The 43,814-nt window shown below is 45.0% G+C and carries 41 protein-coding genes and 1 pseudogene; 20 read left to right on the top strand and 22 right to left on the bottom strand.

Translation table 11 applies throughout. From position 1 onward, the window contains the following. Window positions 1-370 (bottom strand): annotated as a pseudogene (locus L976_RS13615) (DUF445 domain-containing protein); the annotation flags it as partial. A 348-nt stretch (window positions 371-718) separates the two neighbouring features. On the opposite strand from L976_RS13615, the gene L976_RS13610 reads away from it, so the two are divergent. The 3 genes from L976_RS13610 (at window position 719) to L976_RS13600 (ending at window position 5,177) form a co-directional block, all read left to right on the top strand. Further along, window positions 719-1,099, top strand: a complete 381-nt coding sequence (locus L976_RS13610; protein ID WP_037419655.1) for a VOC family protein — start codon at window positions 719-721, stop codon at window positions 1,097-1,099. A gap of 249 nt (window positions 1,100-1,348) precedes the next feature. Then, entirely contained in the window at window positions 1,349-4,603 is a 3,255-nt protein-coding gene (locus tag L976_RS13605) for a DUF748 domain-containing protein (protein ID WP_047537497.1), read from the top strand. Window positions 4,604-4,820: 217 nt separating this feature from the next. After that, window positions 4,821-5,177: a glutaredoxin family protein gene (locus tag L976_RS13600; protein WP_037419649.1), complete on the top strand. Its 357-nt coding sequence runs from the start codon at window positions 4,821-4,823 to the stop codon at window positions 5,175-5,177. 30 nt (window positions 5,178-5,207) lie between these two features. Here the strand turns inward: L976_RS13600 and L976_RS13595 are convergent, their stop codons facing one another. Next, entirely contained in the window at window positions 5,208-5,897 is a 690-nt protein-coding gene (locus L976_RS13595; protein ID WP_047540500.1) for an energy-coupling factor ABC transporter permease, read from the bottom strand. Between the two features lie 211 nt (window positions 5,898-6,108). Between L976_RS13595 and L976_RS13590 the strand changes: the two genes are divergently transcribed. After that, window positions 6,109-6,573 carry a hypothetical protein gene (locus L976_RS13590; RefSeq protein ID WP_037419646.1) on the top strand — a complete coding sequence of 155 codons (465 nt, stop codon included), beginning with the start codon at window positions 6,109-6,111 and terminating at the stop codon, window positions 6,571-6,573. Window positions 6,574-6,689: 116 nt separating this feature from the next. Here the strand turns inward: L976_RS13590 and L976_RS13585 are convergent, their stop codons facing one another. Genes L976_RS13585 through L976_RS13570 form a run of 4 tightly spaced genes read right to left on the bottom strand, consistent with a single transcriptional unit; the run spans window position 6,690 to window position 12,026 of the window. Continuing rightward, window positions 6,690-6,869 (bottom strand): Trm112 family protein, encoded by a 180-nt coding sequence (locus L976_RS13585; RefSeq protein ID WP_037419644.1) that lies wholly within the window; start codon window positions 6,867-6,869, stop codon window positions 6,690-6,692. Then, entirely contained in the window at window positions 6,859-7,866 is a 1,008-nt protein-coding gene (gene lpxK, locus L976_RS13580) for a tetraacyldisaccharide 4'-kinase (protein WP_047537495.1), read from the bottom strand. The genes L976_RS13585 and lpxK overlap by 11 nt, the downstream gene beginning before the upstream one ends. Next, window positions 7,867-9,672, bottom strand: a complete 1,806-nt coding sequence (msbA, locus tag L976_RS13575; RefSeq protein WP_047537493.1) for a lipid A export permease/ATP-binding protein MsbA — start codon at window positions 9,670-9,672, stop codon at window positions 7,867-7,869. Window positions 9,673-9,704: 32 nt separating this feature from the next. Further along, window positions 9,705-12,026: a DNA internalization-related competence protein ComEC/Rec2 gene (locus L976_RS13570; RefSeq protein WP_047537490.1), complete on the bottom strand. Its 2,322-nt coding sequence runs from the start codon at window positions 12,024-12,026 to the stop codon at window positions 9,705-9,707. 32 nt (window positions 12,027-12,058) lie between these two features. Here L976_RS13570 and L976_RS13565 point away from each other — a divergent pair, with 32 nt between their 5' ends. The 6 genes from L976_RS13565 (at window position 12,059) to L976_RS13540 (ending at window position 16,116) form a co-directional block, all read left to right on the top strand. Further along, the gene (locus L976_RS13565; RefSeq protein WP_037419631.1) at window positions 12,059-12,568 is read left to right on the top strand and encodes a DUF2062 domain-containing protein; all 510 of its coding nucleotides are present in this window, start codon (window positions 12,059-12,061) and stop codon (window positions 12,566-12,568) included. A gap of 288 nt (window positions 12,569-12,856) precedes the next feature. After that, on the top strand, window positions 12,857-14,032 hold the full coding sequence (locus L976_RS13560; RefSeq protein ID WP_047537487.1) for an NnrS family protein: 1,176 nt from the start codon (window positions 12,857-12,859) through the stop codon (window positions 14,030-14,032). 152 nt (window positions 14,033-14,184) lie between these two features. Next, window positions 14,185-14,589: a phosphate-starvation-inducible protein PsiE gene (locus L976_RS13555; protein WP_011623180.1), complete on the top strand. Its 405-nt coding sequence runs from the start codon at window positions 14,185-14,187 to the stop codon at window positions 14,587-14,589. Window positions 14,590-14,739: 150 nt separating this feature from the next. Further along, window positions 14,740-15,042, top strand: coding sequence for a PilZ domain-containing protein (locus tag L976_RS13550; protein WP_037419625.1), 303 nt, complete (start codon window positions 14,740-14,742; stop codon window positions 15,040-15,042). 77 nt (window positions 15,043-15,119) lie between these two features. Then, a complete protein-coding gene (locus L976_RS13545; RefSeq protein ID WP_011623182.1) occupies window positions 15,120-15,788 on the top strand; it encodes an AAA family ATPase in 669 nt (222 codons plus the stop codon). After that, a complete protein-coding gene (locus L976_RS13540; protein ID WP_047537483.1) occupies window positions 15,775-16,116 on the top strand; it encodes a hypothetical protein in 342 nt (113 codons plus the stop codon). Before L976_RS13545 ends, L976_RS13540 begins: the two co-directional genes overlap by 14 nt. 110 nt (window positions 16,117-16,226) lie before the next feature. Here the strand turns inward: L976_RS13540 and L976_RS13535 are convergent, their stop codons facing one another. After that, a complete protein-coding gene (locus tag L976_RS13535) occupies window positions 16,227-16,478 on the bottom strand; it encodes a YecH family metal-binding protein (RefSeq protein ID WP_037419620.1) in 252 nt (83 codons plus the stop codon). A 128-nt stretch (window positions 16,479-16,606) separates the two neighbouring features. On the opposite strand from L976_RS13535, the gene L976_RS13530 reads away from it, so the two are divergent. The 4 genes from L976_RS13530 to L976_RS13515 all read left to right on the top strand — a co-directional run bounded on the left by L976_RS13530 (window position 16,607) and on the right by L976_RS13515 (window position 21,134). Then, the gene (locus tag L976_RS13530) at window positions 16,607-18,289 is read left to right on the top strand and encodes a sensor histidine kinase (protein ID WP_037419617.1); all 1,683 of its coding nucleotides are present in this window, start codon (window positions 16,607-16,609) and stop codon (window positions 18,287-18,289) included. After that, window positions 18,286-18,996 (top strand): two-component system response regulator BtsR, encoded by a 711-nt coding sequence (gene btsR, locus L976_RS13525; protein WP_037427280.1) that lies wholly within the window; start codon window positions 18,286-18,288, stop codon window positions 18,994-18,996. The genes L976_RS13530 and btsR overlap by 4 nt, the downstream gene beginning before the upstream one ends. Window positions 18,997-19,191: 195 nt before the next feature. After that, window positions 19,192-20,640, top strand: coding sequence for a carbon starvation CstA family protein (locus L976_RS13520; protein WP_037427281.1), 1,449 nt, complete (start codon window positions 19,192-19,194; stop codon window positions 20,638-20,640). A 125-nt stretch (window positions 20,641-20,765) separates the two neighbouring features. Then, window positions 20,766-21,134: a VF530 family protein gene (locus L976_RS13515; RefSeq protein WP_037419609.1), complete on the top strand. Its 369-nt coding sequence runs from the start codon at window positions 20,766-20,768 to the stop codon at window positions 21,132-21,134. A gap of 217 nt (window positions 21,135-21,351) precedes the next feature. Here the strand turns inward: L976_RS13515 and L976_RS13510 are convergent, their stop codons facing one another. Further along, entirely contained in the window at window positions 21,352-22,461 is a 1,110-nt protein-coding gene (locus L976_RS13510; RefSeq protein WP_080612398.1) for a PQQ-dependent sugar dehydrogenase, read from the bottom strand. Between the two features lie 164 nt (window positions 22,462-22,625). On the opposite strand from L976_RS13510, the gene L976_RS13505 reads away from it, so the two are divergent. Further along, on the top strand, window positions 22,626-23,078 hold the full coding sequence (locus L976_RS13505; protein WP_047537480.1) for a FlxA-like family protein: 453 nt from the start codon (window positions 22,626-22,628) through the stop codon (window positions 23,076-23,078). A gap of 39 nt (window positions 23,079-23,117) precedes the next feature. Here the strand turns inward: L976_RS13505 and L976_RS13500 are convergent, their stop codons facing one another. The 7 genes from L976_RS13500 to rssA all read right to left on the bottom strand — a co-directional run bounded on the left by L976_RS13500 (window position 23,118) and on the right by rssA (window position 30,212). Further along, window positions 23,118-24,002: a hypothetical protein gene (locus tag L976_RS13500; RefSeq protein WP_037419607.1), complete on the bottom strand. Its 885-nt coding sequence runs from the start codon at window positions 24,000-24,002 to the stop codon at window positions 23,118-23,120. A 113-nt stretch (window positions 24,003-24,115) separates the two neighbouring features. Further along, window positions 24,116-24,727 carry a GTP cyclohydrolase II gene (ribA, locus tag L976_RS13495; protein WP_037427288.1) on the bottom strand — a complete coding sequence of 204 codons (612 nt, stop codon included), beginning with the start codon at window positions 24,725-24,727 and terminating at the stop codon, window positions 24,116-24,118. A gap of 263 nt (window positions 24,728-24,990) precedes the next feature. Continuing rightward, window positions 24,991-25,347, bottom strand: a complete 357-nt coding sequence (locus tag L976_RS13490) for a YibL family ribosome-associated protein (protein ID WP_037419602.1) — start codon at window positions 25,345-25,347, stop codon at window positions 24,991-24,993. 125 nt (window positions 25,348-25,472) lie between these two features. Then, on the bottom strand, window positions 25,473-25,934 hold the full coding sequence (gene nrdG, locus L976_RS13485; RefSeq protein WP_047537477.1) for an anaerobic ribonucleoside-triphosphate reductase-activating protein: 462 nt from the start codon (window positions 25,932-25,934) through the stop codon (window positions 25,473-25,475). 116 nt (window positions 25,935-26,050) lie between these two features. Then, window positions 26,051-28,168, bottom strand: a complete 2,118-nt coding sequence (nrdD, locus tag L976_RS13480) for an anaerobic ribonucleoside-triphosphate reductase (RefSeq protein ID WP_047537474.1) — start codon at window positions 28,166-28,168, stop codon at window positions 26,051-26,053. A gap of 303 nt (window positions 28,169-28,471) precedes the next feature. After that, window positions 28,472-29,152, bottom strand: a complete 681-nt coding sequence (locus tag L976_RS13475) for a hypothetical protein (RefSeq protein ID WP_047537471.1) — start codon at window positions 29,150-29,152, stop codon at window positions 28,472-28,474. Window positions 29,153-29,264: 112 nt separating this feature from the next. Then, window positions 29,265-30,212 carry a patatin-like phospholipase RssA gene (gene rssA, locus L976_RS13470; RefSeq protein ID WP_037427298.1) on the bottom strand — a complete coding sequence of 316 codons (948 nt, stop codon included), beginning with the start codon at window positions 30,210-30,212 and terminating at the stop codon, window positions 29,265-29,267. A 380-nt stretch (window positions 30,213-30,592) separates the two neighbouring features. Between rssA and L976_RS13465 the strand changes: the two genes are divergently transcribed. The 4 genes from L976_RS13465 to L976_RS13450 all read left to right on the top strand — a co-directional run bounded on the left by L976_RS13465 (window position 30,593) and on the right by L976_RS13450 (window position 33,632). Beyond that, the gene (locus L976_RS13465; protein WP_047537468.1) at window positions 30,593-31,942 is read left to right on the top strand and encodes a DEAD/DEAH box helicase; all 1,350 of its coding nucleotides are present in this window, start codon (window positions 30,593-30,595) and stop codon (window positions 31,940-31,942) included. A 114-nt stretch (window positions 31,943-32,056) separates the two neighbouring features. Next, a complete protein-coding gene (locus L976_RS13460) occupies window positions 32,057-32,494 on the top strand; it encodes a DUF3010 family protein (protein ID WP_037419582.1) in 438 nt (145 codons plus the stop codon). A 56-nt stretch (window positions 32,495-32,550) separates the two neighbouring features. Beyond that, window positions 32,551-33,078, top strand: coding sequence for a M48 metallopeptidase family protein (locus L976_RS13455; protein WP_037427302.1), 528 nt, complete (start codon window positions 32,551-32,553; stop codon window positions 33,076-33,078). Between the two features lie 86 nt (window positions 33,079-33,164). Next, window positions 33,165-33,632 carry a hypothetical protein gene (locus tag L976_RS13450; RefSeq protein ID WP_047537465.1) on the top strand — a complete coding sequence of 156 codons (468 nt, stop codon included), beginning with the start codon at window positions 33,165-33,167 and terminating at the stop codon, window positions 33,630-33,632. A gap of 361 nt (window positions 33,633-33,993) precedes the next feature. Here the strand turns inward: L976_RS13450 and L976_RS13445 are convergent, their stop codons facing one another. The 4 genes from L976_RS13445 to L976_RS13430 form a co-directional block, all read right to left on the bottom strand. After that, window positions 33,994-35,289 carry a peptidoglycan DD-metalloendopeptidase family protein gene (locus L976_RS13445; RefSeq protein ID WP_037419574.1) on the bottom strand — a complete coding sequence of 432 codons (1,296 nt, stop codon included), beginning with the start codon at window positions 35,287-35,289 and terminating at the stop codon, window positions 33,994-33,996. Window positions 35,290-35,556: 267 nt separating this feature from the next. After that, window positions 35,557-38,613: an AAA family ATPase gene (locus tag L976_RS13440; protein WP_047537462.1), complete on the bottom strand. Its 3,057-nt coding sequence runs from the start codon at window positions 38,611-38,613 to the stop codon at window positions 35,557-35,559. Beyond that, window positions 38,610-39,809 (bottom strand): exonuclease SbcCD subunit D, encoded by a 1,200-nt coding sequence (locus L976_RS13435; protein ID WP_047537459.1) that lies wholly within the window; start codon window positions 39,807-39,809, stop codon window positions 38,610-38,612. Before L976_RS13435 ends, L976_RS13440 begins: the two co-directional genes overlap by 4 nt. A gap of 289 nt (window positions 39,810-40,098) precedes the next feature. Continuing rightward, entirely contained in the window at window positions 40,099-40,872 is a 774-nt protein-coding gene (locus L976_RS13430; protein ID WP_047537456.1) for a TSUP family transporter, read from the bottom strand. 141 nt (window positions 40,873-41,013) lie between these two features. On the opposite strand from L976_RS13430, the gene L976_RS13425 reads away from it, so the two are divergent. Beyond that, window positions 41,014-41,907 (top strand): LysR family transcriptional regulator, encoded by an 894-nt coding sequence (locus L976_RS13425; protein ID WP_037430889.1) that lies wholly within the window; start codon window positions 41,014-41,016, stop codon window positions 41,905-41,907. Between the two features lie 43 nt (window positions 41,908-41,950). Here L976_RS13425 and L976_RS13420 read toward each other — a convergent pair whose 3' ends face one another. From L976_RS13420 to L976_RS13410, 3 genes are all read right to left on the bottom strand, one after another. Then, window positions 41,951-42,346 carry a hypothetical protein gene (locus L976_RS13420; protein ID WP_037419558.1) on the bottom strand — a complete coding sequence of 132 codons (396 nt, stop codon included), beginning with the start codon at window positions 42,344-42,346 and terminating at the stop codon, window positions 41,951-41,953. Between the two features lie 44 nt (window positions 42,347-42,390). Continuing rightward, the gene (locus L976_RS13415) at window positions 42,391-42,846 is read right to left on the bottom strand and encodes a GNAT family N-acetyltransferase (RefSeq protein WP_037419745.1); all 456 of its coding nucleotides are present in this window, start codon (window positions 42,844-42,846) and stop codon (window positions 42,391-42,393) included. An 89-nt stretch (window positions 42,847-42,935) separates the two neighbouring features. Then, a complete protein-coding gene (locus tag L976_RS13410; RefSeq protein WP_037419555.1) occupies window positions 42,936-43,538 on the bottom strand; it encodes a GNAT family N-acetyltransferase in 603 nt (200 codons plus the stop codon). Between the last annotated feature and the right edge of the window lie 276 nt (window positions 43,539-43,814).

Below are 43,814 nucleotides of genomic sequence, written 5' to 3'. Positions count from 1 at the left end.
AAGATTGTGCCACAGTATTGACTAAGGCATCGAAAGACGGTGCTAAGTCTACTTTCTCAATCACAGGCGCCAAATCGATTTGGCTTATACCTTCTTTTTCAGACAAAAAACGATCAATGTTTTCAGCGGTAAAAAACTGTTTCATCATCAGATGAGCAATGCCGAGTTTAAATTCTTCAAACCGCGAAGGCACCACACCAGAACCATACAAACCAGGGACTTTTTCAAACAACATATACACCGCAAGCCAGTTGGTTATCGCACCAGATAATGCAAACAACCCAACATTAAATAGAATGGGTAAGCTCAGTACGTATCCCAAGATCACACAAATGGCTGCCAACACATTGGTCACTAAACTCTTATTCAATCGTTAATCCCCCCTATTACGCAATTTCATCGATTGCAAATGGCGCTAGTTTAGCAAGCGAAGGGGAGTAAGGTCTAATGCTGTAAAACAATACTAACACCACCAATCAGCCGCAAAACAGAGCGCAAACTCAGCAAATACTCAGCGGAGCAGCAGAAGCACAACATCAAGACAAACTCGATAAACAGATTTTTGTTATTTCATTAATTAACATTAACTTAGTTTAATGATTTACAGCAGAAATAATGTCACATTTCTGGATCTGCTTAGGAATTATTGAAAAGCATCGTCTACACTCAAAATACTAATAGCCTCGCCACAAGGCTCAATAACATAAAGGACGCGCTTATGGACTCTGCATTTAATACCGCTGGTGCCTTAGGCTGGCATGAACTCACAACCCACAACACTGAAGAGGCCATGCGCTTTTATGGTGAAGTATTTGGCTGGCAATTTAGAACGGTCAAGATGCCCCATGGTCAGTACCACTTGATTGAAAACCAAGGTGTAGGTATCGGCGGTATCACTGATAATCAGCTCCCGACGCTACCTTCGCACTGGACAGGTTATGTCACGGTCGCCGATGTCGACTTGGTCGCGATTAACGCTAAAAAACTTGGTGGCGATATTCTGTTTGGTCCAGAAGATATTCCGAAAGTGGGTCGCTTTTGTTGGATAAAAGATCCACAAGGCGCCGTCATCGCCGCGATAAGTTATCTCACCACTTAAACTAAGCTATTCGTATTAAAAAGCTTAGCGGTCATAAAATGCCCACTGGAGACACAACATGTTACCCTCGTAAAGCGAGGGTTATGAGTTAACATACATTCTGACTCACATTGGTTGCCATACGGTAACACTCAGATTTAATTGACAAAACACCAAAAAAATCATGCAGAGGTAAGCATTATTCGCTAGAATAACCACATTTATTGATAGATTTCGCGCCAGCGTGCGTATTGGAGCATTAATCTGACTATGCTAACTCAACTATCACGGTTAAAACTCGCGTTTTTTAGTCGCCCCCGATACCAACGAGTTCTCGTCTATTTAACCATTACCTACTTAAGTTACCTTATCGCCCTCGGATTAATACTCCCCAAGGCTATCGTCGCCTTCGCCCCAGAGAAGCTTTCACAGCTATTAGGGCGTCCGGTCAGTTTACAGGGTATGCATATCAATCCTTTTAACTACCGCGTCAATATCGGCCAGCTCGCCGTTAAGGAGAAAGATAATCGGGATTTTGCCGGATTAGCACAGCTCCAATTTGAGGTGCATTTTTGGCAGTCTATATTCAATCGAGCCTTAGTGATTGATCATATTCAGTTGCAAACGCCCTTTGCTCATATCCAACGGTTTCAAACTCATGGGGCAACTCAGTTTAACTTTGACGACATCGTTACCACCCTCAACCAAGCTAAAACCGCCAGCAAACCAGACACGAGTGCTGAACAAGCACGTCCTTTGCGCATCATCTTAGGTGAGTTAACCGTCAGTGCAGCCAAGTTCAAATTTGATGACAAGATAACCAAGGCGCAAATTGATTACCCCAATATCAACTTCAAACTCAGTCAATTAGATACTGAATACCTGATGTTACCTAATCCTGCTAGCGTAGCTAAGACGTCATCAACCAAAGATGCGGTGACAAACAATGCCGTTCCAGCAACAACTACGGCGAATACTACTCCAGCAACATCGGCGACAAATGCCACTACGACTATCGTGCATAACCAATTTGTCGCCCAGTTGCAGGATGCCCACGCAGGTGAAGTGAGCCTTGCCGGACAATTTCAGCTGTTTCCCTTTAAGCTCGTCGGGGATGTACAGCTTGCCAAACTCAAACTTGTGCCGCTCTGGCAATTTGTTGCCGATCAATTCAATGTCAAACTGGGGACAGGTGAGCTTAGTATTAACGCCCATTACCAAGTCGATTTACCCGAGCAAGGTGAATTACAACTCACTGCCGAACGTGGACAAGTGATTGTTGAAAAAGTGAATTTGCTCAATGGTGACCAATCGGTTATCACCTTACCACTACTGGCTGTAGATGGGATCAGCGCTAATCTGGCCAAGCAGCGGGTCAATATTAAGCAAATCCACACTGAAGGCTTAAGTCTTAAGGCTAAGCTAGATGAACAAGATATTGATTTAGTTCAACTATTAATGCCAAAATCTATGGCTGCCAGCACTGATACCGCAACGCCAAACTCGCCTGCAGAAGCGCAAACAGCAGAAGCGTCAGCTGAAACGAACACGTCAGCCGCATCGCCTTCACAAGCAACCTCGGATAAGAGTGTTACTGAACAGCAAGATGCCTGGTTAGTGACACTGGGCGGACTGAATGTCGAAAACTATGATATTCAGCTTGAGGAGCACAAACTCAGCAAAACGGCGCAGCAATGGCGAATCTATCCATTAGATTTTGCGACTGAAACCATAGTGAGCGATTTAAAAGCCCCGATTGAATACCAACTCTCCTTTGGACTAAACGATAAAGGCCATTTTACCTCCAAGGGGCAAGTCGATGTCCTTGGGCAAGCCATCAGCGCTAACCTCAAAGTGGAGCAGTTGGCCTTAGCCCAATTTCAACCTTACCTTGAGCCCTATGTCAATATGCAGCTAAAAAGCGGCCTATTCAGTAGCGATGGCGAGGTTCATGCCGATGGCAAAGGCAAAGCCATTTATCAAGGTAACGTTGAGCTGGATGATTTGAATATCCTCGACAGCATCCGCAAAGCGCCATTGGTGAAATGGCAAAAAATGCATATTAATCAGCTCGATTTTGACCAGCAACAGAATCAAATCAAGATTGATCATTTAAGTTTTGAGCAACCTTATGCCAAGGTTGTTATCGCGAAGGATCGTACAACCAATATCAGCAATCTGATTATTGAACAGCAAGCCATTGCCGAGCCTAAAGTCACTGGACAAATGGCGCAAACTGGCATTCAAGCCGAAATCAGCACCAATACAGTTGCACCATCCCAAACCGCAGCTAAGAAGCCCGAGTTAAGCTTAGATATTCAAAAAATTAGCTTTAACCAAGGATCAGCATTTTTTGCCGATAATTCGCTAACACCTAACTTTGCCTCAGGCATCGAGCAGCTAGAAGGTTATATCAGTCACCTATCCTCCAAGCCGGGTACTAAGGCATCAGTCGATATTAAAGGCAAAATTGACCGCTATGCACCAGTGACATTAAAGGGGGATATTAATCCCTTGTTAGATAAACCTTATCTTGATTTAGACCTGGTTTTTAAGAGTGTTGAGCTGACGTCAGTAAACCCATACTCTGGCACCTATGCGGGCTATTACATTGATAAAGGGCAATTGTCGTTAGCACTTAACTACAAACTTGAGCAAAACCAACTCAAGGGCAGCAACCACCTAGTGATTAATCAACTCAAACTGGGGAAACGCAGTAACAGTGATTTAGCCACCAGTTTACCCGTAACGTTAGCGATTGCATTATTGCAGGATCGCCATGGCGTAATTGACCTAGGAATGGAAGTCTCTGGCGATCTAGACTCACCCAGCTTTAGTGTTGGCAGCATCATCATGACAGCCATTACCAATGTGATTACTAAAGCCGTCACAGCCCCCTTCTCTTTCCTTGCAGGTCTCATTGGCGCTGATGATACCTTAGATAAAATCCCCTTTAATCCCGGGCAATTTACCCTCACTTCCCGTGAGCAAGAAAGCCTAGATAAGCTCGCCAAAGGATTAGAGGATAGACCCATGCTACAGCTCAGTCTTGAGGGCAGTGTCGATGCAATAAACGATAGCCAAGCAATTAGCGAGCGTATGATGAAACGCAAGCTGGCTGCCTTAGCGAATATTCAACTGACGGAATTGCCGGCAGATCTCAGCCCGAGTCAGTTTCCGACTCAAGGACCTCTAGCCGATGCCCTTCTCAAACTCTATGAGCAGGAAGTTAAGGCCAATCCTGATGATGTGAAAGACAATATTATTGCTGAAACCAAAGATGCACCACTGAGTAAAGAGGAACTGACCACCCGATGGCATATCGCGCTTTATAACCTTTCGCTAAAAGCGCAAACGGTCGGTCAAGACAGGTTGGGAGATTTAGCGCAGGAGAGAGCGAAATCAGTCAAGGCCTACCTTGTTGATAGCAAGGGCATCGCACCTGAACGCATTTTCCTACTCGAAAGTCGCGTCACCCTCAATCAAGATGCTGCCCAAGTGAATATGAGCATCGAAGCTAAATAACGCGTTGTACAAGACCATAGAGAATCAAATGCCCAGTATTCACTGGGCATTTTTATTGGTTGATTAAGGTAGCGCCCCCTCGTTCTATTACTTGGCCTAAAACATCCATTAGGTTAAACTCTGCGGCTTTATGCGAGCGGAATCACATTCCGCGCGTCTATCCCCTTTCGCACAGCCAATATTGCGGCGCGCTAAAACACTTTTACTCGAGGTAGTTATGTTCATTATTCGCTGGATTTTAGGCCGGATCATTTTGTTGCTTAACTTTGTGTTCGCCCCAAAGAAACTCAAACGCCCATCAGCAGAACAACAAAAAATCGATGCGCAAACTCAAGCACTGGCGCTATATCAGTACAATGCTTGTCCTTTCTGCGTAAAAGTGCGCCGAGCCATGCGCCGTCAAGGGCTAAATATCCAAACCTTGGATGCAAAAAAATCCCCACATAAAGATGAGCTCATCGCCCAAGGTGGCAAGCAACAAGTGCCCTGTTTACGGATTGAAGACAATGGTCAAGTGCAATGGCTATATGAATCTAAGGATATCATCAGCTACTTAGAACAACGTTTTGCCTAGCACAACAATGCGCGCCCCACGGCGCGCTTTTCATTTACGCCACAAGTACTCACGGTCAGAATAATCAAACAACCATTGGGGTTGATACACCACCAACAGCGTCACCGCCATGCCGTTGAGCAACGCCTCAGGAAAGGCTAATAACGGGATTAACATCAGATAGTTATCAACTAACATGCTCCAGTCATAATCCGCCGACAACCAAAGCCAAAATGCCCAACTAAATTGATGAAAAACCGTCGATAATCCTGCATTAATAAAGGCGCCAACAAAAATAAACACAAAAAGATGCTTAGGAAATAAATGGTAACTGCGGCTGTAAAGCATAAACGCACAGAATAACGGGAGGGCTATTGCAAACAAGCCAAATGCACCAAACTCACCAGGCTGCTTTAGGACAAATATGCTGAAAAACGCACTTGGGAGGAGTAAGGCAACCGTCGCTAAGCGCCAACCAAACATCAATAGACAAGTGACTATCCCTAGAAAATGTAAATGAATTCCGACTTGAATACTGGCATTGAGGAGCCATAAGGTATTTACCGCAATCAGCGTTAACAACAACCGCCATTGCAAGCCTTTATCCTTAACAACCTGCAGTAACTCTTCCTTAGGCCAAATAGCATAAATCCAAAGTCCCAGCAGTAGCAGGCTTACCCCCTGTAATGGGCTGATATTCCAGTCTATTTCAGCAAATCGCTTGGCCCAAAAATCCAGCATCAGTAAGGCTCCGGAGTAGATGCCCATTCAACCTATCGCGACAAGTTTCAGAGCAGATTCAAGTTGTATCGGTATAGGGTGATTAACCAACTTATTCGGGCGAATAAACTTCTTTACCAGTATATCGCGAATAAAACCGATAATTGCATGATATTGAGCGACATATTAAGGTATTCTTCGCTAAGTAAATCATCTAAGAGTAATCCTTGATATGCCATTGAGATCGATAAGCCTGACATTATTGAGCTGCTTAACATTACTCGCTTGCAGCAGCGCTCCGATAGACCCCTCTGAATTTGCAGGTAAATTTAAAGACAAACTCACCACTGATATCCGCGCAGATGGCCTTAAACTCTTTACCTATCAGGCAGGTTTTGCGGAGGAATACTCACCAAGAGATGTCACCGAACGCCCCTTCCCCCACGAAGAACGTATGCGTCAAGTCGCGCAAGATCCCCGCGAGCAGCGTCGTTTATACCAACAACAAGCGGATGCACTCGATATCTGGGGCAGACAAGTTGAATTGGGACTCGAGAAAACCTTAGAAATGACAGGTTACTGCCGCGAAGGTTACTTTGAGTTGAGCCGAATAATAGAATCAGGACGGGGAGAAATACGTGGTGAATGTAAAGAAGGCGCCACTGAGGAAGATAAACAAAAGTTTGTGCGCTTTTAAGTCATGAAAAGGGCGAGATGATCGCCCTGTTCTCTACACTTATGCACGGCGGTGTCGCAAGTACACGACTTGCTCAAACCGTTAAGTGCAATAACGCTGAGTTTTATGCCTAAAAATCAAACTGCTTCATTTAACGGTAAGGCACGATTTTCCAATAACACTGGGATGCCATCGGTAATGGGATAAGCTAATTTGTCCGCTTTACAAATCAATTGCTGCGCCGCCTTATCGTACTCCAACTTTCCTTTACATACTGGACAAGCAACGATATCTAACAGTTTTTTATCAAACGCCATGGGATTTTCCTTTTTTAGCTGCAGCCACAGAGCGTAATCGGCTCAGCAACTGTTGATCAAATTGTGGCGATAGCTTGGCATCGACAGCCAAATACCACCAGTTTTCTTGTGCAAAATCGCGACATTTAACCGCATCTTTTTCAGTCATCATCAAGGGGCGAGATGCTGCAAGCTCGCATAACACGTGTTTATCGTAGGCTTGGTGGTCATCAAAACCATGGGATAACGCGAGTTGAAAACCTTGCTGCGTTAAGGTTTCAAAAAAACGCGCCGGATGACCAATACCCGCCATTGCCACCACGGGCTGCGTCGGGTCAAACACGGCCTCAGCCTTAGGATTTACCGGCAACACCGCACTTGGACTCAGCTGCATCTCATATTGATTCGCCTGCGCGGGTCCACTATTGACCACCACAAAATCCACTTGATTAAGACGCCAAGCACCTTCCCGTAGTGGGCCTGCTGGAAGCAAATGACGATTCCCTAAACCGCGCTTTCCATCAATCACCACCAACTCAATATCACGGCCGAGGGCGTAATGTTGCAAGCCATCGTCACAGATAATGACATCCACGGCAAACTGCGCCAGCAAGGTTCTTGCGGTATCAACACGTTTAGGGCCCACCACCATAGGCACACCAGTACGCGCCACAATCATAGCTGGCTCATCGCCCACATCAGTTGCAGCATCCTTTACGCTAACGACTTTTACCCCTTGGATATGCGCGCCATAACCACGGCTGATCACACCCGGATTAAACCCCTGTTGACGCAGCAGTTCAATCAAATAGATGACAGTGGGGGTTTTACCACTACCGCCAACGGTAATATTGCCCACCACGATCACGGGGACTGGCAGTGTGGTTTGTGATTTAATCCCTAAACGAAATAAACCACGGCGAATTGTGGTAATAAGCGCAAACAACGCAGAAAAAGGCAGTAAGAGCCACCGTAATGGGTGGCCTTGATACCAAATTTTATTAACTAACGCCTGCATTTAGCTACCAAACTGCATTTGGTATAACTTGGCATACATACCGCCAAGTTCGAGTAGCGATTTGTGGGTACCACGCTCAACGATGCGACCTTGATCGACCACTAAAATTTGATCAGCACTTTCAATCGTTGATAAACGGTGAGCAATCACAACCGAGGTGCGGTTTTGGCGTAAATTGTCTAATCCCTGCTGAATCGCTTTCTCAGATTCAGTATCAAGGGCCGATGTCGCTTCATCCAGAATGAGCACTGGTGCATCACGTAACATTGCCCGCGCAATCGCAATCCGTTGTCTCTGACCGCCTGACAATAGCACGCCGTTTTCACCGACTTGGGTATCTAAGCCATCGGGTAATTGCTCAATAAATTCCATTGCATGAGCTAAAGTCGCCGCCTGAATAATCTGCTCGCGGGTGACTTCGCCCGGATAGGCATAGGCGATATTATTGGCAATAGTATCGTTAAACAGTGTCACTTGCTGCGATACCAAAGCCACTTGGCTACGTAATGATTTCAATGAATAATCATAAATACTCACATCATCAAGCAGAATATCGCCAGACGCTAGTCCGGTGTAAAAACGAGTCACCAAGCTTGCAATCGTCGATTTCCCCGACCCAGAGCGCCCGACTAAGGCTAAGGTTTGCCCTTGGGACACTTCAAAGTCAATTTTATCTAAAGCGCGGCGCTCCTGGCCTTCGTAACTAAAAGAAACATTATCGAAACGTAAGTTGCCCTTAGCACGAGTAACGGTATAAGTACCAGTATCCGATTCTGGCAAAGTGTCTAACAGTTCAAATACTGTGGTGCACGCTGCAATACCACGTTGAAATTCGGCATTCACACGCGTGAGGTTTTTGATGGGTTGCAGCATGGCCATCATCGCCCCAAGAATCGTCGCAAAGGTACCCGCGGTCAAATCGGCTTTCATGCTATCTAGGCTCGCCGCATACAGCACAAAGGCCAAGGCAAAAGAGCCAATCACCATGATAAGCGGCTGGCTGATAGCCTGTGCGATCGCAAGCTTCATATTTTGATGACGGTTTCTGTCATTAATTTTGGCAAAGCGAGCCGTTTCTGTTTCTTGTCCACCAAAGGCCAGTACGTTTTTATGACCTTTGATCATCTGCTCCGTTGCGGCACTGACATCCCCCATCGCCGTTTGGATTTGTTTCGACACCTTACGGAAGCGGCGACTCACAATAGTCATCACTAATCCCATAATCGGACCAATCACTAAAATACACAGAGAAAGCTTCCAAGAGTTATAAAACATCAATCCCAGCATACCGATAACGGTCACACCGTCACGAACAATCGAAATCAAGGCACTGCCAGATGCACGGGCAATTTGCTCGGTATCGAAGGTCACTTTTGAAATTAAATTGCCCGTGTTTTCCTTATCCATGTAACTCACTGGTAAACTTAGATAATGTTGAAACACTTGCTGGCGCATATCCATAATTAACCTAGCGCTCATATAAGAAATGCCGTAGGTGGATACGAAGTTTGCAAAGCCGCGCAGGGAGAACATTAAAATAACCACGATAGGCGCCATTAATAGCACTTGGTTATCGGCATGAAAGCCTTGGTTCGTGGGGAGTGCAATACCGTTACTTATCGCTGGTGTACTGCTGGAAAACCCTTTATCGATAAAAGGGCCAATAAAAGAAATAAAAGCCGCATCGACAAGCCCATACACAATAAGGCCAGCAACTGAAAGCAAAAACATGCCCTTCATCGGTTTGAGATAGGCCAGTAATCGCTTGAATACGGTCCACATTTCGTCTTTAGGATATGCTGTCATTGGTAACACTAAATTATGGCAAAGTGCTCATTCTACTCTGGATTAATCAAGTCACCAAATCTAAACAAGCGGTTATACCAAAATGGAGCTAAATCTTGCCGATAGGTTTTTACGTCGAGTCGCCCTTGTTCAAAAGTAACGCTAATTTGTCCTTCAATCCCGGTGGTTAAGTGGTTTATCTGCAAAGCTTGGTAGCGGGCAACGACATCGGCTTTAGGAAAGCCATAACGATTATTCAACCCCGCTGGAAAAAGTACTAACTCCGGTGCCACCCTTTCAATAAATGCCAGCGTAGATGAGGTGCGGCTTCCATGGTGTGGAGCAATAAGCACCTGACTTTTAAGTTTAAAGCCCGCTTGCACTCGCTCAATCAATATACTCTCTGTTTCCTTTTCAATATCACCGCTCAGTAATAGACTTTGCTGACCATCATCAATCCGCAGCACACAAGAAGCATTATTGCCACCCGCCTGGGTTTGTGGGGAAATAAAGCGTAAGGTAAGTTGTTGCCAATCAATCTGTTGTGGCAAACAAGGCTGAGCATTTAAGTGGTCAACATCAGTAATCCATTTTGCCTGAGGATACGCTTTTGCCAGTACTTGAGCGCCTCCAGCATGGTCGTTATCGCCGTGGCTGATCACAATAAAATCGATATCAGTTAATCCTCGAGTATTAAGAAAAGGGATAATCACACGGTCACTGTAGCTAAAATCATCGCCAAATGCGGCGCCCGTATCATAGATAAGTGCCCTATCATCCTTTTCAACCACCACGGCTAATCCTTGCCCGACATCAAGTAAATGTAGCGTCCACTGAGTGGTTTTCGATGCTGTAATGCGCTGAAAAACAGACAATGCCAGAGGAAGAAACAGTAACCCTATCAATAAATGCCAGTGCCAATATTGGCGCCGATGAGGAACATATCGCCACAGAATCAACGCAAAAAGTGCGCACAGGCCGCCTGCTAATAATGTCTCGGAAACCACATGCCAATGGGCGGGTAAATCGACGCTGAGTTCAAGTAACTTGCCGTAGGGAAATAGTCCTAAATCCGCCAAATTGAATAATCCCAGCCACGATTGCCCTAAAAACGTACCTAACCACCAGATGATAAAAGCCAGCATCGATAGCGGAATGACGATAAGACTAAACCAAGGCACCACCAGCATATTCATCCACAAACTATGGATACTCACACCACCAAAAAAGATGGCTTGCAGCAGTCCCAATATCAGGCTTAAGCGCCATTGTATTGACCAAAACTGTATGACTCTGACTCGCGACTTGGCTAAAAAAGTTGTTTTACTATCAACAGACTGTGTAAATTTGGCACTTTCTAAGGTATATAAAATAATCGCCAAAGCACAAAAAGAAAGCCAAAATCCAGCACTCAAACAAGCGAGAGGATCAATGAGTAACACCACAAATAAGGCAAACAGCAAACGGTCCCATGCGCTTGAGTAGCGTCTTAATAAACTCAACAGCATAACCAATAAAATCATCACTAACGCACGCTGTGTTGACACGGCAAAACCGGCTAAATAGCTATAAAATAGAGCACTCACTCCTGCTAAAATGAGCGCAATAACTATATTTCGTCGACTTGGATGCGGCGCCAAACGCGTAAGAAAAAACAAAGCGCAAGCATAGACCCAAGCGGTGATCACCGATAAATGTAATCCCGATATCGCCACCAGATGGCCCGTGCCCGTTTGCCTTAACGCCTGCCACTTAGTTTGCGAGATAAGTTGTTTATCCCCGAGGATTAACGCCAGCAGAATATCCCCCTGTGTTAACGCAGATAACTTTGGAGCAAGTCGTGTGATTAAGTGATGTCTTAACGAAAAACGCTCAGCTTGAAGCCTTGCATGCATAACGCGGCCTTTACCGACAATATGCTGACTAATCAATTGCTTTTGTTCGTTATATCCTCCTTGATTGAGAACACTGGATATACTTTTAGGCATAAAAGTGAAATCCCAAACTTGCCCAACTTGCAGTGTCGCCTCGGATTGCCAGGTTAAACGCAACTTAGCCGTTGGCCCAAAGATTAAATTTGGTTTATCGACAACAATATCGAAGCTAACCCAGTCGCTGTTTTGACTAACTAGTGATATGATTTCGCCCCTCACCTGTATAGGCTGTTGGGATAAAGGAAGATCCTGCCGAGATAACACTAAGCAAAATCCTGTTAGCCAGAACATCGCAAAGAGTGTGCCAGATAAGCTAGGTGCTTTTTTGAATAAGATGAGAGCCCCAAAGCAAAAGTAGGGTAGATAAGTAATTGGCGGCAGCGAAGGCCATAACATCGCTGACAGTAAGGTGGCACTAAAGCCAAACATGAATCCATTCATAGTGAATTAAGTTAAGACAGCAATTTCAGCCTATGCCAAAAAAATTAATAAAAAGATTTATGCCTAAGCCTGAAACCCTGCGTGAGCACAAACACCTACGCATTTTCGGTCGCTTATTACACAATCCTAATCTTTGGGCGCTTAATCGACGCTCTGCGCCGGGGGCCTTTGCCATAGGCTTGTTTGTCGCTTGGATCCCAATGCCTTTTCAGATGGTGGTCGCCGCGGCCTTTGCAATCCTTTTTAATGTCAATATTCCCGTTTCCGTCGCTTTAGTCTGGATCACCAATCCACTTACGATGCCAGTTATGTTTTATGGGGCTTATTTATTAGGTGCAAAAATTCTGGGCCACGCACCGCAGGAATTTGCCTTTGAGGCAAGCTGGCAATGGATAGAAGCCTCATTAGCCACAATTGGGCCAGCATTCCTACTAGGTTGCCTAGTATTAGGGATCGTGTTTTCTACTGTAGGATATTTAATGATCAGTAACCTCTGGAAATACTCGATCATGTTTAAGTGGCAAAAGCGTAAGACCAAATAATTGCGACTTGCAGACACAATGGCTTAACTTGTTTTATGTTAGAGAAATTAACTTTCCTAATTGAACAAGTTAAGCATTAACACCTTTTTAGTGTTTGCATCTCTGTATTTCCTTTACGTCCTCTATTGTAATTTATTCTTACCTTATCAATAGATTAAACCACGACGATAAGACTATCTTTATCCCTTCACCCGGACACTTACTTACAAGCTACTCATAAGTAGATATATACATTCATTTAATTTGCAGCTTAAAATACTTTTCGTGTTTCACTACTACGCTGTCATTATGTTGAATATTGATGAACCTGCACATTTACAACCTAAAATACCGCTTTTCCGCTTAGGTTTTAGACCTTTCTTCTTATTTGCGAGTCTATTTAGTCTATTAAGTTTAGGGATCTGGGGAGGATTTCTTTCCGGTCTGCCATTACTTCCTAACAACATCAATCCTTTATGGTGGCATGGTCATGAGATGATTTTTGGGTTTGCCTGTGCCGTCGTCGCAGGTTTTTTACTCACCGCAGTACAAAACTGGACAGGGCAACCTGGGTTGAAAGGCTTACCCCTTATAGGGCTATTTACGGTCTGGTTACTACCAAGGCTTTTATTTATATTGCCGCTAGATATTCCGTTTGTGGCGATCATGATCATCGACTTGATGTTTTTACCCTTAACCGCAATTGCATTATCAATATCTGTGGTTAAAGTACGCCAATGGCGTAACTTTGTGTTTATCCCTATTCTCAGTTTACTCACGCTTTTTAATGGATTTAGCTATTACGGTTTAATAACTAATCAATTACAGTGGGCTAATAATGGTCTTTATGCAGCAGTCATCCTTGTTGGGGTAATTGTTGCTCTGCTTGGTGGTAGAGTGATCCCATTCTTTACTGAGCGCGCCACCCAATGGCAAAGACACTCCCCCATTCCCGTACTGGAATGGTTAAGTTTTGCTAGCCTATTAGCGCTTGTTGCGAGTCTCTTTTTACCGCAGATAATATTACTGACGCGCGCTCTGGCTGGTATAGCGGGTCTGGTATTGTTACTACGTTGGTCTCGTTGGGGATGGCTGGCAAGTTGGTCTGTGCCGCTGTTATGGTCACTGCATTTAAGTTACTTATGTATTCCCATTGGTTTGATACTGATTGCTACAGGACTACCACTTTCCGTAGGAATGCATGCCATTACTGTTGGAGGACTTGGCGGCATGATCCTCGCAATGATGTCGAGGGTATCGCTAGGCCATACCGGCAGACAACTAAAACCCGCTAGGCCAATGACACTGGCTTTTGGGTTAATGTTACTGGCTACAGAGTTCCGTGTCTTAGCGGGTTTACCCAGTGCATGGTTTATTGAATTAATGCTCGCAGCCATTATTTGTTGGATGCTGGCTTTTGGGTGTTTCTGTTACTACTACGCACCAATGCTTTGTCGCGTCAGAGCCGATGGGCGGCCAGGCTAAGCAAGGTGACTTGAGAAAACTCATGGCGCGATGCCTTTAGCAGACAACCAATTACTATCTTGTGAATTGAGTCACAGAGAATCGCGTCTCTTTTCCCTACCTAAAGTATTTTTACTGTTACTATTTACAAAAATATTGAGTAGGGAGTACCCATGCCATTTTATCGTCAATATGGTGCCAAAGGCTTAAAAGCAGTTGAGCATCTCGTCTTAATCATCATAGCAATAGCGACTGTGGTTGCTATTGGTCAAGAAATTGTCCATGTATTTAATGTCGGCGCAGTCGCCCTTGCCGATCTGTTGTTATTGTTTATTTATCTCGAAGTACTGGCCATGGTTGCTAATTATGCAGAATCGGGAAAATTGCCCGTGCGCATGCCGCTGTATATTGCCATTGTTGCCCTTGCACGTTATTTGATCTTAGATATGAAGAGTATGGATGACTGGCGGATCGCCGCAATTTCGCTTTCAACCTTGATCCTTGCGGCAACGGTCATCGTGATCCGTTGGGGCCAATTAAAAATGCCCTATCCTAAAAATCAAGAATACGATAACTAATTACTACTGGGCGCCATTGCCAACCAAGCTCAATGGCGCCATTCTTTACCTGCAAAATCCTTCCAAATCCCTCGCTTTCAGATTGGTATTCTGCCAAAAAGCAATTATGCTAGTTTTACTGAGATCAATTATTTACGGGACAATTGAGTTATGGGTGAACATCCAGTTGGATTTGAAGAAAAACGCAGCTCACTTCGAGTAGATATGGAAGCTGAACGCGTGCTCTTGCATTGGACTGATAAGAATGGCGTTGAACATACGGACGAAGGCGTATGTATCGATTTAGCCCGCAGAGGCATTCTGTTTGATTATAAAAACCCATTTGAACTCGGTGAATTAGTTAACGTGACATTCAATCCAGAAACATCCCGACAAAATAGCGTAAAAGGCCAAGTTTGCCGCTGCTCTAAACGTCATGATCAAAGTTATCATGTCGCGATGCAATTGCTTTAATTTCAATCTAGCTACGCAGGGTCGATTGAGCTGTTCTACACTGAATTAGTTGAACTATTCGTACAAAGGACATTGCTATGATATTGCTGGTGGGTGGAGAGAAAGGTGGCAGTGGCAAGAGTTGCCTCGCGCAAAATCTTGCGGTTTATATAAAGCAAAAATTTGCCGCCAATGTACTAATGGTAGACTGCGATCCCCAACGTACAACATCCGATTGGATCCAAGCTCGAAACAACGACCCTAGCCTCCCAGCAATCAATTGTATTCAGCTCTACGGCAAAATACGTAACGATCTGCTCAGTCTTAATGAACGCTTCGACTACGTCATTGTTGACTGTGGCGGTCAAGATAACCTTGCTATGCGCGCCGCCATGTCGGTGGCCACTTACGTAGTTATCCCACTTAGACCCAAACGTCGCGATCTTAAAACCTTACCCCATATGGAAGATATGCTCAGCACCTGTAAGATGGTTAATCCCAAAATGGTGGCAACCATTGTGCTAACCCAATGTCCCGCTTTGCCCACCCAAGTAAAGCGTATTTTAGAGGCCAAAGAAGTAGTCCAATCCTTTGGATTACGCGTACTCAATTCGGTGACTTTTTGCCGAAATATCTACGATGACAGTGAGGAAAAAGGATCGTCCGTAATGGAAATTGAGCCAGATGGGAAAGCGGCCGACGAGATCCGCGCCATAGTGGATGAGCTGTTCACCTTACCACCAGAAAATAGTTATGAGCTTAACTGATCTTAAACGCAAGAAACCAAAACAAGTTATCAAAACGGTTTCTATTGAGGATTTTATCGAAGATGCCAATAACTATGCTTTAGGTAAAGCGAGTATTTTAGCGGTGCCTCCCGCAGAGCCAAAAGGCTTAGATAAAAAGTCAGCCAAAATTTATCGCCATGCCACCTTTACCTTAACGGAAACCAGTATTACCCAATTAGATGGGCTCGCTAAAGGAACTAAAATAGCCAAATCACGCTTATTGCGGATCTTGATTGATGAATTCTGTCAAAAAACGATTGCAGAACAGCTTGAAGTGGTAAATAAAAGTAAGCAGGATGAGCATTAATCTTCATGAGCATCAAGGTAAACCAATCCGCTGATCACCCTTTCTTTAACAGCAAGTTATGGCCTATGACCCCAAGCTATTGCGCGGCTCATAGACCAGATTAGCCATACTTAATGATGAGAATGATGACACTGCCGCCCAGCAACAAGGGCGAGCCCTTGCGCTGATTCTGCCATTTTCCCTTTACTCAACAACAAAAAAATTAACTCCTCCGCAGTAAGGTTTTCGGCACTACAAGTGTGATAACGCGCTGCTTCACCAAAAGTTTCAGTCATCAGAGCAATAAACTGAGGCTTTAAAACGGGATGAGCTTGCGCTACCATCAGCGCCATAACGTCATGACCGTGAACAGAATCGGACATAGTCTCTCCAAAAGATGCAAATAAGATTAGGCTTTATAACCGAACTGTTGAATTTTAACCCTGATCTCGCGCACATACTGCCAATGTCAATAACTGCGCTGACCGCTGTGACGATAAAGTGAGCCACTATGTCCTTGATCTTGCTACTGACCCAACAGATGTCACTTTATTTAGTGATTGTTTATTTAGTCAGTAAAACACCTCTTTTTAAACTGTTTGCAGAAACATCACCGCGCCTACCTCATAAAATATTTATTTATCTGGTTTTTTCTAGCTTTTGTATCATGGCGACCTATTTTGGTGAGCAAACTTCAGGGGCCATTGCCAATACTCGCGCCATGGGTGCCGTGCTAGGCGGTTTACTCGGCGGTCCTGTCACCGGATTTTTAGTCGGATTCACTGGCGGTTTACACCGCTACAGCATGGGTGGCTTTACCGATTTAGCCTGCGCGATTTCAACCACTCTCGAAGGACTCTCCGCGGGAATGATCAGTTTTTACCTACGCCGCGCGGGTAAGAGTGAACTTATCTACAATCCGCTCTTAGTCTGTTTGGTGACCTTTTACGCCGAAATGATGCAAATGAGCATTATTTTGCTGATTGCACGCCCGTTTGATGCCGCATGGGAATTAGTGCGGCAGATAGCTCCGCCTATGCTGTTGGTTAATTCCATTGGCGCAGCGCTGTTTATGAGCATGATCCGCGACCAAAAAACCATGTTTGACAAGCTCTCCTCTAGTTTCTCAACCAAGGCGCTTAAAATTGCCGAGCGCAGTGTTGGGCTGCTTTCTAAGGGGTTTAACGAAGAAAGCAGCGGCAAGGTCGCGCAAATTGTCATTGAAGAAACCAATGTGGGTGCTGTTGCCATTACGGACAGAGAAAAACTTTTGGCCTTTATCGGTATTGGTGCCGACCATCATATCCCTGGAACACCGATTTCCTCAAAAATCACCCTTGAGGCCATAAACCAAAACAAGGTGATGTTCGCCGATGGGGTGGAGATGCCCTATTCCTGCTCGATTTCGAGCCAGTGTAAACTCGGTTCGAGCCTTGTGATCCCACTTCGCAGCGACACCGAAGTCATTGGCACCATCAAGTTATACGAGCCAAAAAATAAACTATTTTTGAACATTAATCGCACCTTAGGGGAAGGGATTGCTCGGCTATTGTCGAACCAGATCCTCTACGGCCGTTTTGAACAGCAGCAAAACCTGCTCACCCAAGCGGAATTAAAATTACTGCAAGCTCAAGTGAATCCACACTTTTTATTCAACGCTCTCAATACCATCAGTGCGATTATTAAGCGCGATCCCGATATGTCGAAGCAACTGTTGCAGCAGTTGTCACAATTTTTGCGGATCAATTTAAAACGTACAACGGGTTTAGTGACACTCGGGGATGAGCTCGATCACATAGCGTCTTATCTCACTATTGAGAAAGCGAGATTTATTGATAAATTACAGGTCAACATTGCTATACCTGAATCACTTTACCACTGTAAAGTGCCTGCATTTACCCTACAACCCATCATTGAGAATGCGGTAAAACATGGCACCTCCCATATGATTGAGCAAGGACAAATCAAGGTCACAGGACGCATGGATGACCATATATTAGCCCTTGAGGTGACAGATAACGCCGGCCTTTATCAACCCTCAATCGATTCTGAGGGATTGGGGATGAATTTAGTTCATAAACGGATACAAAATCTGTTTGGCGAACAGTATGGCATCCAAGTTGAATGCAAACCGGATGAATACACCAAGGTGACCATCCGCTTACCCATAGAACAGACGGAAACTAGCACGTGATCACTTGTTTGATTGTCGATGATGAATTGTTTGCCCGCGAGGAACTTGCGGATTTGCTCGGCCAAGAAGCCGACATTGAGATTATTGGCCAATGCAGCAACGCCATAGAAGCATTGCAAACCATTGCCAAAGAAAAGCCTCAATTAGTTTTTCTCGACATCCAAATGCCACGTATTTCAGGCATGGAACTGATTGCTATGCTCGATCCCGACACCTTACCTAAAATCGTGTTTGTCACTGCATTTGATGAATTTGCCGTCAAAGCCTTTGATAATCATGCCTTTGATTATTTACTTAAGCCAATAGATGCCGATCGACTCAGCCAAACCCTAAAACGTGTTCGTAAGGACCTCACTCCGCAAGCCGTGAATCTGATCGCGCCTCGATGCCTCGAGCACCTACCCTGTTACAGCGGTAGTAAATTAAAAGTGATCCCCATTCAAGATGTTGAGTATGTTTTTAGTGATTTAAGCGGTATTCATGTCGCCTGTACCAAGGGCAAAGTCCATACCCAACTTACCCTTAAAGTGCTGGAAGAAAAAACACCGCTAGTGCGTTGCCATCGCCAATATCTGATTTCACCCAAAGCCATTGCCGAAATAGAGCTGCTCGATACTGGCGCCGAAGTCACGACTCTGCTTGGCGACAAAGTGCCCGTTTCTCGCCGTTATTTAAAAAGTCTTAAGCAATTGTTCGGCTTCCAATAGCCCCATTGTTAACCACTAATGCGCGTATCTAAGCCGCTGGAGGCGGTTAATACTTATGAATGACATCCTCATACAACCGCTCGCCCCATTCTATTGCCGCTGAGTCAGCATTATCGACCTCTCACCCAGTTACCCCTGTTTTATGTAAACAACTTGTTTACACTCTGCACAACTCAAAATGGGGAGATAACTAAAATGATGTGGTTCCTACTCTGTGTCGGTCTATTGATCGGCGGCTACTTTATCTACGGTACCTTTGTCGAAAAGGTATTTGGTATCAACGAAAAACGTCAGACACCGGCTTTTACCCAAACCGACGGTGTGGACTATGTGCCTATGTCGAAAGGCAAAGTGTACTTAATCCAATTATTGAATATCGCGGGTGTGGGTCCAATCTTCGGTCCAATCCTCGGGGCGCTCTACGGTCCTTCAGCGATGTTGTGGATTGTGATCGGCTGTATCTTCGGAGGAGCGGTGCACGATTACTTCTCCGGTATGTTGTCGGTCCGTAATGGTGGGCAATCTGTACCAAACCTTGCCGGTAAGTATTTAGGCAAAAGTGCCAAGCACTTTATGAATGTGTTTGCCATCATTCTATTATTGCTCGTAGGTGTGGTGTTTATCTCTGCGCCAGCAGGCCTGTTAGGCAAACTAACGGGTTGGGATGTTAGCATTTTTGTTGCGATTATCTTCGTTTACTACCTGATTGCCACTGTGGTACCCGTCGATAAAATTATCGGCCGTTTATATCCTTTCTTTGGCGCGCTGTTGTTCTTCATGTCATTTGGTTTAGCCTTTGCGATCATGTTATCAAGCGAACATACGCTACTGCCCAATGTGCAAGCGGGCGACTTCTTCCAAAATTTAAACCCTAAAGATATGCCATTATGGCCTGCGCTGTTTATCACCATCGCTTGTGGTGCGATTTCAGGCTTCCACGCCACGCAATCACCACTGATGGCACGTTGCGTTGAAAACGAAAAGAACGGTCGTTTTGTGTTCTTTGGTGCCATGATCGGTGAAGGTATCATCGCCCTACTCTGGTGTGCGATTGCACTGTCTTACTTCCACGGTGTTGAAGGATTAAGCACAGGCATGGCGGGTAACCCTGCAAACGTTGTATACGAAGCATCAACTGGTCTGTTAGGCGCAGTGGGTGGCTTTATGGCAATCCTTGGTGTGATCATTCTGCCAATTACTTCAGGCGATACGGCTTTCCGCTCTGCTCGTCTGATTTTGGCTGAATTCTTTAACATGCCGCAGGTGGCTTTACCTAAACGTTTAGTGTTAGCTATTCCATTGTTTGTGATTGGTGGCTTACTGACTCAAGTCGACTTCGGCGTGATCTGGCGCTACTTCGGTGTGGCTAACCAAGCGACAGCTGTATTAATGCTCTGGACGGCCTCAGCTTACCTACTGCGTCACAATAAACTGCACTGGATCACCACCATTCCAGCCATGTTTATGACCACAGTAGTTATCACCTTCCTACTTAACTCTGCAACTTTAGGTGCAGGCTTACCGATGACCTTATCCACCATCGCAGGGACTGTTTCAACGCTAGTCATCACAGGCTTACTGATTGTGAAAACCAAAGGTAAAGGTGAAGTTGATAGCGACAGCGAATTACCCGATGAAGCTTAATTTCCAACAATATTGATATACAAAGCAAACGGGCACTGATGAGTGCCCGTTTTTTTATCTATGATTTTAGTCAATCGGTATAATACTGGTATAATCCGATTATTGTTCACGGTAATTTATACAAAATGACTCAAGAAAATAACCCATTACACGGCATCAAACTGGAAACCATAGTCACACAACTCGTTGAGCACTATGGCTGGGAAGAACTCGGAGCTCGCATCAAGATCCGCTGTTTTACCGAAGATCCGAGTATCAAATCGAGTCTACGATTTTTAAGAAAAACCGATTGGGCACGGGAAAAAGTAGAATATTTATATTTAAAAACCAATAAACTGCCGTTGCCCGCCGCGAAAACATCCAATGCACCAGCGAAGACATCGGCCAAAAAACCTGCAAAACCAGCACAGAAACCAGCTCAGGCAAGTACGGCTACATCAATAGCCGCAACAGATGGCCAGATTAATAGCCATATCTGGGGCAAGCGCGACTAAATTTCGTGTGAATATTCAAACGCATACTCACAAGAACAGACAAAAATGCGCGGAATAATTAATTCAATTTCAATTATCCCGCGCATTATTTTTTAATCTGTCTATCAGCTAGATTAGCGCCAATCCAATATCCTTCGGTGGGCAACCATGATTGGCAAGAGTCCCCTGCTAATCAAGCCAACGGCTAAGAATAAGCGTTTAAGACTTCACCTATTGGCTACTTTGTCTGCGGATAAGTGACGCGATAGATTGCCCCTGCATAATCATCCGACACGAGTAAACTGCCATCGGCCAATTCAGCAAAGGCCACTGGGCGACCAAAGGTTTGCTCGCCCTGCATAAAGCCAGTTAAAAATGGAGTGTATTTGACCACCTTGCCTTGCTCTATCGTCGCCACGGCCACTTTATAACCCGCTTTCTTAGTGCGATTCCATGAACCATGTTCAGCGACAAACAACTGCTGTTGATAGCCGCTAGGGAACTGTTTACCAAGATAAAAATGAATGCCTAGTGGCGCCACGTGAGCCCCTAAGGAGAGCGCAGGAGCGGTGTACTTGGTAGGATCTTTACCTTGGCCAAACTCAGGGTCAAGAATTGTACCTGCATGCACATAGGGGAAGCCAAAATGTTCACCCAAGTAACTGACCTTATTGATTTCGCAGGGAGGAATATCATCGCCCATCATGTCGCGGCCATTATCGCTAAACCAAAGGGTTTGAGTGCCAGGCTGAAAATCAAACCCGACGGAATTACGAACCCCTTGGGCAATGGTGGTTAATTTTTTAGTCTCGAGATTGAGCGAGAAAATACGTCCATAGCGTTCATTCTCCGCGCACACATTACAAGGCACGCCTACAGGAATGATTAACTCGCCAGTCGGTGAAACCCCTAGTACTTTCCAGCCATGGTGGGTTTCAGTTGGAAACCCATCAAAGACCACCTCAAATGTTGGTGAGTTTAAGTGGTTATCAATATCCTTGAAGCGAATGATGCGCTCCACTTCGGAGACATACAGATCGCCATCTTTGATCACCACACCTGATGGTAGCTTTAGTCCCGAGGCAACCAGAATTTTCTCATCGGCAACACCGTCCTGGTTACGGTCGATAAGGGCATAAACATTCCCGGCCTTCATCGAGCCCGCATAGACAATGCCTTTTTCGGATACGGCAATTTCGCGCGCATTGTCAACATTATCTGCAAATAAGCTCAGGTTAAAGCCTTCTGCAACGGTCAGTTTATCTAAAATATTTTTAGCCATCGCAGGCACACTTATTCCACTCAAAGCCAAAAATGCAGCGCATGTTATTTGTAGTTTACGAGCCATATCTTTCATATCCTTATCAGTCAAAAAGTGAACGACCTTAACCATTAATCCCCTAACCTATCCTAGATACGCCTTTTGTATCAAATAGGATGCTTAGCACTTAAGTTTTTTATCTCAAGGCCGATAATTCGATAAATAACCTTCAGGTACTTATGGAGCCTATCGTGAACATTAATGGATTAAACACGACCGCAAATAGCAGCGCCTTCAAATCTGTTTCCAGCGCTTATATCACCACTACGCCAACAGCTAGCTCAGCTTCTGAGAATTCGTCGGCAGAGACCGGCACGCAAGAAACGGTCAATATATCCAATGCCGGAAGACAAGCTCTCGCTACCGAAGTAGGCGCTTCTCTCAGAGGTCAAACCGCGGAAAAACGGCAACAGACGGAAAGTGCTGAGAATGAAGAACCCAAATCTATCATCGACGAACAAATTAAGCGTCTGAAAGAGCAAATCAAAGCTTTGCAGGAGATGCTCACGAAACTGGAAGGGGATGATTCCGAGGCCGCAGCTCAGCAACGTAAGCTATTGCAGGAACAAATTATGCAACTCGGTAACCAAATTGCCGTGTTAATGGACCAGAAAATGCGCGATGCACAAAAAAACGCAGGCTAAGCTGAGTACAGAATCATTTTCAATCTTGGTAGCTGTAAACTAGATTGGGAAACTAAACAATAAACGCCAAATATTTAACCCGTCACCAGTTCGATAACTGATGCCAATTCTATCTATGCCGAGGAGATCGCCGCCCAAAGGCTTAGAAAATGCCAGTGTGGCACCAAACTCATAGCTTCCAGAGACTATGGTTTCATCTTCAGTATCTTGGCTAAAATCCAGCTCGTTGAAGTACCAATAACCAACCGCAAATAATCTAGGTTGCATTTGGATATTCAACCATTGCCAGCGCGGCGAAAGGCCAATATCCACCCCGGTTTGCAATACCGCAAATTGGTCGGTTAATTTTCCTACCCGTTCACTATAGCCCGCAAACCTTAACCTCGATACCCAGACGCTGTCTTCACCCGCGAGACTAAAATCATACAAGGTACTTACACCTGAGGCTAAAATCGCCACATTCGCATCGGTCTCAAAATTTGTCCCAAAGCCCACATCCAAATAAGCTTCCATCCGCGTATTTGCCGTTGCCTGCCAATGGTGCTCAATGCCGGGCGTTATCGTCATGGTGCCAACTGACGATGGCAATTCGCCGTCGGTGATGTCTTTAGCTAAGTAGTCAAAAAAACCGAAGGATAAGGGTAAACGCAGCCAAGTCTGACTACTATCATCCTTCAAAAAATCAAAGTTTAACGGAATACTAACGACGGTGGCATTTTGCTCAGCAGCTCGATATACCCCTGTGCCAAGGTAGCTGCCAAAGGCATAAACAGAGTTAGGATTATTTTTCCCATCAATCGGCGTTTCAGGGCTAATCTTCGAAAACGCTTGGGAAGATTGGGGGGCAAATGCAGCAAAATCTTGCGGGTGACTGGAGTTTGAAACAGGCTCTGTCGACGCCAACAGCGGGAAAACAATCCCCATTGATAGCGCCGAAATGGAGCAGAGGTTGACGATAAACCGACTAAAAATGATATTCAATTTACGCAAACAGATCCTAATTTGCAGCCTAATCGGTAAATTTATTGCACTAAGAACTACTGTTCATCCGTAAAATGATACTCAGACATCATATGCCCAAGCTCAGTGGACTTAGTCTTTAAGTAAGCCTCATTATAGCGATTTTTACCGACTTGTAAGGGTACGCGCTCAACCACTTCGATGCCGATTTCTTTCATCGCTTTGACTTTGCGAGGGTTATTGGTCATTAAGCGTACATGCTTTACGCCAATCTGCTCAAGCATAGGCTGGATCATATCGTATTTACGCATGTCCGCAGGGAAACCTAACTGTTCATTCGCCTCAACCGTATTGGCGCCTTTATCCTGCAACTCATAGGCGCGGATCTTATTTAGCAGACCAATACCACGACCTTCCTGACGCAAATATAAGATAAACCCACTGCCGGTCTCGGCAATGTTTTGCATCGCGGTTTGCAGCTGGAATCCACAGTCACAGCGTAAGCTGAATAAGGCATCGCCCGTGAGACACTCAGAGTGAATACGGCCTAAAACAGGAGCATCGCTACTTAGGGTGCCAAATGTGAGGGCAACATGCTCTTTACCGGTTTCGGTATCTTCAAAACCGTGCATGGCAAAAACGCCCCAGGGAGTGGGTAATTTTGACGTCGCGACATATTTTATCGACATGACTTAACCTTAACGACAACTCTCATTCCATGAGACGGAAGGAACATCCATAAACAAAACAATGATTAGGTACTTAGCCTACGGCGCACCTATTCTAAAGTGTTTTCAGCAATCACGAAATACTTTAGTAATTTAATCAACTACAAAACTAAGCTATTAACTGCGTGACTCATTTAGCTCAATGGGTAATATGTCGAGCCAAGGCGCTGCAAAATAGATAAGTGTTCTATTTTGCAACTTATTGAATAACTTAGCAATGTAGCTTAAAATTTTGCTGGTGCAAAACCTGTTACTTCAGTCAAGCCCATTTCGCGCCCTAAAGCAGTCATTGGGTGCACAACAACTAAGCCTTTTACTGACTTTTTCAGTTGACCCATATCGGCTTGCTCGGCTTTGGTGAGGGCGCGGTGAAATGGCAAGTGCTGAATATCCACCCCTTGCTTTTGTAATAAACGCGACTGCTGCGTTTTTACGCTATTGATTTGCTTAGTAACAGCCTCAATCTCGCGTTTAAACTGCGCCACGATGACAACATCGCCACGTTGCTCTGCCGCCGCCAGTTTACGACGAAACTTATCTAACTTATCGTTTAGCTGCTGCAGTTCTTGCTTTAAATTCATTATGTTACCTTAAATTACTTTAGTGAGTCCCGACCGATATTGACCTAATCTTTGGCCTGTTTGTCTGGGTCACTGTGTCAAGGTGTGGGATTATAACAGCAAGTTAGCGATCCTCGTTACCGCTTTTATAAGAAACGGATCACCTGATTACTGCTACCTCGATATGGAAGGCTCGGATCTGCAAGATTTTGCTCAAATTTGCCATCCACCAGCACATCTACATATTCCAGCACCGCACGCTGTTTATCGCTCAATTCATTCCATACATAGCCCGTCCACAGCCAAATATCTTTACCGGGACATTCAGCTTTGACGCGCTTAACAAGCGCCAAAATCCCCTCAAGATTGGCGGGTAAAAGTGGATCGCCGCCAGAGAGTGATAAGCCACGGCGAACGATTCGCGTATCCTGCAAATCGGCGATGATATTATCTTCCATTGCCTTATCAAATAAATGGCCAGAGCGCACATCCCAAGTACTTTGATTATAGCAACCACGGCATTGGTGCTCACAGCCTGAAACAAATAAGGTGGCCCGAGTGCCTGGGCCGTTGACCACATCAACGGGATAATATTGCTGATAGTTCATTGTATAAGTCCAATACGAAATACAAGGAGCGCCAGACTGGCTAAAAAATCAAAGCACAGTCCCATGCTAAGCGACTGTGCTGATATCAGTGTAACAAACACAATAAGGCAAAAATGTTACAAGTGTTTGATCCTACGCTTCACTTCTTCTTGCTTACCATGGTTGAACGGTCTGGCATCGGGACTACCTAAGTAACCACACACACGGCGCGTAACAGACACTCGACTTGGCTCATGGTTGCCGCATTTAGGGCAAGTAAATCCTTTACTAGTACAGCTAAATTCGCCGGTAAAACCACAATCATAACATTCGTCAATCGGCGTGTTAGTACCGTAGTAAGGTACACGGCTATAGCTGTAATCCCAGACATTTTCGAGCGCTTCGATATTGTGCTGCATATTAGGATATTCGCCGTAGCAAATAAAACCACCATTGGCGATGGCGGGATATGGCTGCTCAAAATCGATTTTATCGTAAGGATTCACGTGCTTTTCCACATCTAAATGGAAGCTATTGGTGTAATAGCCCTTATCGGTTACCCCCGCAACCACACCAAACTGGCGCGCATCGAGCTTACAAAAACGACTGCAGAGACTCTCACTTGGGGTGCTATAAAGGCTGAATCCATAACCCGTTTCGGCCTTCCATGCGTCGGTAGCCGCTTTAAGATGCGCAACAATCGCCACCGCTTTTTCACGAAGCTTAGCATCATCAAACACATGGGTTTCAGTGCCATAGAGCGCATTAATGGTTTCATGTAAACCGATATAACCTAATGAAATCGATGCCCGACCATTTTTAAAGATTTGGGCGATATCATCATCGGCACGCAAGCGCACGCCACAGGCACCTTCCATATACAAAATCGGCGCAACTCTGGCTTTCACTCCGTTTAACCGTTCGATACGCGTATCTAATGCACGGCGGGCAAGTAATAGCCGCACATCCAGAATACGGTAGAACTCAGCCTCATCGCCATTCGCTTCTAGCGCAACACGTGGCAAGTTTAAGCTAACAACACCAAGGTTATTGCGCCCTTCATGGACGAGTTCACCATTTTCTTTATAGGAACCTAAAAAGCTGCGGCAACCCATAGGGGTTTTAAACGAACCCGTCACTTTTTCCACTTGCTCATAGTTCAAAATATCTGGATACATGCGCATACTGGCGCATTTAAGGGCCATTTGTTTTACATCGTAATTGCAATCGCCGACTTTGTGGTTAATACCATCACGGATGGCAAACACCAATTTAGGGAACACCGCTGTTTTACGATTTTTACCTAACCCCGCCATGCGTACTTTCAGCATCGATTGTTGAATTAAACGCGACTCCCACGAAGTACCTAGACCGAAACCAAAGGTCACAAACGGGGTTTGTCCATTAGCGGTATGTAAGGTATTCACCTCATATTCAAGGGATTGGAAAGCATCGTGGCATTCTTTTTCAGTCTGAGCAGTGGCATAGGCTTTAGCATCTTTAATCTGCCAATTCAGTGCCACTTGATAATGTTTGTCATAACTCTTGGCCACAAAAGGCGCTAACACTTCATCAATACGATTAATCGTGGTGCCGCCATAGATATGGCTTGCCACTTGGGCAATAATTTGCGCCGTCACAGCCGTAGCGGTAGAGATCGATTTTGGGGTCTCAATTTCGGCATTGCCCATCTTAAAGCCATGGGTCAACATGCCCGCCAAATCAATCAACATACAGTTAAACATCGGGAAAAAGGGCGAGTAATCAAGATCGTGATAGTGGATCTCACCGATTTCGTGCGCAGCCACCACATCCTTAGGCAGAATATGGCTCTTGGCATAATGTTTAGCCACGATGCCCGCCAGCAGATCCCGTTGAGTTGGGATCACTTTAGAGTCTTTATTGGCGTTTTCATTTAACAGTGCGGCATTGCTCTGCTCGACTAAACCACGGATTTCAAGATTGAGCTTACTGGTAGCATCGCGGCAAATGTCTCTGTCGTGACGATATTCAATGTAGACCCGTGCCAATGATTTATAAGGGCCTTCCATCAATAGGTTTTCAACTGCATCCTGTAGATGGTGGATTTCAACTTCTGCCATATTCGCCACTCGTTCTCTCACACAAGCGGCTACCGTCGCGGCATAATCTGCGTCCTCTATCCCAACCGAGTTTGCAGCAGCGACCACTGCATCTCTTATCCTTGTTTCATCAAAAGGTGTGCGGCAACCATCCCGCTTGATCACGACTGGCATTGTTTAATTCCTCTCCATCCCGATTAAAATTAACACTATATATAGTGATTAAATAATCTATCAACACAATATGTAGGCAATTAAGCGGCATCGACACCTAAAATTCCATGATCCAGATCATGATTTATCGGATGGATAAAAAGAACAAATAAGAACTGCTGCCAAACCCAATGATCTCAGTTTTAGGCCTTGACCTTGATGCTAAAGCAAGATAGTAGACACAGGAAATGGCGCTAATAATGACAAAAGACTTTGACCCAGAAGCCAAAGTCTATTGTTTTTGAAAGAATATTGTAAATAAGACTAGCGCTTAGCTAAGGCAAGATAACTGCTCAATTGTCCCAACGCCGATTGCTGCATCCCCATGGATGAAGCCACCTGCATCGTTGATTTAAGTCCCTGCCATAACTGTTTTTGACTATCGCTCATGGTGGGGTTGCTATTCAAATAATCCGTTAATTGACCAAACACTTTAGTCGCCTTTTGTGCTAGCACTGGCGACTGGGCATCATCCATGTTTTTTAACACATTTTTAGCATCTACTAACGTGTTGATCATCGGGCTATTTGGCGATTTTTCAGCCAAAGACTTTAGCTCATCATCGATAAAATCCTGCAAAGACTGCTTATTGGTACTTTGGCTTGGCAAACTAATGCCGTTTTGCGAGAGCCGTTCTACCTGTGCATCGGAAAGAATACCGTCTTTTTGTAACCGCGAGACTAAAGCGGGTATCTCAGCCACGCTAAATTTGCCATCAGCAAAAAAGTCTTTCGACATGGCCTGAATTTTTTGTGCTCGCAGTGCCCGTGGTGACAGCGCTATCTCCTCACTCGGTTTAGTATCAACCTTAGGGGGTTCTTTGGCAGAGGAGTTTGACTCCGTACTCGATTCAGTTTTACCTGTCTCCGTCTTTTTGCTATTCAGGCCATAAGCTTCAGCAGCACTGCTACGATTTAGATTAAGGGCATTTAAAAGAGAATTCATCGTCAATAATTCGGCGTCTAATACTGATTAATGGTGTTAAAGCAAAAACTAAGCCAATCAAGCAGTAAGTAGTGTCACATCGTAATTAACAGATAAATTCATCCTGACATTTTTAGCCTTTCCAGATCGCAGCTTCAATTAAATGTGCCACTTTTGCCACGGCAGCTTCACCTGCTGCAATGGCTTCAGCTGCTCGGTGGAACTCCATGGTGCCGATATTCGCGACTTCGGGTACAACACAGATATCGGGAGGGTCACCCATTAAACGCGCCCGTTTATGCCGCTGCTCTAAAATACTCATCGACTGGGACATCACCGCAATCATACCGGGATTAGATTTAGTCCCTAGGGAAAACTTATCGGTTAAGCTACCGACATATTCTCGCCCGCGGGCGAATAAATCCATAAAACCCGTTTCTTGGCGCGCGGGCATTTGGGTTTCATCTTTAGATGCCCGATGGCTGGTCATATTAACGGGTAAAACTTGTAATCGACCGGTATGAAAACCTTGTAAATCAACGGCAATGACAATATCTACCCCCATAGCACGGCTCACCGAAACGGGGACAGGATTAACAACTGCACCATCCACCAACCAACGCTCACCTTGACGGACAGGCGCTAATATCCCAGGCATAGAGCAAGAGGCCCGTACGGCTTGGCGTAAATCACCATGGCGAAACCAGATTTCCTGACCTGAATACAGATCCGTAGCAATGGCCGCAAAGGGACGCTCTAAATCCTCGATATTGATATCACCAATCCGCGATTGCAGCACATCGAATACTTTTTCGCCGCCAATTAGCCCACCTTTACGCCAACGAATATCCATCAGTCCCAACACATCCCAACTAGAGAAGCTGCGCACCCACTCTTCAAGTTCCGCTAAATGATTATGAGCATAAGCAGCGCCAACAAGGGCGCCGATTGAGCATCCAGCGACCTTATCGGGTTTAATTCCCATCGCGGCGAGCCCATTGAGTACGCCAATATGCGCCCAACCTTTGGCTGCACCACTGCCTAAGGCAATACCGATCGTCGGAGTTGTCCCCTTACTCATAATAAATTCCCTTAATAAATCGATGATTTAAAGAAGCGCTATGACGTGAAAAAGCTAAATTCCAGCCAAAGTGTTGTCAATCATTAGACAACATAAACCGTTATGCTAGCCAGTCATTAGATACATTTATATGGTTTACGCTCGGCCTTATTCCCTTGCCATACTCAAGGGCAGAGAGTAAACACATCGTCGCTTGATATCCTGTAAGTTCATAGCCAATTTGGCTAAACATAGCACTCGGGGCAAATATCGAGCGTGACACAAGCCAAGCAAATAAGTGGCTATTTAGATGATTACGCAAGATTATGCCCAATCAAGATAGCTGACCATAGTGATTTAGCGCTATAATCTGCCCTCACTCAGATTTAGGGGATATACCTTTGCAGTTTACTGATTTTTCTCTGGACCAGCGTCTGTTACAAAGCTTAAAGCATATGGGGATTGCAACCCCAACCGCCATCCAGGAACAAGCATTACCTATCGCATTGGCAGGTAAAGATTTAATGGCATCATCAAAGACTGGGTCAGGTAAGACCTTGGCATTTTTGCTGCCCGCATTGCAAAGGGTTATCTCCACCCGCGCCCTCAGTAAGCGCGACCCTAGAGTATTAATTTTATTACCGACCCGCGAATTAGCCCATCAGGTGTACAGTCAGTTACGCTTATTGGTGGCCAATACCCAATATAAAGCGATTAGTGTATTGGGCGGTGAAAACTTTAACGATCAGGCTAAAGCGCTGGCAAAAGAGCCGCATTTTATTGTTGCAACACCAGGGCGAATCGCTGATCACTTAGAACAAAAAAACTTATTCCTCAATGGATTAGAGTTGTTAGTTTTGGACGAAGCCGACCGTATGTTGGATTTAGGCTTTGCGCCACAGTTAAAAGCTATCAACGAGGCGGCCGATCATAAACGTCGTCAGACCTTAATGTTTTCAGCAACCTTAGATCATAGTGAAATCAATGAGATTGCGGCGGCATTACTTAAAAATCCATTACATGTGGCAATAGGCACGGCCCACAGTGAACATCAGGATATTTCGCAGCGAATTTATCTGTGTGATCATTTAGATCATAAAGAAGCCCTACTCAGTCGTTTACTGACGGATGAATCGCACAAGCAAGTGATTATTTTTACCGCCACCCGTGCCGATACAGAGCGGTTAGCCGCTAAGCTCTCGGCTCAAGGTTTTGCAACCGCCGCCTTAAGTGGCGAGTTAAAACAAACGGCACGTAACCAGATCATGGACCAATTTGCCCGTGGTCAGCAGCAAATATTGGTGACCACAGATGTGGCATCCCGTGGTTTAGACTTACTGAATGTATCCTTAGTCATTAACTTCGATATGCCCAAATTTGCCGAAGAATATGTTCATCGCATTGGCCGCACTGGCCGCGCGGGCGCCAAAGGTGACGCAATCTCCTTAGTTGGTCCTAAGGATTGGGATAACTTTAAAAAAGTACAACTTTTTTTAAGAAAAACCTTCGAAATCAGTGTAATTAAAGGGCTTGAAGCTAAATTTAGTGGTTTAAAAGATAAGCCAAAGTCCGTCGCGACTAAAGGTGTGGTAAAGGCAAACACCAAAGCCAAATCTAAACCTAAGTCGCACCTTGTTAAAGCAGCGCCATCCCGTGATAAACGCTTTATCACGAGTATTGATGTCGGTGATGCGCCAATGCGCAAAAAACCTGCGGCACAACTGCTACAAGATAATGACGACGAGATCTAAAAATAACGCAAAAGATAGCTCAAGTCCGTGAAACTTGAGCGCTCAAAATGAGTGACTCGCTGGAGCGATTTTTCCGGCGATACATAAGTAATTTGAAATAGTTAAAGGTGTAACATGCGAATTTGTGGTGTTGAATTAAAAGGTGGCGAAGCCATCATCAGTCTGCTCAGTTACGAAGGTGAAACCTTCAACGTACCCAGCTGCCGTAAAGTGTCTTTTAGCATTGCACAGTCGGCATCGACGGAGGCAATTCGTGAGTTTCACTTTGCTTTCCATAAGTTGATGGAAGATTATAAGATCGATGAAATTGTAATTATTGAGCGTGAGCAAAAAGGCAAACTGGCTGGTTCTGCTACTAGCTTCAAACTCGAAGCCGCAATTCAATTAGGCGAGCTGCCTGTAACCTTGCTATCTCCAGTGGCGATCAAGGAACAAAATAAGCGCAATCCACCTCAGGTAGACTTTGATAGCTTAGATCTGAAACGCTTCCAACAACCCGCCTTTGAGGCTGCCTACGCTCAGCAAAATCGCCATATTTTTGGTAAAGCTTAAGTGCTCTTGCTTGGCGCTATCACTTAGCGCCAAGCCACTTAGATATCGCAAGAATCATGCAAAACCTAAAATATGTCAGTGGTTATAGCCTAGATATCCAACGCCAAGTTGAACAGCTTTTACAAAGTGGCAAGCTTGGGGAAGTATTGCTTCGCCGTCATCCGCACATTCATCATATCCGCAGTGATAAAGCCCTTTACGACTATACCCAAGGGATAAAAAATCAGTTTTTACGCCAATCCTCTCCCCTATCGAAAGTGATCTTTGATGACAAAATTAGCATGAGTCATCATGCACTTGGCTTACATTCCTACGTCTCTAGAGTGCAAGGTAACAAAATCAAAGCGAAGAATGAAATTCGTATCTCTTCTCGCTTAAAACGTGTACCTGAACCTTTGTTACGAATGGTAGTGGTGCACGAACTCGCCCACCTAAAAGAGAAGGATCACAATAAAGCTTTTTATAATCTGTGTACTTATATGGAACCAGATTACCACCAATTTGAATTTGATCTGCGCTTACTGCTGACCTGTATTGATGCCAATCAATCCCCTTATATCGCGCACTCAATAGACTCAGTTTGAGTACTTATTTTTATTGCCCCAAGAGTTGACTGATAATAGTTTTCATTTAGAATGATCATGTATTATCTGTCACGTACTTAGGCTGTATGAAAACGCAAAATATTGGTAGAAAGCTAGAAAAATGGTGTAAGAAACAAGCCAAGAAACTGCAAAAGCAACAGGCAACATTATCCAATGCGGCATCAGTTAACTATGCTGCAAAATCATCTTTCTCAGCGGAACCAATAAAACAGACGACAGCGGGCAAAAGTAAAAAAGCACAACGCAAGCACTTAAATCAATTATTGGCTGAGTATATTGCCAAACAACACATTCAAGATCTTGATAAAGCCGCACGTAAGCAGCAATTAAAATTAGCCAAAGCGCATTTTAATGCCGCAAATGATGCACAATTTTTATCCTTTGCAGCCATCAAACGCATTTCCCCCTTACCGACGGAGCGAAGCTTTGCACTTCGTCCTTATAAAAAGTCTCCCTGTGGAGGATGTCCTGCATTAAAGGGGCGTCTATGTAAATGTGCGTTAAAAGCGATGCAGAAACGCCAGGCAAGTTAATATTGTTTATCGATCTTGATTAAATAAATTTGAAGATATCTCAAAGTAAGAGTGGTTAGATATTTTCTGCTAGCTATCTTCGCTATTCACACGTCATTCAATCAATACCTGTACGCTCACTAAAGCCTAAAGAGGCTCGATTTACTATTTTAAATACCGATAACAAGGGCGAAATTTAATCAAATTTAAGCAAGCAGTCTTATCCAAGCATATGCAGCCAAACAACAAACCCAACAAAAAGCCTGACAAATATACGACTAAAATCATTTAGTTGCTGAGGCACATTCAATAGAAATAAAAACGCCGATGAATCAGTATTCATCGGCGTTTTTATACTCAGAACGGGACAAACGAAAAGGAATTAACCTAAATTCATCAACGACTGACGACTATTGACCATATTCGTAAAGCTACGCAATTCTTGGTTTGCTAATTGGCTCGCCATAGGAATATCGGCTTTCATTGGATCGACGGGTTTACCGTTTACATGGAATTCATAATGTAAATGCGGACCAGTTGAACGCCCAGTATTACCAGATAAAGCAATCACTTGGCCACGTGTTACTCTCTGGCCTTTACGCACTAATGCCTTTGAAAGGTGTAAATAACGGGTGCTATATTTACCACCATGTTCAATCACAATATATTTACCGGCAAATTGGTGATCCGTTACTAAACTCACCACGCCATCACCAGGCGCTATAACCTTAGTACCAATAGGGACAGAAAAATCGGTACCATTATGGGGGGAAATACGGCCAGTGATCGGATGTTTACGAGCAGGGTTAAAACGTGAACTCATGCGAGGCTGTTTAGCCAATGGAATACGCTGGAAAGCACGCACTAAACTGCGCCCTTTTGCATCATAATAACTGCCATCAGTATGCTGAAAGGCACTGATTTCTGAACGCCCAGTTTTAATGCTAACGCCTAATATTTGGCTGCTACCGGTTGCTTCACCTTCAACATATTGATCATTTACCAAAACAGAAAATTTATCTCCTGCATGTAAATCCCGTGCAAAATTCACTTTTTCTTTGAGTAAATCTTCAATCCGCTGAATATCAGCTGCCGCTAAGCCCATTTTTTGAGCCGATACGTAAAATGAGCCTTTAATATCACCAGTAATAATGCGGTTTTGCCAAACGCCTTCAACGTTAATTTCTTCAACGTTGAAGCTACCATCTTCATAACGAGTAAATACGACTTGGCGTGCGGCGTTAAAATAAAGCTCCAACTTTTGCAGTTGGCCATCATTATCGAGCCAAAACTGAATCCGGTTCCCAGGTAATAAAGTATCGAGTGCCAAAATATTTAAATCGGCCTCTAGTACTTTATACATCGTTAGCTGGTCAACACCCGCCTTAGAGAATAAAGCGCTTAGAGTATCACCGGAGGCAATAACACGCTCAAAATCAGGGGTATTGTCAATAACAGTGGTAGAATCAACAGGCTCAGAAACTTGCGGTAAAACAGTTTCAATGTCGAGAGCTACGGGAATTCGTTGTGCTGTGGGTACGACATGATTAGCATTCGGCATTAACATCGCCGCACCGATCAATAAACCACCTACGAGGAGAATATTTTTATGGGCTGAAGATAAATTCTGCAAACGAATTTGCGGAAAATTAGCCAAATTGGGTTTGCCTGTCTGCAACGCTTTCACCTTTTGTTATCGTTTTTGCGTTATATTTTTGAACCAGTCCCGCCTAGGGAAGCCCGAATTTTCCCAACTTATCCCAAAAAACCGATTATGACAAACGCTATTTTGCACTTTAACAGCACTATTTCCCAAAAACATGCGTCAGTTGGCACTTTAAATCGATTGCGCGTTCTGTATCCAGATGTTAAATAGCACAAAATAACGTCTTCAATCACAATTAAAACAATAAGTTAAATAAACAATTAATCCCTTTAACTGACACTAAGGCAAAATCATCTTGATTTCGCTCCCATGGGAGGTTTTCAACAGATCTATTCGAGTGTTTATCTGCTCTTTCATCTCAGAAACATGAGATATCACGCCGATCATCCTACCCGCAGATTGCAAATCCATTAAGGTACGGATGGCAAGTTCAAGGGAGTCCTGATCTAGGCTGCCAAAACCTTCGTCGATAAATAACGTATCAAGTTTTATCCCACCGGCGTAGGCTTGCACCACGTCTGATAAACCCAGCGCCATAGATAAAGCTGCCATAAAACTCTCCCCACCACTTAATGTCGCCACGGGACGCACTTTTGCGGTGTAAGCATCTTCGACTTCAAGCTCAAGCCCTGATGCCTTATTTCCCTTCGCTCTGTCTTCTTTACGCAGTAATCGATAACGGCCTTTACTCATCAGGTGTAATCTCTGAGTTGCTGCGAGTAAAACATCATCGAGTAATACGCTTAATACAAAACGTTGCAGAGAAATCTTGTTGCCGGTATTGCCATTGGCCACATCGGCCAAGGTGCCAATAATGGCGTATTCATCCTCAAGGGCTTTCGCTTTTTGATCGACAATACTGAGCTGTGTTTGAGTTTGTTTAAGCAAAGAGAACCGCGTATTAAGTTGGCTCCATGTAGCTTCAGCGAGATTAAGTTGTTGGTGCTTTTCTGCGAGCATGGCTTCTAGGGCATCAAGGTCGGGCACGCTGACATCACTAAGCTCAGTTCTTAGCTGATCAAGCTGTGATTGATTTAAGGCGCACTGTCGATGATAGGTTTCAATACGCTCGCCCAACGCTTGAATTTGCTCATCGGCTAACAATGCCGCCCTTAATGCGTCCCTATCAGTAAACCCCGCTAAATGCAGTTGTGAGTTAAGGTCACCATCGGCCACAGCCTGCTGCTCATCTGCGCTATGGCAGCGTTGTATCGCAGCCTCTAGCGCCGTTTGCGCAGCTACACAATGCTCAGATGCCTGCTTTAGTGAGTTTCTAAGAGCATGAATCTGCTCACGAGTGTTCTCAAGCTGCCGTTGATTATTATTAATCGCTTGATTTAACGCAGTAAGCGAGCGGTATTCGTCAGGGATCCGAAGCGCTTTTTCCGCTAATTGACCGGATAGACGCGCCACTTCACCTTCTTGTTGATGATACCGCTCACGCTCAAGCTCTAATTGTTGCGTCAATACTAACTCTTGCTGCTGCAACGCTTTGATTTGCTGCTGTAACCTCTGCAATGCTTGGGTGGCGACTTCAGCTTGTTTTGCTTGGTGTGTTAATTCCTCAAGCCGATGGACATGCGATTCAAGTGGGGACTCAACCGTATCCCCCAGCGAGGAGGCCAGTTCATTTGCCTGCGACTGCTGTGCTTCTAACTGTTTTTGTAGCCCCCGATACTCTGCCCTCGCTTTGCTGAGCTGTTCGAGTGCATTCACCTCGGCATCCTGCGCAGCTTGCAGCTGTGCGTCCGTTGGTAAATGATCATGACTGGTTGCAGGATGAGGATGCTCGATACTGCCGCAAACTGGGCAGGGTTCTTCGAGTTTGAGCTCCCTCGCTAAAATGGCCGCTTGGCCTTGAAACCAACTGAGCTGTAAAGACTTATAGTCACTTAGCGCTGCCTGATGCTGCGCGCTCAGCGTCTTTCCTTGTAATCCTGCTTGTACAAGCGCCTCTTCGGTTTGTGCAACTTTGGCGCAGATTTGTTGCCATAGTTTGAACAACTCAAGTAAGTGGCGCTGTTGCTGCAAGGCTTGTGCGGTCGCGAGTTGACGCTCACTTTGCTGTTGTAATGCTGGCAATTGATTTTCATAGGTGCTGCGCTGATCAACTAAGCTTACAAGCGCCGTCTTAGTCTCTTGCCCCTGCTCTTTGGTTTGTTGCAGTATCTCTTTTGCCTGCGATAAAGCTTGTTCAAGGCTAGAAAATTCTGCCAACTGCGGTACTAACGTGCTGAGTTGATTATGTTGTTGTTCAAAATCGCGCAGCTGTTGTTCAAGGGGAATAAGTTCCTGCGCTTCGATCTCAGCTTTGGCAAGCGCAAGCTTTGCCGTATCGAGAGCCATTTGGGCATGGCTGCGCTGATCATTAGCAATTGTCGCTTCCTGCTCCCTCGATAACGCATTATCCAATAAGGGCTTAAGACGCTGCGCTTGCTTTGCCACATTCAGGCGAGCCGTTTGCGCTGCAATATCTGCTTGCTGTTCATGAAGCAAAGTGGCTTGGGATTCTAATTCACTTAAACGAGTAAATTCAGCAAACCGTTGCTGCGCACTGTCATGCTGTTTTAACGCCTGTAGATGCGCCGCCGTGCTACGTTCTTTCGCGGCGATAGCGGCCGCCAATTCGGGTTCTATTCGACTAAATTCAGCGGCAAGCTCGTCGTCACTCGCTAGCTCCGCGGTTTGTAGAATGCCATCGCGACGCGCACGCTGCTCTTTAACCAAGCCGCGGATATCGGCCGCCTTCGCCTTTAAGATATCTTCAATACGTTTATAGATATGGGTTTGAAATAATTGACTAAAAATTTGCTCACGCGCCTTGGAGTCAGCCATGAGTAATTCACGAAACTTCCCTTGTGGCAGCACCATAACCTGACGAAATTGTTCTACGTCTAAGCCCGTTAACGCTTCAATTTCAGCCGTTGCCTCTGAGACTTTACTGGCGACTAATAGGGTTTCAGTACCATCGGGAGCGATCTTAAACAGCTGCGCCTCGCTCTTTTGGACTGTCGAACCCTCGCCATTCTTTTTGAGTCTGTCCTGTTCGGGCACTCGGCGAATACGATAAGCAGTGTTACCCAATTTAAAACTAAAGGTCACCTCAGTAAGCAGATTATCATCGGCCATATCGCAGCGCATTTGGCTGCCTTCACGCTCATTGCCGGTGGTTTTTCCATACAACGCAAAGCAGATACCATCGAGCAGAGTCGTTTTACCCGCGCCAGTTGGCCCGTTGATCAAAAATAACGGATTATCACCAAGTTCAGAAAAATCAATGGCCTGAGTCGAAGCGAACGGGCCAAAAGCCGACATGGAAAGTTGTAGTGGCTTCATTCTGCCTGCTCCTCTTTTACGTCACGATGTGTTTCGCTGCGTTCAAGTTCGTCTCGATGAAGCTGGGTTAGGATATCCTCCATTACCGCCTGCTGCGCCGGCGTTAATTCATCCCCCGAGACTTGGGCAAAAAAGTCACGGAACATGGCCATTTCACCTTTTTTTATATGATCTCGATTGAGCACCACCGCCTGATCGCCCGCCATCAATCCGGTGCGTTCTAAATGCAACACATTGGGATAAACACTGCGCAGTTTGCCCATGGCATCTAAAATGGCGTGTTTATCGAGCAGACGCACCATTAAATAATCCTCACGCTTGGCATCGGTTTTCCCTACTGCTAATAAATGTGCCAATTCACCTTCAATTATCCGCACATCACGTAACGCAGTTAAGGGTAAGAGTTGGATTTGAGCGGGAGATTGCGCAGCGATATCCACTAAGGTGACAGACTTATGCTGGTGTTGCTCACTAAAGGAATATTTTAGGATTGAGCCTGAGTAGCGCACCTGCTCGCAGCCTTTGTATTGCGGACCATGTAAATGCCCTAGGGCGACATAGTCAAAGTCACTAAACAGCCGTGGGGAAATTTTATCCGCGCCGCCGATACTTAATGGCCGTTCGGATTCAGACTCGCTGCCACCATCCAAAAAGCAATGACTCACCACCACTTTAGGTAAACCTTGGCTATCATGGGAGCGGACCTGTTCTAGCAATAACGCCATCGCCTCTTCATGGCTCGATACGCTAAGGCCTTTGGCATCGGTTTCAAAAACTTGGCGCACGGTAGCAGGTTCAGCGTAAGGCAGCGGATAAAAGTAAGCGTCGCCACTGGCACTGGTTAAACGAGTAGGCACTAATTCGGCCTGTAGCGGCCCAATAATATGTAAACCACTGGCAGCCATTTGTTTAGCAGCAAATCCCAAACGCTCATGGCCATCGTGATTACCAGCAATCATCAGTACTTGTATACCCAATTGGTTAACAAGGCGATTAAGCACATCATTAAGCAAAGCGACGGCACTGGCGGGTGGAATCGATCTATCGTAAATATCCCCCGCAATAATCACCGCATCAACACTGTGCTGCTGCGCCAATGCAACAATTTGATCAAGTACATAGGCCTGATCATCCAGTAATGATTGATTATGTAACTGACGGCCAATATGCCAGTCTGAGGTGTGAATAAATCGCATTATTGCTAAACCTTAATGGATGCTAAGCCAACGCTATGGCGCGGAATGCTTGTCGTTAAGTTATTTGTCAAAGCTGCTTGTCGGATAATCTCGCCCAATGACTCGCCAATAAACCCTAAAAACACTTTAAAAAATGCTAGGTTATCCTAAAAAATGCCGCTGAGTATAGTCAATACAATGGGAGTGGAGAGATTTACAGCAAAGAGGTCGAAGACTGCGCTAACAGATCACCATTAGCGCAAATAAGGTCAGTGCTCAGCTTGAAGAAAGTTGATCCGTACCAAAATCATCATAAAAACAGTTGGTATTGGCTGGCGAGCAATTTCACACTCATGGCCAGCGACATGGTCACTACTAAGGGCTTAATGATCTTTGTGCCCTTAGTGACCACTAAACGTGATCCCAAGGTTGCACCAATGGCTTGGCCCGCTAACATCACTAAGCCGAGTAACCAAATGACTTTTCCGCCAAGGGCGAAAAAAATCAGCGAGGCAATATTGGTCGAAAAATTCAACACCTTTGCGTGAGCCGTCGCTTTGGCGAGGCCAAAACCCGCAAGGGTAACAAACGCCAACGCAAAAAAGCTGCCAGTCCCCGGACCAAAAAAGCCATCATACAAGCCCACACCTAACGCGGCAGTAAAAGCAAAGGCGGTAGGGGTTAAGACTTGGTGGCGATCATCTTCCGAAATCTTTTTCGAGAACAAGAAGTAGCAACCAATAGCGAGGATTAAAAACGGCAATACTAACTCAAGGATTTTGGTATCCACTAACTGCACCAACACTGTACCTAACGCCGCGCCGATAAAGGCACAAAACAGCGCGAGTTTGACAGTTTTGAGATCAACCAATCCCTTACGAACAAAGTACAAGCTCGCAAAAAAGCTGCCACCGCAGGCCTGTAACTTGTTAGTGCCAAGAGCGACCGCTGGCGGTAACCCAACCCACATTAACGCAGGAATGGTCAGTAATCCCCCACCTCCAGCAATAGAGTCGATAAAGCCCGCCACCATCGCCACGCCAAACAGTAATGCTGCAACTTGTAGAGTTAATTCAAATTCCATGATTTTTATAATTGAGTTATAGGAGCTAAGGCTTCGCATTAGACTGCGTTTGCCTTATAAATGCAAAGGAGTTATTGTCGCGCTAGCGTGAGCAAAGCTCACACTAAACCGTTTGTTAAACACTTTGATTTGGATATGAATATGTTTACTAGCTTGCCACCGCTCAATGCATTACGGGCATTCGAGTCTGCTGCCCGCTTACAGAGTATGACGCTGGCGAGCAAAGAACTGCACGTCACCCATGGCGCAATCAGTAAACAAATCAGGGTATTAGAAGATTTTTTAGGTTTCGCCCTCTTTGTTAGGCTACATAAAAAAGTCGAACTCACAGACGAAGCCAAGCGTTACTTCCCCCATGTACAAGCGGCGCTGCAAACCCTATCGAGCGCCACCGCCGATTTGCGTAGCCAAGGTTCTCGGCCACAAACCTTAGCCATCAATGTATTACCAAGTTTAACCATCAACTGGTTAATCCCTCGTATGGAGCAATTTAAGTCGCGTTATCCACATTTATATGTGGATCTCTCGATAGGTGACTTTGCCGTTGACTTCAGCCAAGGGCGCTACGACATCGCGATCCGCAGTAGTACCAAGCTGCCCAAGGGAGTGAATTACATCAAACTCATGGATGAAGATCTGTGCTTAGTTTGCGCGCCGTCATTGGCCCCAAAACTGAAATGTATTGAGGATATTAATCATGTCACCTTACTCAAACACACCACTCGCCCAGAACTTTGGGATTATTGGGCTGAAAAGGTAGGCTTAACACTCACGCAAGAACAAACCTTTGGCGTGGAGCATTTTTACATGTTGAGTCAGGCAGCTGCCAGTGGCATGGGCGCGGCGCTGATCCCACGCTTTTTTATTGAAGAACAATTAGCTAATGGCAGTTTAGTCATCCCCTTTCATGCACCGTTTACCAGCCCATACGTTTATTACCTACTCACACCTAAATCCCCAAGCTTGCCGTTAAAAGTGCAAGCATTTATCGAGTGGATGCTCGACCTCTTCGCTCCTTATCGCAATGCATGCTAAAAACCACCCGAAGGTGGTTTTTACGTCAGTCATAGTAACCACGTTACATGGTTGCCATTGTCCAGTAATCGAGACGCTTTTGAGGATCAGCCAGTAAGTTTTTACACTCTTCTTTATATTTCCCCATCAATACCCCGAGATTACTAGAGCCACCCAAGCTTTGTATTTGACGAGCTTTGGCATCGGCAACCGCTTGAGTGACCTCGGCTTCTGACTGGTATTTCTTCGCCAGATTTTCGGCTTCAACTTTAGACGCTTTTAAGCGTTCACCCACCGCTTGCATTTGTGGAGCATTCATGGCGCCAATCGCTTCAGAGCTAATTTGATAATAGGCTGCACATTCTATGGCTTCTTTAGCCAAAGCCTGTTGTGCTTCATCCGCAAACACGCTGTGGCTCATCGTCAGCATAAGACCTGCAATAGCAAAAGCTTTTAACATTGATATAGTCCTTTTTATTAGTAATTAAGAGTAAGCGACTTAAGCTAAGGATTTAGCTCAAGTTCATAGGTTACAAATTGTTGATCGCGCACAAACCCAAGTGCTTCATAAAGCCCTTGAGCACGTAAATTCTCTTTTTGGGTTTCGAGCACTAAATAACGCGCTCCTTGGCTACGAGCATAGTCTGCTGCCCGTTGTACCAGCGCCCGACCTAGCCCGACACATCGCGCATGCTGCGTGACAAATACATCATTCAGAATAAAAATCGGCGCTAAATTAAGGGATGAAAAACTGGGATATAACTGCACAAAACCCAAGCCTAAGCCTTGAGGTGAGCGCGCAAAAAAAATCACCGATGACCCTTCATGCAAACGAGTTCGGATAAACAGCTCACCGGCCTCTACATCATCCTTACAGCCATAAAACTGCCGATACTCATTAAATAAAGGAGCAATATCATGACTGTGGGACTCATTAGCTTGAATGATTCTATTTGCCATCGGCTTAACCAACCTTAAGTCCATATCCATATTGACGTCTTATCAAGCTATATCTACTCATATTAGATATGCGCGATACGCATCATTCCTTACACTACCAGTCGCTGTTGTAAGCGAAAGATTAAATGATGTTTCACCGTCGCCCACTCAGAATCAATAATGGAATAAACCACAGTGTCCCGAATGGTGCCATCCTTAAGAATTTTATTATTCCGTAAAACCCCATCTTGCTTGGCTCCTAAACGAGCGATGGCTTGGCGCGAAGCTTGATTGTGCCAATGGGTTCTAAACTCCACCGCAATGGCCTCAAGGGTTTCAAAGGCAAAGGTGAGTAGTAGCAATTTAGCCTCGGTATTAATACCTGTGCGCTGGGCGCGCTTAGCATACCAAGTGTAACCAATCTCTAAATGGCGATGCTCACTCTCCCAATGGCAAATGCGCGTACAACCCACAATCTCACCAGAAACTTTGTCTCGCACCGCAAAGGGAAAACTTTCCCCACGGGATTTTTCAGCTAAGGCTTTCATTACATAAGCTTTCATCTCACTCGGCTCAGGCACACTGGTAAACCATAAACGCCACAGTTCACCATCAGTGACCGCTAAGCTAAGTGCCGCCACATGGGATAACGACAGAGGCTCTAGAACGACATATTCACCATTTAAACACGCTGAAAGATCATCATTGCCCATTATCTCGTCTCCATTAACGCGATAAAAAGTGTGCTATTGCGCACACTTTTTACTAGCCTATCATTTATATAAAATAAAAAAACCTCTATTTTCAACATGATTATATAAATTTTATTCCGGACAATAGCTAAGTTTCTCTTAAGCTTCACCGTTGAAAATGACAGGTTAATGAATCGGTGCATAAGCCTGCCATGGTTTAGCACATGGCACGCTGTAGCCTAGGGCTCCAGCCTATTTAGATCGTGTAAATATGGCCTACCAACACATCAATGTATT

The sequence above is a fragment of the Shewanella sp. ZOR0012 genome (genome assembly GCF_000798835.1).
In the GTDB taxonomy this organism is placed as follows: Bacteria; Pseudomonadota; Gammaproteobacteria; order Enterobacterales; family Shewanellaceae; genus Shewanella; species Shewanella xiamenensis.
The sequence above is the reverse complement of the archived record's forward strand: the minus strand, read 5'-3'. Positions and strand labels throughout refer to the sequence as shown.

Excerpts from the sequence above, each read along its gene's own strand:
- L976_RS13610 (WP_037419655.1), top strand. The coding sequence starts at position 719 with ATGGACTCTGCATTTAATACCGCTGGTGCCTTAGGCTGGCATGAACTC.
- L976_RS13605 (WP_047537497.1), top strand. The coding sequence starts at position 1,349 with ATGCTAACTCAACTATCACGGTTAAAACTCGCGTTTTTTAGTCGCCCC.
- L976_RS13600 (WP_037419649.1), top strand. The coding sequence starts at position 4,821 with ATGTTCATTATTCGCTGGATTTTAGGCCGGATCATTTTGTTGCTTAAC.
- L976_RS13595 (WP_047540500.1), bottom strand. The coding sequence starts at position 5,897 with ATGCTGGATTTTTGGGCCAAGCGATTTGCTGAAATAGACTGGAATATC.
- L976_RS13590 (WP_037419646.1), top strand. The coding sequence starts at position 6,109 with ATGCCATTGAGATCGATAAGCCTGACATTATTGAGCTGCTTAACATTA.
- L976_RS13585 (WP_037419644.1), bottom strand. The coding sequence starts at position 6,869 with ATGGCGTTTGATAAAAAACTGTTAGATATCGTTGCTTGTCCAGTATGT.
- lpxK (WP_047537495.1), bottom strand. The coding sequence starts at position 7,866 with ATGCAGGCGTTAGTTAATAAAATTTGGTATCAAGGCCACCCATTACGG.
- msbA (WP_047537493.1), bottom strand. The coding sequence starts at position 9,672 with ATGACAGCATATCCTAAAGACGAAATGTGGACCGTATTCAAGCGATTA.
- L976_RS13570 (WP_047537490.1), bottom strand. The coding sequence starts at position 12,026 with ATGAATGGATTCATGTTTGGCTTTAGTGCCACCTTACTGTCAGCGATG.
- L976_RS13565 (WP_037419631.1), top strand. The coding sequence starts at position 12,059 with ATGCCAAAAAAATTAATAAAAAGATTTATGCCTAAGCCTGAAACCCTG.
- L976_RS13560 (WP_047537487.1), top strand. The coding sequence starts at position 12,857 with ATGTTGAATATTGATGAACCTGCACATTTACAACCTAAAATACCGCTT.
- L976_RS13555 (WP_011623180.1), top strand. The coding sequence starts at position 14,185 with ATGCCATTTTATCGTCAATATGGTGCCAAAGGCTTAAAAGCAGTTGAG.
- L976_RS13550 (WP_037419625.1), top strand. The coding sequence starts at position 14,740 with ATGGGTGAACATCCAGTTGGATTTGAAGAAAAACGCAGCTCACTTCGA.
- L976_RS13545 (WP_011623182.1), top strand. The coding sequence starts at position 15,120 with ATGATATTGCTGGTGGGTGGAGAGAAAGGTGGCAGTGGCAAGAGTTGC.
- L976_RS13540 (WP_047537483.1), top strand. The coding sequence starts at position 15,775 with ATGAGCTTAACTGATCTTAAACGCAAGAAACCAAAACAAGTTATCAAA.
- L976_RS13535 (WP_037419620.1), bottom strand. The coding sequence starts at position 16,478 with ATGTCCGATTCTGTTCACGGTCATGACGTTATGGCGCTGATGGTAGCG.
- L976_RS13530 (WP_037419617.1), top strand. The coding sequence starts at position 16,607 with ATGTCCTTGATCTTGCTACTGACCCAACAGATGTCACTTTATTTAGTG.
- L976_RS13520 (WP_037427281.1), top strand. The coding sequence starts at position 19,192 with ATGATGTGGTTCCTACTCTGTGTCGGTCTATTGATCGGCGGCTACTTT.
- L976_RS13515 (WP_037419609.1), top strand. The coding sequence starts at position 20,766 with ATGACTCAAGAAAATAACCCATTACACGGCATCAAACTGGAAACCATA.
- L976_RS13510 (WP_080612398.1), bottom strand. The coding sequence starts at position 22,461 with ATGGCTCGTAAACTACAAATAACATGCGCTGCATTTTTGGCTTTGAGT.
- L976_RS13500 (WP_037419607.1), bottom strand. The coding sequence starts at position 24,002 with ATGGGGATTGTTTTCCCGCTGTTGGCGTCGACAGAGCCTGTTTCAAAC.
- ribA (WP_037427288.1), bottom strand. The coding sequence starts at position 24,727 with ATGTCGATAAAATATGTCGCGACGTCAAAATTACCCACTCCCTGGGGC.
- L976_RS13490 (WP_037419602.1), bottom strand. The coding sequence starts at position 25,347 with ATGAATTTAAAGCAAGAACTGCAGCAGCTAAACGATAAGTTAGATAAG.
- nrdG (WP_047537477.1), bottom strand. The coding sequence starts at position 25,934 with ATGAACTATCAGCAATATTATCCCGTTGATGTGGTCAACGGCCCAGGC.
- nrdD (WP_047537474.1), bottom strand. The coding sequence starts at position 28,168 with ATGCCAGTCGTGATCAAGCGGGATGGTTGCCGCACACCTTTTGATGAA.
- L976_RS13475 (WP_047537471.1), bottom strand. The coding sequence starts at position 29,152 with ATGAATTCTCTTTTAAATGCCCTTAATCTAAATCGTAGCAGTGCTGCT.
- rssA (WP_037427298.1), bottom strand. The coding sequence starts at position 30,212 with ATGAGTAAGGGGACAACTCCGACGATCGGTATTGCCTTAGGCAGTGGT.
- L976_RS13460 (WP_037419582.1), top strand. The coding sequence starts at position 32,057 with ATGCGAATTTGTGGTGTTGAATTAAAAGGTGGCGAAGCCATCATCAGT.
- L976_RS13455 (WP_037427302.1), top strand. The coding sequence starts at position 32,551 with ATGCAAAACCTAAAATATGTCAGTGGTTATAGCCTAGATATCCAACGC.
- L976_RS13450 (WP_047537465.1), top strand. The coding sequence starts at position 33,165 with ATGAAAACGCAAAATATTGGTAGAAAGCTAGAAAAATGGTGTAAGAAA.
- L976_RS13440 (WP_047537462.1), bottom strand. The coding sequence starts at position 38,613 with ATGAAGCCACTACAACTTTCCATGTCGGCTTTTGGCCCGTTCGCTTCG.
- L976_RS13435 (WP_047537459.1), bottom strand. The coding sequence starts at position 39,809 with ATGCGATTTATTCACACCTCAGACTGGCATATTGGCCGTCAGTTACAT.
- L976_RS13430 (WP_047537456.1), bottom strand. The coding sequence starts at position 40,872 with ATGGAATTTGAATTAACTCTACAAGTTGCAGCATTACTGTTTGGCGTG.
- L976_RS13425 (WP_037430889.1), top strand. The coding sequence starts at position 41,014 with ATGTTTACTAGCTTGCCACCGCTCAATGCATTACGGGCATTCGAGTCT.
- L976_RS13420 (WP_037419558.1), bottom strand. The coding sequence starts at position 42,346 with ATGTTAAAAGCTTTTGCTATTGCAGGTCTTATGCTGACGATGAGCCAC.
- L976_RS13415 (WP_037419745.1), bottom strand. The coding sequence starts at position 42,846 with ATGGCAAATAGAATCATTCAAGCTAATGAGTCCCACAGTCATGATATT.
- L976_RS13410 (WP_037419555.1), bottom strand. The coding sequence starts at position 43,538 with ATGGGCAATGATGATCTTTCAGCGTGTTTAAATGGTGAATATGTCGTT.